The sequence below is a fragment of the Companilactobacillus allii genome (assembly GCF_001971585.1).
Lineage (GTDB): Bacteria > Bacillota > Bacilli > Lactobacillales > Lactobacillaceae > Companilactobacillus > Companilactobacillus allii.
The window spans coordinates 2,420,248-2,477,918 of sequence record NZ_CP019323.1; the positions used below are offsets into that span (position 1 = coordinate 2,420,248).

General features: G+C 34.6%; 52 protein-coding genes (2 of these 52 only partly in view). 11 read left to right on the forward strand and 41 right to left on the reverse strand.

Annotation, left to right across the window (positions count from 1 at the left end; genetic code table 11):
- From BTM29_RS12015 to BTM29_RS12025, 3 genes are all read right to left on the reverse strand, one after another.
- Positions 1 to 1,356, reverse strand: partial view of an MFS transporter gene (locus BTM29_RS12015; protein ID WP_076618316.1) — the 5' portion only. 15 nt of this gene lie to the left of the window's left edge; only the first 1,356 of its 1,371 coding nucleotides appear in the window; its start codon is at positions 1,354 to 1,356; its stop codon lies beyond the left edge, outside the window.
- Positions 1,357 to 1,616: 260 nt separating this feature from the next.
- Positions 1,617 to 2,609, reverse strand: a complete 993-nt coding sequence (locus BTM29_RS12020) for a LacI family DNA-binding transcriptional regulator (protein WP_076618319.1) — start codon at positions 2,607 to 2,609, stop codon at positions 1,617 to 1,619.
- Positions 2,610 to 2,624: 15 nt separating this feature from the next.
- On the reverse strand, positions 2,625 to 4,061 hold the full coding sequence (locus BTM29_RS12025) for a sucrose-6-phosphate hydrolase (RefSeq protein ID WP_120270427.1): 1,437 nt from the start codon (positions 4,059 to 4,061) through the stop codon (positions 2,625 to 2,627).
- A 228-nt stretch (positions 4,062 to 4,289) separates the two neighbouring features.
- On the opposite strand from BTM29_RS12025, the gene BTM29_RS12030 reads away from it, so the two are divergent.
- Entirely contained in the window at positions 4,290 to 6,251 is a 1,962-nt protein-coding gene (locus BTM29_RS12030; protein ID WP_076618322.1) for a sucrose-specific PTS transporter subunit IIBC, read from the forward strand.
- A gap of 156 nt (positions 6,252 to 6,407) precedes the next feature.
- Here BTM29_RS12030 and BTM29_RS12035 read toward each other — a convergent pair whose 3' ends face one another.
- The 10 genes from BTM29_RS12035 to BTM29_RS12080 all read right to left on the reverse strand — a co-directional run bounded on the left by BTM29_RS12035 (position 6,408) and on the right by BTM29_RS12080 (position 14,597).
- A complete protein-coding gene (locus tag BTM29_RS12035; RefSeq protein WP_076618325.1) occupies positions 6,408 to 7,217 on the reverse strand; it encodes a Cof-type HAD-IIB family hydrolase in 810 nt (269 codons plus the stop codon).
- 22 nt (positions 7,218 to 7,239) lie between these two features.
- A complete protein-coding gene (locus tag BTM29_RS12040; protein WP_076618329.1) occupies positions 7,240 to 8,055 on the reverse strand; it encodes a Cof-type HAD-IIB family hydrolase in 816 nt (271 codons plus the stop codon).
- Between the two features lie 3 nt (positions 8,056 to 8,058).
- A complete protein-coding gene (locus BTM29_RS12045; RefSeq protein WP_076618332.1) occupies positions 8,059 to 8,862 on the reverse strand; it encodes a Cof-type HAD-IIB family hydrolase in 804 nt (267 codons plus the stop codon).
- Positions 8,863 to 8,870: 8 nt separating this feature from the next.
- Positions 8,871 to 9,698 carry an AraC family transcriptional regulator gene (locus BTM29_RS12050; RefSeq protein WP_083685998.1) on the reverse strand — a complete coding sequence of 276 codons (828 nt, stop codon included), beginning with the start codon at positions 9,696 to 9,698 and terminating at the stop codon, positions 8,871 to 8,873.
- Entirely contained in the window at positions 9,698 to 10,306 is a 609-nt protein-coding gene (locus BTM29_RS12055; RefSeq protein ID WP_076618339.1) for a sugar O-acetyltransferase, read from the reverse strand. The genes BTM29_RS12050 and BTM29_RS12055 overlap by 1 nt, the downstream gene beginning before the upstream one ends.
- Positions 10,307 to 10,502: 196 nt before the next feature.
- Complete coding sequence (locus BTM29_RS12060; RefSeq protein ID WP_076618342.1) at positions 10,503 to 11,609, reverse strand: NADH-dependent flavin oxidoreductase; 1,107 nt, start codon at positions 11,607 to 11,609, stop codon at positions 10,503 to 10,505.
- Between the two features lie 63 nt (positions 11,610 to 11,672).
- Positions 11,673 to 12,035: a MarR family winged helix-turn-helix transcriptional regulator gene (locus BTM29_RS12065; protein WP_076618345.1), complete on the reverse strand. Its 363-nt coding sequence runs from the start codon at positions 12,033 to 12,035 to the stop codon at positions 11,673 to 11,675.
- A 77-nt stretch (positions 12,036 to 12,112) separates the two neighbouring features.
- The gene (locus BTM29_RS12070; protein ID WP_225972210.1) at positions 12,113 to 13,312 is read right to left on the reverse strand and encodes an MFS transporter; all 1,200 of its coding nucleotides are present in this window, start codon (positions 13,310 to 13,312) and stop codon (positions 12,113 to 12,115) included.
- Between the two features lie 38 nt (positions 13,313 to 13,350).
- Positions 13,351 to 13,917, reverse strand: a complete 567-nt coding sequence (locus BTM29_RS12075; protein ID WP_076618348.1) for a cob(I)yrinic acid a,c-diamide adenosyltransferase — start codon at positions 13,915 to 13,917, stop codon at positions 13,351 to 13,353.
- Complete coding sequence (locus tag BTM29_RS12080) at positions 13,917 to 14,597, reverse strand: ECF transporter S component family protein (RefSeq protein ID WP_076618351.1); 681 nt, start codon at positions 14,595 to 14,597, stop codon at positions 13,917 to 13,919. The genes BTM29_RS12075 and BTM29_RS12080 overlap by 1 nt, the downstream gene beginning before the upstream one ends.
- A 208-nt stretch (positions 14,598 to 14,805) precedes the next feature.
- Here BTM29_RS12080 and BTM29_RS12085 point away from each other — a divergent pair, with 208 nt between their 5' ends.
- On the forward strand, positions 14,806 to 15,525 hold the full coding sequence (locus tag BTM29_RS12085; RefSeq protein WP_076618355.1) for an MIP/aquaporin family protein: 720 nt from the start codon (positions 14,806 to 14,808) through the stop codon (positions 15,523 to 15,525).
- Here BTM29_RS12085 and BTM29_RS12090 read toward each other — a convergent pair.
- Complete coding sequence (locus BTM29_RS12090) at positions 15,511 to 17,118, reverse strand: ABC transporter ATP-binding protein (RefSeq protein ID WP_076618358.1); 1,608 nt, start codon at positions 17,116 to 17,118, stop codon at positions 15,511 to 15,513. The genes BTM29_RS12085 and BTM29_RS12090 overlap by 15 nt on opposite strands.
- On the reverse strand, positions 17,052 to 17,711 hold the full coding sequence (locus tag BTM29_RS12095) for an energy-coupling factor transporter transmembrane component T family protein (protein ID WP_192844193.1): 660 nt from the start codon (positions 17,709 to 17,711) through the stop codon (positions 17,052 to 17,054). Before BTM29_RS12095 ends, BTM29_RS12090 begins: the two co-directional genes overlap by 67 nt.
- Positions 17,712 to 17,820: 109 nt before the next feature.
- Here BTM29_RS12095 and BTM29_RS12905 point away from each other — a divergent pair, with 109 nt between their 5' ends.
- Together BTM29_RS12905 and BTM29_RS12100 are read left to right on the forward strand one after the other, a co-directional pair.
- Entirely contained in the window at positions 17,821 to 17,961 is a 141-nt protein-coding gene (locus tag BTM29_RS12905; RefSeq protein ID WP_192844194.1) for a hypothetical protein, read from the forward strand.
- 172 nt (positions 17,962 to 18,133) lie between these two features.
- Positions 18,134 to 18,514 (forward strand): DUF4430 domain-containing protein, encoded by a 381-nt coding sequence (locus tag BTM29_RS12100; protein ID WP_076618364.1) that lies wholly within the window; start codon positions 18,134 to 18,136, stop codon positions 18,512 to 18,514.
- A gap of 132 nt (positions 18,515 to 18,646) precedes the next feature.
- On the opposite strand, the gene BTM29_RS12105 is transcribed toward BTM29_RS12100, so the two are convergent.
- Both BTM29_RS12105 and BTM29_RS12110 read right to left on the reverse strand, forming a co-directional pair.
- Positions 18,647 to 20,287: an IS1182 family transposase gene (locus tag BTM29_RS12105; protein WP_076618368.1), complete on the reverse strand. Its 1,641-nt coding sequence runs from the start codon at positions 20,285 to 20,287 to the stop codon at positions 18,647 to 18,649.
- Between the two features lie 210 nt (positions 20,288 to 20,497).
- Entirely contained in the window at positions 20,498 to 21,847 is a 1,350-nt protein-coding gene (locus BTM29_RS12110) for an NCS2 family permease (protein ID WP_076618372.1), read from the reverse strand.
- A 707-nt stretch (positions 21,848 to 22,554) separates the two neighbouring features.
- Between BTM29_RS12110 and BTM29_RS12115 the strand changes: the two genes are divergently transcribed.
- Both BTM29_RS12115 and BTM29_RS12120 read left to right on the forward strand, forming a co-directional pair.
- Positions 22,555 to 24,264: a DUF6792 domain-containing protein gene (locus BTM29_RS12115; protein ID WP_076618375.1), complete on the forward strand. Its 1,710-nt coding sequence runs from the start codon at positions 22,555 to 22,557 to the stop codon at positions 24,262 to 24,264.
- A 66-nt stretch (positions 24,265 to 24,330) separates the two neighbouring features.
- Positions 24,331 to 24,927: a TMEM175 family protein gene (locus BTM29_RS12120; protein WP_076618380.1), complete on the forward strand. Its 597-nt coding sequence runs from the start codon at positions 24,331 to 24,333 to the stop codon at positions 24,925 to 24,927.
- 64 nt (positions 24,928 to 24,991) lie between these two features.
- On the opposite strand, the gene BTM29_RS12125 is transcribed toward BTM29_RS12120, so the two are convergent.
- From BTM29_RS12125 to BTM29_RS12150, 6 genes are all read right to left on the reverse strand, one after another.
- Complete coding sequence (locus BTM29_RS12125) at positions 24,992 to 25,354, reverse strand: DUF4430 domain-containing protein (protein ID WP_076618383.1); 363 nt, start codon at positions 25,352 to 25,354, stop codon at positions 24,992 to 24,994.
- A 414-nt stretch (positions 25,355 to 25,768) separates the two neighbouring features.
- Entirely contained in the window at positions 25,769 to 26,377 is a 609-nt protein-coding gene (locus BTM29_RS12130) for a TetR/AcrR family transcriptional regulator (RefSeq protein ID WP_076618386.1), read from the reverse strand.
- A 12-nt stretch (positions 26,378 to 26,389) separates the two neighbouring features.
- Positions 26,390 to 27,781, reverse strand: coding sequence for an Nramp family divalent metal transporter (locus tag BTM29_RS12135; protein ID WP_083685999.1), 1,392 nt, complete (start codon positions 27,779 to 27,781; stop codon positions 26,390 to 26,392).
- A gap of 253 nt (positions 27,782 to 28,034) precedes the next feature.
- Entirely contained in the window at positions 28,035 to 28,652 is a 618-nt protein-coding gene (locus BTM29_RS12140) for a L,D-transpeptidase (protein WP_076618389.1), read from the reverse strand.
- 161 nt (positions 28,653 to 28,813) lie between these two features.
- On the reverse strand, positions 28,814 to 30,154 hold the full coding sequence (locus BTM29_RS12145) for a glucose-6-phosphate isomerase (RefSeq protein WP_076618392.1): 1,341 nt from the start codon (positions 30,152 to 30,154) through the stop codon (positions 28,814 to 28,816).
- 51 nt (positions 30,155 to 30,205) lie between these two features.
- Positions 30,206 to 30,835, reverse strand: coding sequence for a VanZ family protein (locus tag BTM29_RS12150; protein WP_083686000.1), 630 nt, complete (start codon positions 30,833 to 30,835; stop codon positions 30,206 to 30,208).
- A 102-nt stretch (positions 30,836 to 30,937) separates the two neighbouring features.
- Here BTM29_RS12150 and BTM29_RS12155 point away from each other — a divergent pair, with 102 nt between their 5' ends.
- Entirely contained in the window at positions 30,938 to 33,085 is a 2,148-nt protein-coding gene (locus tag BTM29_RS12155) for an LTA synthase family protein (protein ID WP_076618395.1), read from the forward strand.
- Positions 33,086 to 33,142: 57 nt separating this feature from the next.
- Here the strand turns inward: BTM29_RS12155 and BTM29_RS12160 are convergent, their stop codons facing one another.
- Positions 33,143 to 34,645 carry a sensor histidine kinase gene (locus tag BTM29_RS12160; protein WP_076618398.1) on the reverse strand — a complete coding sequence of 501 codons (1,503 nt, stop codon included), beginning with the start codon at positions 34,643 to 34,645 and terminating at the stop codon, positions 33,143 to 33,145.
- A 3-nt stretch (positions 34,646 to 34,648) separates the two neighbouring features.
- Positions 34,649 to 35,395, reverse strand: coding sequence for a response regulator transcription factor (locus tag BTM29_RS12165; protein ID WP_076618401.1), 747 nt, complete (start codon positions 35,393 to 35,395; stop codon positions 34,649 to 34,651).
- Between the two features lie 100 nt (positions 35,396 to 35,495).
- Between BTM29_RS12165 and BTM29_RS12170 the strand changes: the two genes are divergently transcribed.
- Complete coding sequence (locus BTM29_RS12170) at positions 35,496 to 36,272, forward strand: Cof-type HAD-IIB family hydrolase (RefSeq protein ID WP_076618404.1); 777 nt, start codon at positions 35,496 to 35,498, stop codon at positions 36,270 to 36,272.
- Between the two features lie 33 nt (positions 36,273 to 36,305).
- Here BTM29_RS12170 and BTM29_RS12175 read toward each other — a convergent pair whose 3' ends face one another.
- Complete coding sequence (locus tag BTM29_RS12175; RefSeq protein ID WP_076618408.1) at positions 36,306 to 37,298, reverse strand: zinc-binding alcohol dehydrogenase family protein; 993 nt, start codon at positions 37,296 to 37,298, stop codon at positions 36,306 to 36,308.
- Between the two features lie 90 nt (positions 37,299 to 37,388).
- Positions 37,389 to 38,069: a hypothetical protein gene (locus tag BTM29_RS12980; RefSeq protein WP_083686001.1), complete on the reverse strand. Its 681-nt coding sequence runs from the start codon at positions 38,067 to 38,069 to the stop codon at positions 37,389 to 37,391.
- Between the two features lie 303 nt (positions 38,070 to 38,372).
- Here BTM29_RS12980 and BTM29_RS12185 point away from each other — a divergent pair, with 303 nt between their 5' ends.
- Positions 38,373 to 38,921: an NADPH-dependent FMN reductase gene (locus BTM29_RS12185; RefSeq protein WP_076618411.1), complete on the forward strand. Its 549-nt coding sequence runs from the start codon at positions 38,373 to 38,375 to the stop codon at positions 38,919 to 38,921.
- A gap of 53 nt (positions 38,922 to 38,974) precedes the next feature.
- Here BTM29_RS12185 and BTM29_RS12190 read toward each other — a convergent pair whose 3' ends face one another.
- The gene (locus tag BTM29_RS12190) at positions 38,975 to 41,674 is read right to left on the reverse strand and encodes a glycoside hydrolase family 3 protein (protein ID WP_076618415.1); all 2,700 of its coding nucleotides are present in this window, start codon (positions 41,672 to 41,674) and stop codon (positions 38,975 to 38,977) included.
- A gap of 65 nt (positions 41,675 to 41,739) precedes the next feature.
- Positions 41,740 to 41,937 (reverse strand): hypothetical protein, encoded by a 198-nt coding sequence (locus BTM29_RS12195; RefSeq protein WP_076618418.1) that lies wholly within the window; start codon positions 41,935 to 41,937, stop codon positions 41,740 to 41,742.
- Between the two features lie 79 nt (positions 41,938 to 42,016).
- On the opposite strand from BTM29_RS12195, the gene coaBC reads away from it, so the two are divergent.
- Complete coding sequence (gene coaBC, locus BTM29_RS12200; protein WP_076618422.1) at positions 42,017 to 43,219, forward strand: bifunctional phosphopantothenoylcysteine decarboxylase/phosphopantothenate--cysteine ligase CoaBC; 1,203 nt, start codon at positions 42,017 to 42,019, stop codon at positions 43,217 to 43,219.
- An 81-nt stretch (positions 43,220 to 43,300) separates the two neighbouring features.
- Here coaBC and lpdD read toward each other — a convergent pair whose 3' ends face one another.
- The 5 genes from lpdD to BTM29_RS12225 all read right to left on the reverse strand — a co-directional run bounded on the left by lpdD (position 43,301) and on the right by BTM29_RS12225 (position 50,014).
- Entirely contained in the window at positions 43,301 to 43,711 is a 411-nt protein-coding gene (gene lpdD, locus BTM29_RS12205) for a prenylated flavin chaperone LpdD (RefSeq protein WP_076618426.1), read from the reverse strand.
- Positions 43,711 to 44,286 carry a UbiX family flavin prenyltransferase gene (locus BTM29_RS12210; protein ID WP_120270431.1) on the reverse strand — a complete coding sequence of 192 codons (576 nt, stop codon included), beginning with the start codon at positions 44,284 to 44,286 and terminating at the stop codon, positions 43,711 to 43,713. Before BTM29_RS12210 ends, lpdD begins: the two co-directional genes overlap by 1 nt.
- 15 nt (positions 44,287 to 44,301) lie before the next feature.
- Complete coding sequence (locus BTM29_RS12215; protein WP_076618433.1) at positions 44,302 to 45,777, reverse strand: UbiD family decarboxylase; 1,476 nt, start codon at positions 45,775 to 45,777, stop codon at positions 44,302 to 44,304.
- Positions 45,778 to 45,872: 95 nt separating this feature from the next.
- Entirely contained in the window at positions 45,873 to 46,751 is an 879-nt protein-coding gene (locus BTM29_RS12220) for a LysR family transcriptional regulator (protein ID WP_076618436.1), read from the reverse strand.
- Between the two features lie 224 nt (positions 46,752 to 46,975).
- Entirely contained in the window at positions 46,976 to 50,014 is a 3,039-nt protein-coding gene (locus BTM29_RS12225) for an MMPL family transporter (protein ID WP_076618440.1), read from the reverse strand.
- Between the two features lie 341 nt (positions 50,015 to 50,355).
- On the opposite strand from BTM29_RS12225, the gene BTM29_RS12230 reads away from it, so the two are divergent.
- The gene (locus BTM29_RS12230) at positions 50,356 to 50,937 is read left to right on the forward strand and encodes a TetR/AcrR family transcriptional regulator (protein ID WP_076618443.1); all 582 of its coding nucleotides are present in this window, start codon (positions 50,356 to 50,358) and stop codon (positions 50,935 to 50,937) included.
- 39 nt (positions 50,938 to 50,976) lie between these two features.
- Here BTM29_RS12230 and BTM29_RS12235 read toward each other — a convergent pair whose 3' ends face one another.
- From BTM29_RS12235 to BTM29_RS12265, 7 genes are all read right to left on the reverse strand, one after another.
- The gene (locus tag BTM29_RS12235) at positions 50,977 to 51,171 is read right to left on the reverse strand and encodes a PspC domain-containing protein (protein ID WP_076618448.1); all 195 of its coding nucleotides are present in this window, start codon (positions 51,169 to 51,171) and stop codon (positions 50,977 to 50,979) included.
- Positions 51,172 to 51,577: 406 nt separating this feature from the next.
- Positions 51,578 to 52,408, reverse strand: coding sequence for a MetQ/NlpA family ABC transporter substrate-binding protein (locus tag BTM29_RS12240; protein ID WP_076618452.1), 831 nt, complete (start codon positions 52,406 to 52,408; stop codon positions 51,578 to 51,580).
- A 119-nt stretch (positions 52,409 to 52,527) separates the two neighbouring features.
- A complete protein-coding gene (locus tag BTM29_RS12245) occupies positions 52,528 to 53,217 on the reverse strand; it encodes a methionine ABC transporter permease (protein ID WP_076618456.1) in 690 nt (229 codons plus the stop codon).
- 3 nt (positions 53,218 to 53,220) lie between these two features.
- On the reverse strand, positions 53,221 to 54,282 hold the full coding sequence (locus BTM29_RS12250; RefSeq protein ID WP_076618460.1) for a methionine ABC transporter ATP-binding protein: 1,062 nt from the start codon (positions 54,280 to 54,282) through the stop codon (positions 53,221 to 53,223).
- A 9-nt stretch (positions 54,283 to 54,291) separates the two neighbouring features.
- Complete coding sequence (locus tag BTM29_RS12255) at positions 54,292 to 55,623, reverse strand: M20/M25/M40 family metallo-hydrolase (protein ID WP_076618464.1); 1,332 nt, start codon at positions 55,621 to 55,623, stop codon at positions 54,292 to 54,294.
- A 42-nt stretch (positions 55,624 to 55,665) separates the two neighbouring features.
- Positions 55,666 to 56,487 carry a MetQ/NlpA family ABC transporter substrate-binding protein gene (locus BTM29_RS12260; RefSeq protein WP_076618467.1) on the reverse strand — a complete coding sequence of 274 codons (822 nt, stop codon included), beginning with the start codon at positions 56,485 to 56,487 and terminating at the stop codon, positions 55,666 to 55,668.
- Between the two features lie 684 nt (positions 56,488 to 57,171).
- Positions 57,172 to 57,671, reverse strand: partial view of a DPBB and LysM peptidoglycan-binding domain-containing protein gene (locus tag BTM29_RS12265; protein WP_076618470.1) — the 3' portion only. 190 nt of this gene lie beyond the right edge of the window; only the last 500 of its 690 coding nucleotides appear in the window; the start codon falls outside the window, past its right edge — the gene reads right to left on this strand; it ends in the stop codon at positions 57,172 to 57,174.

The window sequence follows — 57,671 nt, forward strand, 5'->3', positions numbered from 1 at the left end:
TTCTTCTATATTATTATTTCCTTTATCCACAGAAGTATTATTCTTTTCATTTAAGTTGTAAAACACTAAAATCCCGATAATAATAACCGCAAATAACATAGGTAACCAGACAAAATTAATATTAATTGCTAATTGAGCTTTAACACTTTGTGTTTTGGCACTTGCTTGAAATCCTCCCCATGTGAGTATCCAACCAGATAAAGCACCACCAATACCCATACCGATCTTGGATCCTACAACAGGAACTGACGACAAAAATCCGGGTTCATCTATATGTAGATGAATCCTTGCGTATTCAACGGTATCAGAAATCATAACAAAAACAATTGTAAATACTGCGCCCATGGCTACCATGGCTATACCATTACCAACAAATAGCAAAGATAAACTATGACTCTTTTCACCCAATGACATCATAAATTCACCCAAAATAAAAATAATCAATGATATATCCATAACGTCACGATTTTTGAATTTCTTAGAAATAATTGGCACTAATAAGTTACCCGGTACTGCAAAAATAGTCATACCCAGAAACAATCCAACAATCGACGCATCCTTATAAACATAGTTGATATAAAATACACCTGAGGCCGTTCTAACTACCCAAAATATTTGGATACAGATAAAGCTCAAAGTAAGGATTACCCACGGTCGATTCCTTAAAGCTCCTTTGAATGAATTCTTAATAGACAACTGACCTTTAATACTTTTGTCCTCTTGATCGACCACTCGTTCTTTTAAGTTAATAAACGCTAAGAGAAAGCTGATTGAAACAATGATACCTATGATTCCACCCCAAATCAGGAATCCTTTTTGTTGATTCTTCCCACCAAAAAAGCTAACCATTGATAACGTAATAGCACCAACAATTGATGCTCCAGTATTTGTAAATACCATTCTGGCAGATGCAAGATTGGCACGTTCTGAAGGATCCTTAGTTAGACTGGGGAGTATGGCCGTAATCGGCGTATTGGATCCAGAATAAACCAAACTAAAAATCGTATATATTACACTGATCCAAGTCATTTGAATTATTTTATTCCCCCCAAACGAGGGATTAAAGAATAGTAAAAATGATAGAATTCCTAGCGGTATTCCAAACCATAGAAAATATGGTCGTGACTTGCCATATTTTGAATGAGTATGGTCAATCATAAACCCAAAAAACATACCGTCAAATGCATCTATAAAACGAACCATCAAGAACAATGTTCCTGCAAAAGCAGCAGACAATCCTAAGACCGTAGTATAGTAAAACAACAAGTATAATCCGACTATTTGCCAAATCAGATTACTGGCCATATCGGTCATCCCATAAAATATTCGTTGCTTCCACAGCTGTGACCTAGACATAATATTCCCTCCTTGAATTCGCAAAATATTGATAACACCCTTTTGAATTATTAATATTTTGATAGCGTTTTCAAGTATATTGTATTATTTGTTTAAACACTCAGCAAACTAAATGTGTAAATTTTTTTTTCAAAAGTTGAGTAGTTATTATTATGCCAACGTTTCTAAAGTATAATTTAATTTATAATTATTAAGATAAAAACAAAAAAAGCTCGCTATTGGCGAACTTTTAACTCTATTATTAGACTATTTATCTCATTTTACTCAGAAATCCTTCTACTGGTTTCACCAGCTATTGCCTTTACTGGTAGAACATAATTTTGTTGCAAGTTACAATCGGGGTCTTTAATCCGTTGTAACAACAGATCGATCATCAAAGTGACAATGTCATTTATCGGTTGTTCAATTGTTGCAAGTTCTGGATGAAATTCTTGAATAAAACTTGTACCGTCATATCCGATTAATCGTATATCTTCAGGAATCCTTAATCCCAACTGATGGGCTTGTTGAAATACCAATAATGAGGTTAGATCATCAGTACAAAATATTCCATCCACACTATTATTACTAAGGACCTCTTTGATTTTCATTCCTTTGATGTTGGGAGATGCATTATATTTAATCTCAGTTAAGCCAAATTTTAGATTATTATCTTCAATAACTTCTTTAAACCCAACCAATCGTCTATTAGTTGGACTATTAGGTTGATTAGCACCCGAAATCATTTGAATATTTTTACTACCTGATGCAAGTAATACTTCTGCAGCTATCTTCCCACCTTGGAAATTATCCGAACTGACAATGGGAATATTCTCAGATAAATATCTATCAAAGGAAATAATAGGCAAACCTACTTGTTGATACTCTTCTATCTCCAAATTATGTGATCCGGCAATTATCCCATCAACTTGGTTAGCAATGAGCATTCGTAAATAAGCTCGTTCCTTCTCCTTATTTTTTCCTGCATTACATAGAATAATTTTGTAACCTCTATCAAATAGCTGATTTTCAATAGTTTCAACCATTTGACCAAAGAAGGGATTGCTTACACCCGGAAAAATAACACCGATTATTTTGGAACTTTTTCCTTTAAGTGAGCGAGCTAAACTATTAGGTTGGTAATTCAATTCTTTCATCGCCGTAAAAACTTTATTCTTAGTCTTTTCTGACAATGATCCATAATTATTAATTACACGCGAAACCGTCGTCGGTGATACCTCAGCCAGCTTTGCAATATCTTCTAGTTTAGCCATTTACAATCCTCGTTATTAATTAATTTTATCCAACTGAATACTTTCTACGTCAGCATTATCTGATTTGACAAAGAATTCAGTTCCTGTTGGAAACAATCGACCTGTAATCACTTTTTCGCCATCATTAATGAATAGTTCGAATACTGTATTATCAAAATACAAAACTGCCGTAATATCTTTATTCGTATCTACTTCTGTCAAACGACTCTCTCCATATGCTTGAGCGAAGTTTTGACCAAATTTGCTACGATCAACTACAATTTTACCATTTTTGGAGTCAAAGGTTATTTTAAACTGGTCATTCCGGTCACTAATAATCGAGACTGTAGCATCATTGTTTGCTGGGACGTTTATTTTTAATTTGGATTGTGCAGATATTTTGTCTGTCGTGAATTTGTTCAATTCCAATTTTTTATTTTCCACTACTGGTAATTGATATAACTTGCCATTATTGATTTTCAACTCTTTTACCAAACTATAGCAGTGAGCCCATCCCTCAACATCTGTTGGATATTCTATTTCAGGTAAACCGATCCAACTGACGCATAGAGCTCTACCGTCGGGTGAATTGAACGCTTGTGTCGCATATACATCGAATCCATCATCAAGATTATGCAATTTTGAAGGATTAATAAAGGTAAATGTATCCCAATCAAATGATTCTCCAATAACATATGCATTTGGATAAATATTATGATAATCCAAAATACTCTTAGATATCCCTTGTGGGCAGAATATTAAAACCGGCTGATTATTGATAAAAACTAAATTAGGGCATTCAACCATATAGCCCATTTCTTCATTAGTAAAATGCAATTCAGTTTTAAAACTCCAAGGTCCTGTTACTTTATCTGCCTCATATACCAACACATGACCAGTCTTATCTGTCTTTTGTGCCCCTAAAATTATATAGAATTTATTATCATGCTCAATAATCTGTGGATCACGGAAATGGTCAGTATAACCGGCACGTGGTTCATTTATTAAAGGCTCTGATATTTTCTTTATCTCATTATTCTCATTCATTACAGCGCCGATTTGTTTAGGATGTCTTACCCAAGATTCATCTCGAACATTCCCAGTGTAAACAATGAATAGTTGATCATCAGACACAATAGCCGACCCAGAATAGGCACCTTGACTATCATTTTTAGTATCAGCATAAATCGCAATGCCATTATCCTTCCAATGAACTAAATCATCCGAAGTTAAATGATCCCAGCTTTTTAATCCATGCACTGGACCATAGGGAAACGATTGATAAAATAAATGCCACTGATTATTGTAGTATGAGAATCCGTTAGGATCATTCAATAGACCAGTGGTTGGTTGAATATGGTATCCCAACCTCCAATGTGACTTAGAAATTTTATATTTAATATCATCTAACTGACTTTGTGGCCACTGATTATATGGTAAATATCTTAACTTTGTCGTCCATTCTGTAATCATCGCAAACTCCACACTTTCAACTTAATTATTTACTTAGATTGTAATCGTTTTACTTAAAATGTCAAACGTATAACATTCTATATAAAGCTTATGGTATATTAACTAATCCAATCTAGATTTTAAATCGTTAAAATAATTGTCAGACGATTGACAATTTGAAAAAAGCATGTATTATGAAGTCATAAAAGCGATTACATTTCTACAAAGTTTATTTAGGAGGATATACATATGAATCATGAGCAAGTTGCTGATAGAGTCATCAAATATGTTGGTAAAGACAATCTAATTGCCGCGGCACATTGTGCCACTAGACTACGTTTGGTAATAAAAGATACTTCCAAAATCGATCAAACTGGTCTGGATAACGATGATGATATTAAAGGAACATTTAGTATAGACGGTCAGTATCAAATAATTATCGGCCCCGGTGACGTCGATAAAGTTTACAACTTTTTAATTAAAAAAACCGGTTTAAAGGGTGTTACTCCAGATGATCTGAAGAATATCGCCTCATCTGGTAAAAAAACTAATCCTGTTTTGGCAGTTGTAAAACTGCTATCTGATATCTTTGTACCATTGATACCCGCCTTAGTTGCCGGTGGTTTACTAATGGCTATCAACAATTTACTAACATCCCCAGATTTATTTGGACCATTATCTGTAGTTCAAATGTATCCTGGTGTTAAAGGTCTTTCTGAACTTATTAATTTACTAGCTTCTGCACCATTCACATTCATGCCAGTCCTTATTGGTTATTCAGCCACTAAGAGATTTGGTGGTAATCCATATCTTGGTGCTGCAATTGGTATGGCAATGGTTATGCCATCACTTGTCAGTGGATATGATGTTGCCAACTTCACTGCCGCAGGTAAAATGACTTACTGGAATATCTTCGGTTTAAAAGTTGCCCAAGCTGGTTATCAAGGACAAGTTCTACCTGTTCTTGCTGTTTCATGGATATTAGCCACAATTGAAAAATGGCTGCACGATCATATGCCAGCCACTCTAGATTTTATTTTCACGCCATTAATTGCCGTTATTATCACTGGTTTACTTACATTTATCGGTGTCGGACCCGTCATGAGAATAGTTTCAGATGGTGTAACCAATGGTATCGTTTGGCTATATAATACAGCCGGCTTCATTGGTACAGGTATATTCGGTACATTCTATTCAGCTATTGTTGTCACGGGATTACACCAAAGTTTTCCTGTTGTTGAAACACAATTACTTACAAATATTAGTAAAACTGGTGGAGACTTCATCTTCCCAATCGCATCTATGGCTAACGTTGCCCAAGGTGCAGCTTGTTTAGCGGTCTTGTTCATTACTAATAACAAAAAGCAAAAAGGACTTGCTTCATCAGCTGGTATATCAGCATTACTAGGAATCACAGAACCTGCAATTTTCGGTGTTAACTTAAAACTCCGCTATCCTTTCTATTGTGCAATGATTGCATCAGGTATCGCATCAGTATTCGTTGGTATTTTCCACGTATTATCTAGTGCTTTAGGTGCTGCTGGTGTCATTGGATTCATTTCATTACCTCCAAAGAATTATTTGCCATTCTTTATCAGTATCATAATCAGTATGGGAGTCAGTTTCTCATTAACATATGTATATGGTAAGAAGTTTGCTAAAGCAGCTGACACAGATGATTCCGAAGATGCAAAAGGAAATGCTAATTTGATTGCTGTTGCCGATGAAGTTATTTCTGCACCAGTTACTGGTGAATTGAAGTCTTTATCAACAGTAAATGATCAAGTATTCTCCGCTGAAATCATGGGAAAAGGTGCCGCAATTATTCCTTCTGATAATAATATTTATGCACCTGCCACAGGTGTTGTAACAGTTGCATATGAAACTAAACACGCTTATGGAATCAAGACCTCTGATGGTGCTGAGGTATTAATTCATTTAGGAATTGATACAGTTAACTTAAAGGGTAAGTTCTTTACCTCAAATGTTAAACAAGGCGATACCATCAAAAAAGGTGATCTATTAGGAACATTTGATATTGAAAAGCTCAAAGATGCTGGATTCGATACAACAGTCATGGTGGTCATAACTAATACCATGTCATATGGTGCTGTTGAAGAAATTAAAGTAAGTGATATTGAACATGGTGATGACATAATCGCCTTAACTCAATTAACTGCAAATTATTCAAGTGCTGCTGTAAATATTTAAAGATAATCGGATTTATGCTTATCTTGTTTATTCTTAAACGCGATACAAAATACAATTTCTTCCGCTTAACGCTAAAAATGGCGGTCAACACTTTCGTGTTGATCGTCATTTTTTGTGTTAATGCTCGGAAATTCCCGTATTTTGTATCGCTCTGTTCTAAAAAACAAACTTCTCAAGTGCTTGAAAAATACCATCATGATTGTGGTCACCAGTGATGTAATCAGCAAATCCCTTAGCTTCATCAGTTCCGTTTTCCATACAAACTGAGGTACCAGCATATTTGAACATTGAGATATCATTTCTTTCATCTCCAAATGCCATGACTTGATCAGGCGTTAAATCGAGTCTTTTCGCTAAGTTTCTTAAGCCACTTCCCTTGCTGGCCATTTGATTCATTACTGCCAAGAATATCGTACCTTCTCTAACGACACTGAATTGGTCTTCAAAATTCTTTGTGAGGATTGGTTCTTCTTGGTCCAATTTATCTTGCTCACCAACATAATCAAACTTAGCAGCTTGGAAATTATCGGGTAACTCATCTGGTGTACGAACAAATATACCGGCATTATTCTCCCAAGCCTGCAATACTGCTACACGACTAATATCTCGATTACCGGTATAAACATTGCTATTATCATCTAGTGCGTAATATTGAATATCGTTTCTATCTCCATACTCAACTAGTTTATTATATTCATCTTTATTAATCAGGTGTTTAATCAATGGCTTACCTGAAGCTGTTTCAATAATGGCACCATTATACGTAATGACATATTGATCATCACCTTTTATACCCAGCTCATTAAGAAATGGTGTAACTCCAGCCAAGGGACGACCGGTACAAATAACTACCTTAATTCCCTTATCCAAGGCCTTAGAAACTGCAGTCTTCGTTGAATCAAGTAATGTTTCGCTGCTAGTCAATAAGGTATTATCCATATCAAATGCAATTAATTTTATTCCCATATTTCAATATCTCTTTTCCCATCTACTTACCAAAAACAAATTTATCCATTGCTTTAGCAATTCCGTCATTATCATTAGAATCTGTAACATAACTAGCGTACCCTTTAGCCTTATCAGATCCATTTTCCATGCAGACGGCATTACCAACAAATTGAAACATTGGAATATCATTTTGTTCATCACCAAAGGCCATGATTTCATCAGGATAAATGTTTAATTTGGTTGATAAATCTTGAAGTCCAGAAGCCTTACTTACATTCTTATGCATCAATTCTAAGAACCACTCACCAGCCCTGACTACATAACAAATATCTTTGAACTCAGACTTTACAGCATCTTCATACGGGTCAAGGTCACTTTTTTCACCAACGTATGCAACTTTTGTCACTTCGAAATCATCGGGTAATTCATTCGGTGATCGAAAGTATATCCCCGCTCTATTTTCAAAGGCTTGGATCACGGCAATTCTATTAATGTCACGATCATCTGTATATACATTACTATCATCATCCAATGCGTAATATTTCAATCCATTATCGTGACCATACTTAACTAATCTACGATATGCCGCATTATCCAAAACTTTTTTGGAAACAATGTGTCCGGAAATAGATTCAATAATTGCACCATTATTAGTAACAATAAATTGTTCGTCACCTATGATACCTAACTCATCCAAGTATGACGTAACTCCAGCTAAGGGACGTCCAGTACAAAGAACAACCTTTATTCCCTTTGCTAATGCTTTTGTAACAGCTTGTTTAGTAGAATTCAGAATTTTTCCATCAGAATTTAACAGTGTATCATCGATATCAAACGCAATCATTTTAACGGTCATATACTATTCCTCATTTTCCAAAATATTTTTTAAATAACTAATAACACCTTGGTTATTATTACTTTCTGTTCCAGTATCCGCAATATTCTTAACTAATTGAGAAGCATTCTCCATTGCTATTCCGTTACCCACATATTGGAGCATTTCAATGTCATTACCACCATCACCAAAGGCACACATCTCTTCAGGTTTAATATTAAGTTCCTTGCCTAACTTACTTAGTCCAGCAGCCTTATTCATCCCTGGTTGAATAATATCAATAGATCCATTGCCACCAGATACAGGTGTTCCAATACCTTGTAACTTTTCAGTTAATTCTGATACTAGATTATTTGTCGCATCATCTGGACAGTTGGAGGCAAATTTAAGAATCTCATCTTCAACATTTTCAAACTTATCGATTCGTTTCAAATGAGTGTAATAATGATTAACTTGGTTAAACCATTCGTCTGATACATTACTCAATACATATGCACTCTTTTTACCACATGCAACCATATCTAAGTCTTTAATTTGAGACGTTACCTCGATAACTTTTAAATAAGCTTCACAATCAAAATGAGAAGTCCAATATTCTTTGTCTTCACCAGCTATCAAGGCTCCATTTTCAGATACAAAAATAGTTTTTGGATACTCTGTAAAAAATGATTGTAGTTGATAATATTGATTGCCACTTGCAACAACAAATTGAATATTTCTTTGTTCCATCAATTGATAAACTTCTTTGAATGCGGACTCATCATATGTACCATGGTCATTTAAAAATGTTCCATCCATATCAGTCGCGACTAATTTTAATTCTGTCATAATTATCCTCACTTATACATTTTTCTATATCGAAATGGTGTAACATGTTTCCAATTTTTGAAACTATTAATAAATGTCTTTGAATTAGAAAATCCACAATCTATTGCTATATATTCAACTGTCTGATTACCGTTCAATAATTTCTTTTGAGCATTTAACAGTCGTATCATCGTGATATACTTTCCAACCGACATTGAAATATTCTTGTTGAACTGACGATTCAAAGTTGTTAAGGAAGTATTGAATTCCTTTGCCAATTTTAAGCCAGTTATAGGCTCACGAAATCGATTGTTAATCTGAACAGTGACGCTGTCTACCAAGTTTTCATTGGCTGACTCATCTATTCTAGGAACTCGTTTGGTAAAGTCTTGAATCAAAATGGCAAGAATTAGATACACTATACCTGTCATTTTCAATTCAATTGTTTTTTCCGGAATTATAGTTAATTGATATAGTTCTCGTAAATATTCTTGTAGTTTTCTATAATCATTTGGGTGTGACAAATTGGTAATATTATTGACAACAAACTTATGCTCACTAATCTGTGGATAAATTTTCTTCAGAAATCCATAATCAATGATCAAACCAAGCTCTAACCAACGATCTTCACTTACCAAATGTGCTTCGTGCACAACTCGTGAATTAGTTACCCACATATCACCTTGGTGGTAGTGTGTGGTTTTACCATTCTCCCTAAATTCTAAGTCATCATCAGAAATCAGATAATTTATCTCTATACCCTGATGCCAATGTGGTGAAACGTTGATGCCACGACCTTTATGTACATAATATTTGAAAGGTTCACCGTCAGATTCTTCTTTTCTGATTTGCATCATTAGTTCTCAAAGTATCTAGCTTTTTCGCGTTCCCAATACTTACGATCATTATCGTTGATCTCACGTAATACGCGACAAGGATTACCAACTGCTACTGAATTATCAGGAATATCTTTGGTTACCACGGAACCAGAACCAATAACCACGCCACTACCTATTGTTACACCAGGATTTATGATTGCACCTGCCCCGATCCATACGTTATCGCCAATCACTATCGGTTTGCCATACTCTAATTGTTCATTTCTGATATCTGCAACTATAGGATGTGCTGCAGTATATAATCCAACTCGTGGTGCCAACATGACGTTGTTACCAATCGTTATTGGAGCAATATCCAAAAAGATACAATCATAATTGGCATAGAAGTTCTCACCGATCGTTGTATTTGTTCCATAATCTATATGAAATGGTGGTTCAACATAAACACTTTCTCCAGTTTTGGCAAATAATTCCTTCAATATATTTGTTCGTAATTCTCCATCTTCTTCGGTCGTGTTATTCAATAGTCTGGATAATCTTTTACCGTGATGTGATTCTTTAGCCAACTCTGGGTCATTAGCAATGTATAAATCGCCCGCTATCATTTTTTCCTTTTGAGAACGCATATTTATGTCCCTTCCATTAATTATTAATTAAAAACGTTTACAATAACGATATTAACATTTATTGGTACCAATAACGACTGGTTTTGAAAGGCAAAATTCCTTTTTTTGTGCAAAAAAAATGTGACATAACAAGTTCCTACTACAAATTCGAGTAGAAATAAGTTATATCACATTTTCTTTATAACAACATTAAAAGCTATTTGACTATCCTATCTGGCATCATACCAGTTAGAAATCCCCAAGTACCATTACTTATCTGATAAGTATCTTGGTCCATTTTTGATAGCTTACGATTAATTAAATCCTCTTGATTCGTTAATACTTTACCAACAAAATGTGGATCAAGTAACATTTGTTTACCCACACCGACTAGTTCAGCATTTTCTAATACTTCATCTGCTTGTTTCTTACCACGTACATCACCAACGCCAATAAGTGGTACTCGACCGTTAATTTGATCATGAATATATGCAAGTATTGGCTTATCGTTATAGTCATCACTTACCGAAATACGATTGTAGTCATTTTCTGACAGATGCAAATAATCTAGTGGCTTATCAGATAACTTATCAACCAACCACATCGTATCTGACATACGAATACCGGGGGTTTCATATTCTTCAGGTGAGAATCTATACCCAACTATGAAATTCTTAACGTCTGATTTATCAACAACACTTATCACACCATCAACCAATTCATCAATAAACTGATAGCGTTTTTCAAGGCTACCACCCCACTTGTCATCTCGACGATTAGAATTGGGTGAGAAAAATTGTTGAATTATATAAGTATTAGCTCCATGTAACTCCACACCATCAAATCCAGCGTCAATAGCACGTTGAGTAGCCTTTTTAAAATTCTCGATCAATTCTTTTATTTCATTTTCTTCCATAGCTCTAGGAACTTGAGAATCCTTTCGTTGTGCACTAACTGCACTAGCAGATACAGGTTGTACTCCATGTAATACACCAGAATTAGTCATTCTTCCGGCATGAAAAATCTGAAGAATTGCTTTTGTGCCATTTTTCTTAATATTAGCAGCCAATTTAGCAAGTCCGGGAATGAATTGATCATCAGAAACACTTAGTTCACCATCCCAACCCTTACCATCATCTTGTACATTGGCGGCACCAGTAATAATTGCACCAACCTCACCAGCACGTGATCCATAATAACTTACCTCATCATTAGTTACTGTTCCATCATAGAAGCTCATTTTTGTGGTCATCGGTGGCATAATAAATCGGTTCTTTAATGTTAATCCACGTCTAAATGTTAACTCATCAGTGATTTTTGTCATTTGTATTACCTTCTTATTATAATTGTATGCACATGCATGTATTATAATATTCCAATAATCACTTTAATGCAACTCACGTTTTAAAATATCAACGACCATTGGTTGGTATCTATTCAATGTTTCTTCACCCTTTTGGGTCAAGCTGACATATATTCCCCTTTTGTCATCATCACAGGTACTGCGTTTAATAACACCACATTCTTTTGCCTCTAAGCGAGTGATCATTCTAGACATAGCGCTTTGACTCAGACCAATATCAGATTGTAAATCCTGTAATCTTAATTTCCTATTATCCTCAAGATCCAAAAAATACAGTACATAGAATTCATTTAGCGATAACAAATCTCCAATATTGGATAATTCATTTTCTATTTGTCTTTGTTTCCCAATAAAATCAAACCATTTTTCAATATTTTTATCTTTCATCTTTTCTCTTCCTATCGTGACTCTTAATTATCGTACAAAAAAAGTGCCACCGTCAAGTGACACACTTTGAAATATTATTAATCTTTCACTAACAATGAAATAAAAGCTCCAATGAGTAGTGAAACTGCCATGAAAATGAATGCTACTGAGAAATTACCACCAGCATTATTAACTAATGCACCAATCAATAATGGCGCAATAAATCCACCCAATGTACCACCGGTACCAACAATACCAGAAGCTGATCCGATAATTTCTTCAGGGAAGATCTTCTGTGGCCACGAAGCTGTTGCGGCAAATGTTGAAACAATAAACATCCCACTCAAAGCAACACAGATAACGGCCACAATTATATTAGTAGAAATAATCAATCCACCAATACCCAATGCTGCCAAAATAGCTGATGTGATAATGAATTGCTTTTGCTTACCAACAAACACTCTGGTCAAAATAATTCCTGTACCTAAACTACCAATGATTTGTAAGATAGCACTGACCGCCATAATTGCACCAGCCTGAGCTACTGTTAAATCAAATGTCTCAGTTAAATAACTTGGCATCCAAGACATTGCACCATAAGTAACGACATTTTCTAGTAATAAAATTATAAAAATTAAAATAACACTAGGATTTTTAAGAGTTTGACTTAGTGGCATCTTTTCTTGTACAGACTCTTCAGTTTTAACTACGGCTTGATCATTTGGCAACATGAACAATACACACAAGAACGCAACAACGAATAGTGTTCCCAGCATATAATATCCGTATCTCCAATGCCATTCGATCACATTAGCACCCAGCGTATAAGCAAGAATTCCACCAATACCAGTCGTGGTTAGAATTCCTGATTGAGCTAGGACTCTTTGATGAGGTTCAAAATTCTCAGCAATTGCCTTTGAGGTTGAAGGTGGATACCCTCCATGACCTAATCCTGCTAAAAATCTAATCCCGACAAACATAAACAATGAACCAACGATTCCGAATAAATAAGATGTAACAGCAATACTTATAAGTGAAAAGAGCAATACTTTCTTCGCACCAACTTTATCTGCTAACCATCCTCCAGGAATTTGCATACATGAATATGCCAAGAAAAAAGCACTCATTATCAATCCAGTTTGTGTGGTATTCAAACTAAACTGCTTGGCAATTGGAATTACAGCCGTTGAAATCATGGTCTTATCCATATAGACCATTGTATAACCTATCATCAACGCAGCAATGACTTTACTATTCTTACCAGACATTTTAGGTTTTGTAGATTTTACATCTTCCATTGTGACATCACCCTTCTACATAATCTCCTATTATCAGTCTATCTAAATACTGGCTTACTATTACGATACTGCACATCACTAACGCCTTCAAGAACATTTGCGTATCTTGCTGCAGCAAAGAAATAATCAGATAATCTATTGATAAACTTCAAAACCACTGGATTAATTGGTTCATCTTGCATTAAATCCACAATTTGTCGCTCTGAGCGTCTAGTTACGGTTCTTGCAACATGAAGATATGATGCCGAAACTGAGCCCCCAGGCAAAATAAACTTTTGAACCTTAGGAGTTGCATCAGAATACTCGTCAATCTTCTTTTCCAACCAATCGGTTGGTTCTTCACTGTTAAAGATATAATCATGTTTCTTATCATCTTCTGGAGTTGCCAAATCAGTCCCACAATCAAACAATAATTGTTGGATCTCTTGTAACTCATCTTTGAAGATAGCTGTTTTATCCGTCAAACTAGCACAGATAAGACCAACCAATGAATTCAATTCATCCACTGTTCCATATGCATCAATTCGTTTATCTGACTTATAAAGTACATTATTCCCGATAATTCTTGTTTGACCCTTATCACCAGTTCTAGTATAAATTTTCATTATTTTGTTCCTCTCAAAAATAAATTATATTTCTTTTTATAATTATTGAATATCTTAATCCAACGCTTGCCAACTAGTAACAATAATACTGCCGTGAATACAGCATGTATTAAATCAAAGTAGAAACTTCCCAATAGAGATATTCCGACGCTCTTAAAGGTGATCGGACTTACAAATCCAATAATATAATAAATATCCATGATCCATCCCATTAAGAAACCTGCTAAAAATCCCCAAATCGTCAAGATCCAAACTGGAATCTTTTTATTGGCCATCATCCCAGAAATTAATCCAATGATTCCCAAAGCAAACATTTGCCATGGAGTCCAAGCGCCTTGTCCAAAATACATATTAGAAGTTATTGCTATTATTGTACCCATTAAAAATCCCGTTTCCGGACCACTAACCATCGCACCAAGAATCAAAATGAATAATTCTGGTTTAACTGAGGGTAATGCAGCAAATAAAACACGTCCTCCCACTGCCAAAGCACAGATGATAGCAATAAATACAATTTCTCGGGACGTCTTTTGAGAGTGTTCAAATTTTATGAAATAAACACACAATGTTAATCCTAAGAAAATGAATGACAGCAGTAAATAATTGCCTTTATCCAAAATCGTCAATAAAATCAAAATAATGATTGAAACTGCTAAAAGTAAACCCGATTTCCTACTCAAAATACTTCCTCCATAATCAATTAAAAATGACGATACTCTATAGTGTAATGTAATTTATTAGTTTTTTTCTAAAAAGCTCCATAAAAATAGTAATTAATTCAGCAACTATGTATAATACTTATAAATGATAGCGATTCCACTAAATTGGCAATCATATCATTTATCATTACAATATAATGCAATTATTTGCACAAAGGGGTGTTTTTTTATGCAGGATAGCTTATCTTTGCAATTATTAGGTGAATTCATCGGAACGTTGATTCTGGTTTTGCTTGGTGATGGGGTTGTCGCAGCAGTTAGTCTAAAAAAATCAAAAGCTGAAGGTGCCGGTTGGATAGCAATTGCACTTGGATGGGGACTTGCGGTAACACTTGGTGTTTATTGTTCAGGATTTTTGAGTCCCGCACATCTTAATCCAGCTGTAACACTTGGTATGGCAATCGCTGGATTATTCCCATGGTCATCAGTTATTCCTTATATTATCGCACAAATGTTAGGTGCAATCGTTGGGGCCGCTCTGGTTTGGGTCAACTACTATCCACATTGGAAAGAAACCAAAGATGCCGATACTATCCGTGGAGTTTTCGCTACTGGACCTGCTATAAGAAACTATCCAATGAACTTCATAAGTGAATTCATTGGAACATTCATCTTAGTCTTCGCATTACTAGCATTCACACGTGGTAAGTTTACTGACGGATTGAATCCAATGGTTGTTGGTGTACTAATCACGTCAATCGGATTTTCACTTGGTGGTACAACTGGTTATGCAATTAATCCCGCCAGAGATTTGGGACCAAGAATTGCTCACCAATTATTACCTATCGCTAACAAGGGGGATTCTGATTGGTCATATAGCTGGGTTCCTATATTAGGACCACTTGCTGGTGGTGCTGTTGGTGCACTTTTGTATCTACTTATTCCTTAGTAAATTATTCCAAGTTAAAGCATCCGGGAAACTATCCCTGGATGCTTTATTTATTTCTGTTGTATAAAAGAACTTATCCTTAAAGAATTCTATTGGGTATTTAAAATCACTCAATTTACCATCAAACATCATCGATACATAATCAAAAGTTGTAGCGAAAACTAAATCATGACTATTCGCAAAAACAACTCCACCTTTTAAAAGATACTCGTCTATTAAATCCTGCAATTTTATGATCATATTGGGATCTAGTCCTTTAGTTGGTTCATCTAAGAATAAAATTTCTGGATTCTTTATTAAGCCAAGAACTAATGCTAAGAATTCCTGTTGCCCCCCACTCAAGTCATATGGACTAATATCTTTTAACGTCAAAAGGTCGTATCGTTCCAGAAGGGATTTTACTTGTTGTGAGGTTTCTTTTGGGTTATTTTGTTTCATTTGAAACTCTACTTCACCAAATACCGTATCAGATACGAATAATAAGGCTGGGTTCTGTGGTAAGACAAACATTTTCTTATAAATATCAGTATTGGTATTTCTTACAATCTTATTATCAAGAAGTATCTTCCCAGTTTGTTGTTTTAACTGTTGAGTGATTACTCTTACTAACGTTGATTTACCAACTCCATTAGGTCCAACTATGCAGTAAGAATTACCCTTTTTCAGTTGGAAACTTACCTTATCAATTATTTCTTTCGACTCAAAATTGAATCTAAAAGATAAGTTTTTGACATTTAATACTTCGTCAAACTCCTTATTTTCTCGTGATTTATCACTATATTGAATTAATTTTTTATTCTTATTCAAAATTGTACTGAATTGTCGATTATTTATTGGTAACTTGATATCTTCGTTAAAATTCAATTCTTTATATGATCTATCAATCTGTGGCAAATAGTTCCGATAAAAAGTGTCGTGGAATATTTTATTTAAAGATTCATCGATATTTTCATCCAACACAATGTAACCATCTTCAATTATTGCCAATCGATTGGCGAAAAAAACATTCTTCTCTAATGAATGTTCCACTAAAATGATGGTTACATTTAATTCAGAATTGATTTTATGGATCATTTGCATCAACTTATCAGATGCAATCGGGTCTAACTGCGAAGTTGGTTCATCTAATAGCAAAATATCTGGATTCACTATCAAAGCCGAAGCCAGATTGATAAGTTGCTTTTGTCCTCCTGAAAGTTCTGCTTCTTTCAAATCTAATAGCTCGATAATCCCAAAATAACTGGAAATTTCTGCAATTTTTATATGACGCTGATCAATGGAATATCCCATATTTTCGAGAATAAAATTGAATTCATCCCTAGCACATTCAGTTATCATCTGATTATCAACAAATTGTGAAATATAGGAAATACTCTTATCAGAAGTTTTACATTCCAAAGAACCACTTGTAATATCACCTACAACCAACTCCGGTTTGATTTGTTTAAGTAAAGTACTCTTCCCACTACCCGTTCTACCAATTAGAAGTAATAAATCCCCTTTATTGATTGTTAGATCAACTTTATTTAACGAAAGTTTTTCGCTGTTGGAATATTTGAAGCTGTAATCTTTGAAACGTACCATTTCCACCATAAATACTGTGATCCTCCTATCAAAATGGGCATTATTATCATAATAAAGTTTATCAAACTAATAATTATGATTTTCTTATCCATAAGTATATTAACTGTCGCAGATCCAAAACTGACCTTTCCTAAATTTAAAAAGGCCATTATTATATTAAACACAACCGTGAGTAAACTGACTATAAATAAGACATAATCAGACTTGCTACTATTGATTCTTTGCTTAACTTTATCTCGATTATTGTAACCTTTGGTAATTAAAACATCTGATACATTCATAAAATTGGCAATTGCTTTATTCAGAACTATTTCTACAATATTCATTTGCTTTTTAATTTTATTTTTTCCTATATTATTAGTATTTCGAAATTTATATAAATAATTAGTACTTTCAAATATTTCAATTATCCTTGGAATAAACTTTATTGTGAGAATAAAGACTATTGCAATACTTTGTAAACTCCTAGACATTAAATCAAAAATTATCTTAACATTAGTAAGTGCATCATAAATATAAAATGCCAATAGCAGATTAACAAACGAAAATGCCAATATTCCAGCATTTAACAGTGATTCATTAGTTATTTTGATAAATGGCATCTGGAAAATAATATTTGTCCCTCGTTGATTGATGATTAAATTAAAAAGAAGTGTTGTTACAAAGATTATTGAAGTAAATTTCATATAACTTTTTAATTTATTTATTGTAGTGAATATTATTACGATCAATAAAGAAATAAAGATTGCTAGAATAATTATCGGATTATTGAATATAAGAGACGAGACGATCACTGACACCAAATACATTAATATTGAGAAACTATTCGTTGATTGTTTAAAACCAGAATAAATTTTTTTCATCTGTCAATAATCTCCCTTCCACTACTAACTAGCACATCTAAGAATAACACAACGTGAAAGTATAATCGTTTACAAAAAAGTCTTATATATCGATAAACAGATTCTCTGATATAATTAGAAACCGTTGAACAAATTTGATACATGAGGGAGTATTTATTATCATGAAAAAAAGAATTACCATATTGTTAATGTCATTGTTATTACTTGTTGGTGTTATTGCACCAGCTGCTACAACAACTGCAGATGCAAAAACAAATAATATCAAAGTAACTTATGTTTTAAAAAAGAATAAGAAACAAATTGCTAAAAAAACTGTTTCTTTAAAAAAGAACTCTACAGTTATGACTGGTGTCAAAAAGGGCTTTAAAGTAACTCAAAAAGACGGATTCATCTCAGCTATCAATGGTAAGAAACAAAATAACAAAAAGAAAATTTACTGGACTTTCACTGTTAATGGTAAAAAAGTTAACGTTGGTGCTGACAAGAAGAAATTAAAGAACAAGGACAAAGTTACATTCACACTTGCTAAATATAACGGATAATTTTGTAGTGAAAACGCGTGCCAAAACACAATTTTCTCCTTATAAGCCTAAAAAGGTGCTGTAACTTAACTATTTTTCTACTCAAACTTGCAGTGAAAACGCGTGCCAAAACACAATTTTCTCCTTATAAGCCTAAAAGGAGCTTGTGACAAAACTCCATAAAAAATAAGACCAGAACTTGGAAATCCGAAGATTTCCTGTTCTGGTCCTTTTGTTTTTTAAAGAAAAAGCCATTCTTTTGGCTAGTTTTCCCATATTCATTGCCATTAAGGCTAATCCCATTTGGCTTTTGACTTTATCAGTTCCACGAACCGTGAACCTGGTAAAATGCAAATAAGCCTTAAGGTGTCCAAAAACCGGTTCTACATCGATTTTTCGTTGGGCATATATTTTTGCCCCAACTTTACCATAAAGCTTCTCTCGTTCATGTGCTTTGAAATATTCCCATTCAGAATTAATATAAATATATCTGACACCTCCACTTTTATTAAATGCCGCATCAATTATTTCTTGATTCTCATCTTTTGATTCGGCTTTATAACAACGAAACTGTCTTTTAAATTTATATTTATCGGTTCTAATAGTAACTCTTAGAAAGTTGAATCTAACACCGTTGGGATCAATGTAATAATCATCGATATCATGGTAGTCCCAGTTTAGAACTTTCTTTTCATCTGATTTCCATTTACGACTATTTTCCTTGAGCATCGTACCGTAAGGAATCAAGGAAGTTTGGTCTAGTAATTCATCTTCAATATATCTGTAGTTAGATTCTGAACCATATCCTGCATCAGCCACTATGAAACGTCCTAAAACTCGGTGGGTCTCCAGAGTTTTGAGGAATGGAATCAAGGTACGAGTATCGGTTGGATTCCAGAACAGATCATAATCCAAGGTAAATTGATTACTAGTGGCAATCTGTAGGTTATATCCAGGTTTCAGTTGTCCGTTTTGCATTGGGTCTTCTTTGACTCGCATGAATGTAGCGTCATGGTCAGTTTTTGAAAAGCTATTACGTTCACCAAAAATCTTCATATCTTCTGAATATTTATCATGCTTCTCACTGATATGTTTTGTCTTGTTTAACTTGGATTTCATTATTCTCCGCACCCGCTTCGCAGGGTTAGGAGAGATTTTCTTGGTTTCTTCTACTTTTAAATCCAATTGTTCAATTCGTTCTTCTAACTTAGCAATAGTCAAATCTAAATTATCATAGTCCATGGGTAATGATTCTGAAAAGGCAGTGGTTTCAACTTCTTTTATTTCATTTAGAATGACTTCAGCTTTTTCGCGGTTTAAATCATCATAATGAATGATTTTCTTCTTCCAGACAAACGAATATTTATTGGCATTCGCCAAAATCTTGGTCCCATCAATAAATACACAATCGTCAATCAAGTTATGTTCAACTAAAAAGCTACGCATAGATTCAAAACTTGATTGAATCATCTCCATAGCTTCGTCGGAAACTATAAAGCGTGCAATTGTGCGATATGAAGGAACGTGTTCTTGAGTCAACCAACGTGCATAGATATTCTCGCGAGCTTCTCGCTCAATTTGGCGACAAGTGTAGCGACCTCTAAGATATGAAAATAGTACTAATTTTAGGACGGCCCGCAAATCATATTCACGCGGACGTCCTGTCTCATAACTATCGTGAAACTCAATAGATTCCACTAATTCATTGATATAATACGCTTCGTGATCTTTCTCTGGAATAAATTCGATTGCCATATTTAAACTTGTCTGATTTATGTTATAATTATTGAACATAATTTGGAACATCCTTTCGAGGGTGATTTCGTGGAGTATCGGTGTTCGGACCGGTGCTCTTTTTTTATTATTCTTTTATTATACAAGAAGAGCCTTCATACGGAAACCGAACGTTTCTGTATGAAGGCTCTTTTAATGTAGAGTTATGTCACAAGCTCCTTTTAGGCTTATAAACGAAAACTGAACGTGTTTTGTCACGCTCTAATAATATTAACTATGTGGCAATACATTAATAATATAAAGTAACAAAGCAAAAACAAAGAATAATCCGTACATAATACCATTAACTTCTTTTCTTCTACCTGCAGCGATCATTGTCAGTGGATAGGCCAAGAATCCAAAGGCAATACCATAAGTAATGTTATATGTTAGTGGCATTGCTAGAACTGTTAAGAATGCTGGCAAAGCTATCTCAAACTTCTCCCAATGAATTCCCTTCATTGACTGTGCCATTAACGCCCCAACGATAATCAACACTGGTGCTGTAACGTTTGATGTAACAACTGTCAATAATGGTGAAAAGAACATCGAAATTGCAAAGAATACCCCGACTACAACAGAGGTCAATCCAGTTCTACCACCTACGGCAATACCAGCACTTGATTCAACATATGCAGTTGGTGGAGTTGTACCAAATACTGCACCACTCACCATTGAAATTGAATCGGCCATCAAAGCGCGTCCAATTCTAGGCATCTTACCGTCTTTCATAATGCTTGCTTGTTCGGCAAGTCCAATCAAAGTACCAGCTGTATCAAAAAATGCTACTAATAGGAAAATAATAACAACAGCCCACATTTGTGGTTGATGAATTATATCTCCAATATGCATTACACCCACACCAAATGTAGGTTTCAAACTAGGAATACCTGAAACGATTTGTTTAGGCATTGGTATTAACTTTGTAACTAATCCAGCAATGGTTGTAAATACCATACCGATGAAAATAGCTCCTGGAACCTTTTTGCACATAAGACCAGCTGTAACGATCAACCCAGCAATCGTTAATAAAGTAGTTGGTGTCGTAAATGATCCAATCTCTACTAATGATGACTTACTTGCTTGAATTAACCCACCACCTTGTAATCCTACAAAGGCAATAAATAATCCTAATCCTGCCGATACGGCAAGTTTTAAATCCTGCGGAATTGAATTAATAACTAATTCACGCAACTTCAATAATGAAACAATTAAGAAAATAATACTGGCAATGAAAACACCGGCCATAGCTGTTTGCCATGGAATCCCCATTGCAATAACAACTGAATAACTAAAAAATGCATTATCACCAAGTCCTGGTGCAATGGCAATTGGATAATTAGCCAATATTCCCATCAAGACAGACCCAACAACCGCAGTCAAGGCAGTTGCTGTGAATAGTGAACCCTTATCCATTCCTGAATCCCCTAGTACTTGTGGGTTAACAAACAAAATATATGCCATAGATACAAATGTTGTTAATCCCGCTAATATCTCACGTCTAACAGACGTGTTAGCTTCTTTGAGATGAAATAAACGTTCCAAAAAGCTTAGATTCTTTCCATCATTTAATGATTCCAATATAAACGCCCCTAATCAATACTTTTTTCACGAACTTATATAGTATTACAAAGATTAAATGATTTTTCAATAGAAATATAAACATTTTTAAAATTATTTCTTTTATAGTTCGTGTTTTACACTATATTTCTTGTTTATTCCACCTTTTAAATCAATTGTCAACTAGTAAAAGTATTGTAATCCCAAAAATAATTTCATTTTCAAAATAAAAAAGGATACCATTTTCAATATATTACCAATCAAAACACGAACTTTGAGATTGATTTATCCATATAAGAATAAAAAATAAGTAGACATCCACTTACGTGAATATCTACTTATTTTGCATTATGCTAGAAAACTGAACGCGTTTTGTCGCACTCTGTTACATTAATTTATACTTTTTCAAGATTTTTTAAATTTTCCACAGCTTCTTGTATCGTTCTACCGTTTCCAAAAACATTCGAATTATGATTACTTACAGATGTGAATAATTGATCTTTGGTATCAAGTAAAATATGATAACCTTTCACAATTATTCACCTTCTTTCATGAACCTTAATTAGGAATCATCATGTGATTTCAAAATATAGAATCTCTATACAAGTACAGCATAGCACGTTTACAGCAACTTACAAATATGAAGTACTATCTTGAAATAATGGAAGAATTACACTTTATTATAATTATTTTGTTACACTGAATATAAAGAAATAAGAGGTGATTTTATGAAAGAGTTACTGAAATCATTAGATAAGTTAAACAAAATATACGATCAATTTGAGCTATTGAATTTCCGCGCTCATAAAGTTTTACCACTCACCTTTAACAAGGAAGATTCCAAAGAGTTATTGCGTCAAAATAAGCGACTTTACTTTAGTTATTCATATTTAAACAAGGAAAAAATACGACTGACCAATCATATTCTTTCACAGACAGTCAATCTAAAAGATCCTCTTTTTAAACAAAATAAAATGCTTCATCCAAAGTTAATCGATAAAGCATTAAAGCTGAAGAACATTGATCAATCACATGACAAGGACACTTTGGAGATTCCAAATAGAAATCGTAAAATCAATAAATTAAAACAATTGATTGCCATGATTCAGGATGAGGATATTGGATTATGTCAAAATTACTTAACTCAAATGAATGTTCTTATTTATCAAAGTAAACCACATTTATTTGACGAAAGACAAAAGCCATATCAATCACAAGAATTATTACAAAATATAGATTTTAGAACCAAAATCATGCAATTTGATTACGACAGATACTTATTTGAAGAATTCACACCTGAAGACTTCTTGGATTATTTAATCTTCAAAAAGGTTCAACGACATACTACTTATATCCGTTCTTATGATGCAAAGGAACTGATACCTGAGGCTTCTGACTCTGGATTCTCTGGTATTGCATATGAGATAGAAATTGACGGAATTCGTGAATGCTATGTTACTTTCAAAGGTACAGAGGCAGATATGGATTACACGCAACGGTCTCGTAGTAAGCGACTGGAGAAGTTCTTACTTGAAGGTTTCAAAGATTGGAATTATAACGTTAATGCCATATTAGTCGGCAATGACACTGAGAATCGTCAAATGTTTGCTGCTAGAGACTTTATCAAGTATATCCAAGATAATATTCAAGATAAATGTGCTCTGTATGGATTGGGTCACTCTCTAGGAGGACATTTTGTTCAGACTCTACAACTTACCGATGATTGCTTCAAAGCGGGCTACACGCTTAATTCTGCCCCAATAAACTTGAAGCAAGTTAAGTTGATACAGCCTGATTTATTCGATACTGATACTTGGGATAAATTATTGAAACTTACTGCAGATAAGACAACTAATATGTCGCCTAATAATGAAATAAAGCGCTTATTACCTCGTGAATATCCTGAAATAATCAATGAAAGTTTTGAACAAGATTTGACACAAGTATTTTACGAGATACCTTCTACCATTTGGCTTGGTAAAAAACTAGAGTATAACTTGAACAATTGGAAGTATCCTTTTAAGAATCATTTGGCTTCGTATTTAAGTAATGACGAGATTTATTCTTATCAACACTTTTTTGAACAACTCTTTGCATTTTTGCAAGATTCAACAACTGGACCTCAATTGATGCGTAATACATTAGGATTCATTCGTGCCAGAGTTAAGATATTGCATGAGGATATAGAAAAGCCTGAAACTTCCGACTTTTTCTACGATTACTCCAATTATCTGTATCAATCTGGAATTTTCTTAGATCAACCACAACAGCTCACAGAGAAATTCAATCAAGAACCCAACACAATGTGGAAATCATCACGCCTTGAGTGGCCATTTATAAAGAGTCTCAATATGGATATGATGGAATTATCCGTTTATTTTCATATCATTTCAGGAGTCAAGTATTTCTTGAATAGAAAACCTAATGTAATTGACTAAATCTTCTTCCTATTAGAGGAACACTTCTTTATACTTGAAATATTATTTCAAAAGGGAAGTGTTTCTTTGAATAAATCACGAGTTGAAGCATTTACGGATGCAGTACTTGCAATTATTTTGACCATCATGATTCTAGAATTCAAAACACCAGAATCATTTGAATTAAAAGCAATCACTTTACAAATACCATACTTGATTTCTTATGCAGTAGGATATTTGTTCATAGGTGTAGCTTGGTATAATCATCACTATATGTTTTCTAAAACAAAACTAGTAACCAAAAGGATTTATTGGGCAAATAATTTCTGGATGTTTTCAACTTCATTTTTACCTGTAGCAACTTCATGGATTGGTGAAGATTTGAATGCTCAGGGACCACAAATTTTTTATGCCATTATTTATACTATCTGGTCAGCTTCTTATATCCTACTTAGTTATCTAATTGCCAAAGATAATGATGAACAGGGCTACAAAAATGTGGCTAAAAGTATTCGGCAAATGAAAATCTATCGATATTTAACCAATTGGAAATATTTGCTTATCCAAACAATAGTTTTAATTATTATTTTAATATACTTACCAGTATTACAAATCGTACTGGTTCTGTGGCAAATAATCTTTATTGGTTCACGGACTAATCCCGATAGCGATAAATTATTCTAAAAAAAAATAAAGAATCCCGGATTTATATATCCAGAATTCTTTATTTTTTTACTTAATATTCAATCTATTTCTTAGAAAGTGTAAATGTAATCTTGTCGTTATTAGCAACTTTTACCTTAGATGCCTTCTTTGTTTCTTTCTTGCCATTGATCTTATATGTCCATTTTTGGTTCTTTCCAGCTTTACAGTTGTCAATTGAAGTTATCATTGAATCTTTTTCTTTAACTGTCCAAGCTTTCTTTAATCCAGCGAGAACTGTTGTATTTTTACTGAGCTTGCAAGTCTTCTTAGCGACCTGTTTGCTACCATCTTTTACAGTATAAGTTACTGAAACCTTATCAGTAGCAGCATTGGCTGTAGTTAATGGTGCGGCTAGACCAACTAATAATGCTAGTGCGAATACAATCGCTATTAATCTTTTTTTCATTTGTAAATCCTCCTATAAATAGATAACTTACATACATCGCTGTATATAATTTATCTTTTTTGATTACAAAAAGAAGTATAAATATAATTTTTTTGTTTTTCAACGATTATGTTTAAACATGTTTCGTATGATGTTATTTATTTTACTTTATAAAAGATTGTAAACCGTTGGTATACATAGATTTGTCACTGATCCATGGCAAGATTATCATCAAAATCAAAAGACAAATTGTACCTATTTTGGAATTTATATCCTACTAAAAGCGAAAAATTGTGGGTCGTGACAAACTTCATTTCTGACGAAAACGTGCGCCAAAACACAATTTTCCCCATATAAGTCCAAAAACCGATATTCACTTACGTGATTACCGGCTTTTGGACTTATAAACGAAAACTGAACGTATTTTGTCACACTCTATACACCAATCAACTGCATCAATAAGTGTATTTCAGATTCAGTAGCTTGTTTAACTTCATTATTTATAACTTTATTATTCTTCAAAACTAATTCATCATAGAGTGACTTTTGAATTATTGAAACTATAATACCAGTTGCATCTTCAAAATCACTTTTTACAATCTTGAGTTGACCAACAATTGTATCTAACTCTTTAGCCAACTTAGTTTGGACATTACCCAAAACCTCAATTAACCAATCTGATTGACTGTCTGATAGTAAGGGACGTTCGCGGATAGTAATCATAAAGGAGCGATAGCTATCTTCATCCTCAAATATCAAGCAAATCCTCTCATAAAGATTAATGATCTGTTTCTCAAGTTCTGGGACAGATTTAACCTCTGTAAACCAGTCATCAATTACTACAGTCCTGCTTTCAATACCTTGGTGAACGATCGTATCCAATATTTCTCGCTTACCTTTAGGGAAGTAATAATACAATGAACCATCAGAGATTCCGACATCCCGACTGATCTCTCTAGTTGTAGTGGCCTCAAAACCTTGTTCAGAAAATAGCCCCTGTGCGACTTTTACTATCTTTTCTTTTTGAAGTTCGCTTTTTTCCATTAGTTCACCTCACTATGCTTCTACGATAGTTTGAACAATTAAATATACATTCAAAATTATCAAGACAATGGTTGCAAACCAAGCACAATACTTGACCCACTTCCTATTTTTGAACTGTCCCATTATCTTCTCATCACTCGTGAAAAGAACCAACGGGATAATCGCAAATGGTAAGGCAACACTTAAGAATACTTGTGAGAATGTAAGTAAATTCTCGATTTTTGCTTCATTATCGTGATAATAAACAGCGAAAATCAAAACTGGGGTAACTGATAGAAGTCTTGTCAATAGACGCTGTGCCCACAAAGGCATCTTTAATCTAATGAAACCTTCCATAATTATCTGACCTGAAAGTGTTCCTGTGATTGTTGAACTTTGACCTGATGACAATAAGGCAACGGCGAACAACATACTTAAGATTGGACTGGCAATAGCACCAACAACTTGTTTATTACTTAAGGCATTAAACAAATCAACGAAACGGCCAAGTTCACTATTTGTACCATAGAACAACGCAGCACCTAATATCAAAAGCAAACTGTTAACAATAAATGCTAGGAACAATTGAATATTTGAATCAATTGTCGAAAATTTAATAGCTTTAGCAATATCTTTGTTATCTTCACGATTAACTTTTCTAGTTTGGGAAATTGATGAACCTAAATACAAGTCATGAGGCATAACTGTAGCACCAACGATACCAAGGGACAAATATAACATTCCGTTATTAGTAATAATACTGCTCTGTGGGAAATATCCATTGATAATCCCTGTAACACTTGGTTTTGCTAGGAATACTTCATATAAGAACACTAACAAAATAACTGAAACAAGTGTTGCGACAATTGCTTCAATCTTACGAAATCCTAACTTCATTAGTAGAAGCAGAATCAAAACATCAGCTGCTGTGATCAATATACCAACGATCAACGGTATGTTGAATAACAACTTAATAGCAATACCAGAACCGATGATCTCGGCAATATCAGTTGCCATAATAGCGAGTTCAGCTATTACCCAAAGAATCAATCCACCAGTCTTAGAAGTCTTTTCTCTAGTTAACTGAGCTAGATCCTTCCCTGTTACAATTCCAAGTTTGGCTGCCATAGATTGCAACAACATAGCAATCAAACTTGAGATAAGTACGACTGACAAAAGTGTGTATTTATATTGAGCACCACCGGCGATTGAAGTTATCCAGTTTCCTGGATCCATGTAACCCACAGCAATCAAAATACCAGGACCAGTGTAAGTCATCAATGTTCTCCAGAAGCCAGCACCTTCTGGAACCTCAATACTACCATTGATCTCATCCAAACTCTTATTATCTGCAGAACTAGAACTCACAAGCTTATTGCGCTTTGAAGTTGTTTCGTTCTCTTCTACATCACTACCATCATTCATAGTAGTACCTCTTTTCTATTGATTTAGAAATTCGGCGATATATTATCATTTTATAACTTATGATGTTATCTCCGTATTTTTTACAGTTATTGAGCACACGATTAAGTCATACAGCACTTATAATTTCAATAATAATGAATAATTTGAGCGTGCGCTCAATTGACCATTGATATAGTATCATGATTTACAGAAAAAAAAAAACCATTTTCTTGTAAAACAACAAAATGGTTTGAATTATTTAAAAAAATTATGTCTATTTAACAACAACTTTCATTCCATCAGGAACAGAGGTATTGACCCACTTAGCATCGGGGATAGTCAATCTAACACAACCATGACTCGACCGTTCACCAAGCTTATGGGCTTCATTTTCATCATACTTACCTTCTTTATCTGTTGGCACACTGTGAAACAAGTAAACTCCCAAATCTTTGAAGGAAGTCCAGTAATTGGCACCTTCTTTTGATTCAGGATTGTAAAATGAATCGCCACGATTTTGAATATGAAAGACCCCTTTAGGCGTTGGTGATTCTTTCGTACCTGTAGCAGCATTCATAATATACAAGTTGCTGTCCTTACCATCCTTGATATATACCTTTTGATCCTCAATAGATACCTCAATATAAGCATCTTTATACTTATCCAAATCTGGATAATCCTTCTTTTCAGATGGATGTTTCCATTGATTGAGTTTTTCTTTCTTAATGGCTAATTCTTTTTTATGTATTTTAGCTGCCTTTTGCTTTTCAATCCTTTGTTCAACCGCTACAGACTCAGCTTTTTTGGCATTAACTGAAATAATACCAAATCCAACAGCTATTAAAACAACCACTCCTACAATTATAGAGATCGTCACATTCTTCTTTATCATAAAATCCCCCACGATTTCATGATACTATGCTTTATAACACGGCACAACATACTTTATAATTAAAAAAATAATGCAGAATAAAGTTAATTTTATTTTGCATTATTTGAACAAAAAAAGATGACAACCAATTGGAAGTCATCTTTTCGTATATTATTTTAATTTTATAGTCTTTCGTTCAATTCCTTACCAAGCTTTTCAAATCCAGGCTTGCCAAGTAATGCGAACATGTTCTTCTTGTATGCTTCAACACCTGGTTGGTTAAATGGATTGATTCCATTTAAGTAACCTGAAACGCCAACAGCAATTTCAAAGAAGTAGATCAAATAACCCAATGAAGTTGCGTCTTGTTCTTGAATGTGAACGCTCATTACAGGAACGCCACCGTCAGTATGAGCAAGTACAACACCTTCGTAAGCACGCTTGTTTACGTAGTCCATTGATTTACCTTCAAGATAGCCAAGACCATCAAGATCTTCTTTTTCACTAGGAATTTCCATTTCAAAACGAGGCTTGTCGATGATAACAACTGTTTCCATCAAGTTACGACGTCCTTCTTGGATGTATTGGCCTAATGAGTGAAGGTCAGTTGAGAAGTTAGCTGATGATGGGTAGATACCCTTTTGGTCTTTACCTTCAGATTCACCCATCAATTGCTTCCACCATTCACCGAAGTATTGTAGGTTTGGCTCGTAGTTCTCAAGCAATTCTGTTGTATAACCTTTACGATACAAGATGTTTCTTAGTGCTGCATACTTGTATGCGTCATTTTTTGTCAAATCAGAACTTGAAAAGTCAGTACGTGCTTTGGCAGCACCTTCCATTAACTTATCAATATCAATTCCTGCAACGGCGATTGGTAGTAAACCAACGGCTGTAAGAACTGAGAAACGACCACCGATATCGTCAGGAACAACGAATTCTTCATAGCCTTCAGCGTCTGATTCAGTCTTCAAAGCACCTTTTGCACGATCAGTTGTAGCATAGATACGGCCTTTGGCAGCTTTTTCACCATACTTTTCAACTAACTTAGCCTTCAAAATACGGAAAGCAATTGAAGGTTCTGTAGTTGTTCCTGATTTTGAAATAACGTTGATACTAAAGTCACGATCACCAATAACTTCAAGCAAATCAGCAAGATAGTTTGGAGAAATTGAATTACCTGCAAAGTAAACTTCTGGAACATCTTTGTTATTTTTAACGTTATAGAATGATGAACTTAGAAAATCAATAGCAGCACGGGCACCTAAGTAAGATCCACCAATACCGATTCCAATAAATACTTCTGAATCAGATTGAATCTTTTTAGCAGCCTTTTTAATGCGTGAAAACTCATCTTTATCGTAATCAACTGGAAGGTCGATGAAACCACGGAAGTCAGCACCGGCACCGGTACCCTTACGTAGTTCATCATCAGCAGCAGTTACAAGATTTTGCATTTCGCCGAGTTCGTTATCTTGAACAAACTTACTTAATTTTGAATCATCAAATTTAATATGTGTCATTTTCTCTCCTCCATTTATCCTAAATCTAGATTATCATTCTCAATGAAAATTTCAAATCTTTATGCGATTTTTCAGCCAATTTCCGACAAAATATATCAAATAACCGACAGCGGTTCCAACAGTGTTCAAAATAACGTCATCAATATCAGTTACTCCAGTGTTTAAAATAAATTGGAATCCTTCAATTGAAGTGGATATCAAAGCCCCTATTAATACGACTTTGAAAAATTTTCGGTCTTTTTTGCCTAATGCTGGAATGAAAAATCCCATTGGTACGAACCATATAATATTACCATATAAATTATAAAAGAAATCAATCAAAGACTTGGCATTTAGTAATTTTAATATCTGAACTAAAGGTACAGTATTGATCTGTGATAGCGGTCGATGCCAGTAGAACTTAAAATCCCATAAGAAATATCCATCCCGAAATACTGTTAATGCAAAAAGCAAGAATACATAAAAGGCGAATACCGTTACCCAGAATTCATGAGTAAAACTTGTCTTCTTATGTTTCCACTTAATCCAAATAAGTCTTAATATAATGAAGAAAAGCGTGTACAATATAGCTTTATCAGCACCATAAAAGGACAAGCGTATTAACGGGAAATGATTTATTCTTGTGGCATATTGGTTCGATACGTAATTGTATAACGGTCCCAAAAATATCATTTTTCTCATTCTTTCCCACTTTTTACTTAATACGTATTATACTAACAATTAAGCAATTTATTTAGAACAAATTAGATTTATTATAGAAATTTTACAAATAAGGGATTTTTTATGAATAAACTTAAAACATTTTTGAACAAACGTATTGGTTTTATGTGTCTTTTAGTCTTCTTTTTGTGGCTAAAAACCATCGTTGCCTACTACGCTGAATTTTCGCTGGGGTTAAATGATCCGTTACAACATTTGATTTTAATCATTAATCCTATTGCTACTACAGTCATTTTACTCAGTATAGCGTTATACATCAACAAGGCAATTATCTCATACATCGTTATGGGTGTTGTTTACATATTGGAAAATGTCTTGCTGTATTCCAATATTCTATACTATCGTGAATTTTCAGACTTCATTTCATTCAATACCATTGCAGGTGCATCAAAAGTTACTAAGGGACTTGGTGGTAGCAGCGCTAGTTTAATGCAAGGTCATGATTTTATTTATTTTTTAGACTTTGTTTTAATTGTAGTTTTATTTGCTAGTCGCTTTATAAAAATAGATAAAACTAAAATAAGAAAATTAACCGCTGTGGCTATTTCCACTTTTGGTATTTTTCTTTTCTCATTCAACTTAATGCTTGCTGAAACAAATCGTCCTCAATTACTTGGTAGACAATTTGACAATAGCTATATTGTTAAATATTTGGGATTCAACACATTCCTAGGTTATGACGCCATAAAGTCAGCTCAAAACAATCAAGTTAGATCGACTGCTGTCGGTACCGATATGGACAACGTACTAGATTATATCAATCAAAATTACGCTGCACCCAATAAGAATTATTTTGGTGAAGCTAAAGGTAAAAATATCATTATAATTCATTTGGAAAGTTTCCAACAATTCTTAATTGGGATGAAGGTCGATGATCAAGAGGTCACCCCATTTTTGAATAGTCTATACAATGACAAGAACACGATGTCATTTGATAATTTCTTCCATGAAGTTGGTAGTGGACGCACAAGTGATGCTGAAAACATGATGGAAACTTCACTTTTTGGACTCCAAGAAGGTTCTTTATTCACTAAACTTGGAACAGATAATACATTCCAAGCTGCTCCAGCAATCCTTAAGCAACAACAAAATTATACTAGTGCCGTCTTCCACGGTAATGTCGGTAGTTTCTGGAACAGAGATCATGTGTATAAAAATATGGGATATGACTATTTCTTTGATTCCAGCTACTTCAACCAAAATGATGATTCAAGTATTGGCTATGGTATGAAGGATAAACTAATGCTTTCTGAAAGTGTTAAATATCTAGAACAATTACAACAACCCTTCTATACCAAATTTATAACTGTAACAAACCACACCCCATATGATCTAGGTGATGAAGATCAAAGTGCAGATTTCACTAAACCTGATACTGGTACCACTGTCGTCGATAACTACTTTGAAACGGCGCACTACCTTGATTCTGCTCTAAAAGAATTCTTCCAGTATCTCAAGGATAGTGGTATCTATGATAATTCTATGATTGTCTTGTATGGTGACCACTACGGATTAAACGCATCCCAAGACAAAGTCGTTGCTCCAATGTTGGGATATGATACTAACAACAGTGACTTCAATGAAGTACAAATGCAACGGGTTCCTTTCATGATTCATATGAAGGGATTAAAGGGTGGTGTTAACCATGCCTATGGTGGTGAGATTGACGCTTTACCTACAATACTTCACTTGGCTGGAGTTAATACTAAGAACTACGTCCAATTAGGTACTGACTTATTATCCAAGAAACACAACGCAATTGTGGCCTTTAGAAATAAAGAGTTTGTCACAACTAAATACACCGTTATCAAAGGTGAAGAAGGAACACACATTGTTTATGACAATAGTACTGGCGAAGAGATTGATCTCAATCAAAACCCTCAACTCGCAAAAACAGTTGATAAGTGGCAAGAAGAAGTAAATAAGAGACTGAAGATATCAGATACTATTAATAACAAAAATCTACTAAGATTTTATACTCCAACCGGATTTACACCTGTTGATCCAAGTCAATATGACTATCAAAATGAGATACAAAAATTGGTTAAAACAAGAGATGATCTAGGTCTTAAATCAACTAGTGTATATTCGAAAAATGATAATAAATCAACAACACCACTCTATAACACTGATGCTCCAGAATTGAATGGTGATAGAACCTTTATCGATAGTTGGTCAAGTGTTATCAAGGAAAATAATGATGATGATTAAATGATGCACAAAAACTGGTAATCTACGTAAGTAAATTACCAGTTTTTGTGTGTACTATTAACTAGGTGCCTTATCCTTATCGATCTTTTTCTCATAACCTTCATCAAACAAGGTCACAGTGAATGTTGTACCCTCATTCAATTTACTCTTAACGTGAATTTCTCCGCCATGATTCTCGATCAACTGATGGACAATTGATAATCCTAATCCTGACTCACCGTATTTTCTATTCTTACGTGACGGATCAGCCTTATAATATCGATCCCAAATATTCTTAACTTGGTCTTCAGACATACCGACTCCAGTATCTTGAATCTTAAAAATCGATGCATGTTTATCATCAGCACGATACCCGGTTACTGTTATTTCACCATTATCAGTGAACTGTATAGAATTCTGCATGATATTAAACATAACTTGTACAAATCTATCATAATCAGCATACGTTTCCAATTCGTCCTCTGGAGTCTCAAGAATCAACTGGTCCCCTGACTCAGCGGATTTCTTCTGTAATTGTGAAACGATATCCCTTAAGGGAGCGTTAGCGTCAAAGACTCTCTTAGCTAACGTGATCTGATTAGTTCGAATCTTTTCATAGTCAAGGTTCTCATTGACCAATCGAATCAACCTATTGGTCTCGTTTCGCATAAGTTGAATACTTTGACCTTTAGATTCTTCTGGAATTGCATCATAAGCAAGACCCTCTAATAATCCATTAATGGTCGTTAAAGGAGTTCTCATCTCATGAGAGGCATCTGCCATGAATTCCTTTCTGCGTTGCTCTTGTCGCTTAATTTCCTTATCCGAGTCCTCTAGTGACTTAACCATGGTGTTGAAGTCATCAGCTAAATCATCAAGCTCATCTCTATTTTTACTTTCGATATGAACTGAGAAATCATTATCAGCAACCTTTTTGGTTGCACTACGCAATCTGTTAATACGATTAACTTGATAACGTGACAATAAGAAACTAAGAATGATTGCTGCTAACAGAGAAATCAATAAGGCAAAATACAATCGCCTATTTATTTCACCAATATTAGTCTGCAATTGACTAACATCTGAACCAGCCCAAACAGCAGCGACTAACTTACCATTTTGAAACCAAGGTGTTAATACATAAACATAACTCAAATTGTCTTTTTTGTTACTTAAATGTGGATTGTTGTCCGAGCTTTCAGGCTTTTGAATGTTACGAATAGTCTTTCCTTGTTTTAGCTTCTTCCAATAAGACTGTTTCAAGTGTAGCTTCACATTTGAAGGTGGTGTTGGATAGACTTGATCATTTTGATAGTCAAAAATTGCAAATTGAACATTTCTAGAAGATAAAACTTGCTCAACAGTCTTAATATTATCCCCTGTAATATTATGGATCTGTCCTGTTTTTGAATCGGTTTTGAGAGCTATTTTTTCCATATTTCCAGCATAACTCTCAAGATCCTTATAAGTTCGATTATATTCCGAAGTAGTAGAAGTACTAGTTACAGAGTACAAAATAATACCTAATGTTGTAAGGATTACGATCAAAAAACTTAGCATATTTTGATAAATTAACTTCATTTTTTAATCTACCTTACGTCCAGAATCATCAAACTTATACCCCACACCCCAGACAGTTTCAATAACTTGTGGACCTACTTTTTCAATCTTTTGTCGCAACTTTTTGATATGAGCATCGACAGTTCTTTCTTCACCGAAATAATCATAGTCCCAAACTTGTTCCAGTAATTGCTCACGTGAGAAGACTTGTTTTGGTTTACTTGCTAATGTCTTTAATAAATCAAACTCCTTAGGTGTTAAATCAGGAATTTCATTATCACCTAAGAATGCTTCACGGGTACTAGAATTCAGCTTGAAATAACCTGTATTAACGTCGAATCCATCACTTGTCGATGAATCATCAGAGACTGCTGTAGTATTCTTTGAAGCTTCTTCAGCGACACTTTCGTTACGGCGATGAATTGCCTTCATTCTAGCAATCAATGTGATTGGACTGAATGGCTTTGTAACATAATCATCAGCTCCAAATTCTAAGCCAAGTACTTGATCACTCTCAGTGTCACGTGCTGTAAGCATGATTATTGGGACAGTTTTAGAGACCTTACGGATCTCTTTAGCGACCTCCATACCGTCTTTTCCCGGAAGGTTAAGGTCTAAGGTGATCATGTCCCAATCATCAGGCGTTTCATTGAACATATCAACGGCTTCGTTCCCATCATAAGCAAAATGAGCGTCCCAATTTTCTTTCTGGAAAAACATACTCATCATTTCTGATACCGATTTGTTATCTTCAATCATTAAAATTTTCATTTACGTTCACTCCATCTACTTTCGAATTAAGACTATTACTATCATGATAAACTTGATACTATGTATTTAGTATAAAAAATATAAATAAGTTGGTGATTTCTTGAATAATAATTATAAAGGTACTGTATTCTTTGATTTAGATGGAACACTTCTTAACGCCAATTCCAAAATGGATCCAGACGTCTCACAAGCTGTCCATAAACTTCGTGACAATGGCTATCTGCCAGTCATTAGTACCGGACGTGCTCCAAACGAAATTTTGCAAGTGACTGGTCCAACTGGTATTGATACTTATGTAACCTTCAATGGTGCACTAGTTGAATCTGCTGGTAAAGTTATTTACAAAAAAATAATCTCTCCAGAAACAGTCGCAAAAGTTATCGAAAAAGCAAAAGAATATAATGATATTATCACAATGCACTCGATTGATAAAACACGTTCCACTTTTACAAGCAAATTTATGTCAGAGTTTTATAAAACCGTTAAAATTCCAGAACCAATAGTCGATCCTAAGTTTTATGAAAAAGAAGAACTTCCAATGATCCTGGTAGTTACACCAGACGGACCAGAACGATACTCCAATGTATTCGACGAATTGACATTCTACAAAACTGGTCCTTACGCCATCGATACAATTTCAAAAGGTGTCACTAAAATGAATGGAATCAAACACCTTTTGAGCGGGTTAGAACTAGATCAAAAGCCAGTATATGCTTTTGGCGATGGTCCAAATGATCTCTCAATGATTCAAGAGATTCAACACAGTGTCGCCATGGGAAATGGTATCGATTCAGTTAAGGAAGCAGCAGAATATATAACATCTGCAAATACTGACAACGGTATTATCAATGGATTGAAACATTACAATCTTATCTAATTAAAGCTGGGAAAATATCCCAGCTTTTTTTGTCTAAACGATTATGACAACTTTACCCATCATGTGGCCAGACTCAACTAACTCAGTTGCTTTAGTTAAAGTATCAACATTCAAACCATGAAATACATTGGTAGTGGTGGACTTAATTGTACCATTGTCCAGTTCTTTAGCTAGCTTAGACAGATAATCTCCTTGAGTAGTCATAGAATCCAAATTGTAAAATGATTTGGTAAACATCCACTCCCAAGCAAAATCAACAGACTTTTGCTTAAGATCACCTATTTGAGAATTATTTAAGTTCGTAATTGTTGCGAATATTCCAAACGGCTTGATCAATTCAACTATTTCTCTCCAATGTGGGTCATTATCACTCAATCCCAAAATGTAATCAACATTGCTTATACCAAGTTCATGAAGCTGCTTGATCAAGTCCTCATGATGATTGACAACTATATCGGCTCCAAGATTTTTTACCCAGTTTACTTTCTCTTCTGTGGAAGCTGTAGCAATGACTTTTAATCCAGCTTTTTTAGCCAGTTGTATAGCAATTGATCCAACACCACCGGCACCATTTATAATCAAAACAGTTTTGTTACTGTTATTAGCCTTAGGATCAATATGAAGTTTCTCATATAACAATTCACTAGCAGTAAGAGTTACCAATGGCATAGCGGCACTTTCTTCAATAGATGTTGTCTTTGGTGCTAATGCCACGATTCGTTCATCAATCAATTCATACTCTTGATAACTTCCGTCCCGGGAATGATCACCTGCAAAAAAGACTTTATCACCAAGATTGAACTTATCAGCCTTTTCCCCGGTCGCAACTACTTCCCCATATCCATCAAAGCCAAGGATCAATGGTTTATCTCCATTTTTAAATCCTTTTCTAGTAGCTATGTCGACTGGATTAATTGATAGTCCTTTAATTTTAACTAGAATATCTGTACCAGTTGGACTTGGAGTATCTTTTTCAAATTCTTTTAAACTGCTTAATTTATCATTCGTTACACCATACATCTTCATATGATCACCTCTGGATTTCATTTTACAACAAAAATAGAGCATGACCTAATAGGTCATACTCCATATAAAATAAGTCCCCAAGACTTACTTTTAGACAATTTCAACTGTGGCACTAGTAATTCCATAAGAAGGAATCATACTATTTGGCATGGCAACATCAATTTGATAAGGATTGCTATAAGCAAATGTTCCTGTATCATTAACTGTTCTGTACCAAACATCACCTTGTGAAGTTGTTATTTTCAAGCGAGATCCACGTGGGATAACGCCTAGATTTGTTGCGACACCACTGTAACCCATATCTGATCCAAGTACTGCTGGATCATAAAAACTAATTTTGAAAGTACCAACAGTTCTTGATGTAGATGTAGTTTCTGTTGGTGCTTCTTGTGCAGCTTGAACTACAGCTTGTGTATTTGTTTGTGCTTGCTGTTGTTCAGCTTCAATCGCTTGATCCTCTAATGTCACTGCATCAACTTGATCTGTTTTATCAGATTGTATTGTAGTGACATCTTGCATATTATAGTCTTTTTCGCTATTTTCAATTCCAGGAATAAATTCTCTATTACCTGCTAGAGAGATCTTCTTGTTAAAATTATCAACTTTGTCCTTGGATATTTTTGACAAGTTGGATACATTTAAGAAGTCCCCCGCATTACTTACCTCTTGATTATTGTTTTGAGCGTCAGCTTGAACAGTAGTATAACCTATTAATCCGACTAGCATTAATCCTACGAAAAATAATGCGTCTAATTTAAATTGCTTTATCAACTAATCCCCCCGATATTCTTAACCACAAGGAAGAACTATACAAGATGAATGTTTCAGTTGTATTACACGCAGAATAAAAAAATCATCTGATAAGTCATTTTTGTAATATTTATGTAATGAAGTTCAAAATATTGATTTTTAATTCTAATATTTTACACATTTTCTAAAAATCGGGAATTTAATACTTTTCTCACGTTTATAGAATTTACATAAAAAAAGAATATTACAAATTACGAGAACAATTATTTGTCAAAAAAAACTTATCATGATAATTTGGATATATAAGGAATTGGAGGAAAAAATATGTCAAAAAAAGTTGCTGTTCTAGTAGGTAGTTTAAGAAAGGGTTCATTCTCACGCCAAATTGCTAATAACTTGGTAGAAATGTTCCCAAGTGATTACGAACCAGAGTTTGTTGAAATTGGTGATTTACCACTATATAATGAGGATCTTGATACACCAGGAAACACTCCTGCTGCCTGGACAAAGTTCAGAGATCAAATGAAAGAAGTTAGTGGTGTATTATTTGTAACACCTGAATATAATCGTTCAGTACCCGGTGGATTGAAGAATGCTATCGATGTCGGTTCACGTCCATACGGTGAAAGTATCTGGGATAAAAAGCCAGCAGCAGTCGTATCTGTATCACCTGGTGCTATTAGTGGTTTTGGTTCAAACCATCACTTACGTCAATCATTGGTATTCTTAAATATGCCAACACTTCAACAACCAGAAGCATATCTTGGTAATGTTACAAATATGCTTGATGAAAACGGCAAGGTTTCTGAGAAGTCAGTTGGATTCTTACAAAGTATTGTTGATGCTTATGTGGAATTGTTAAACCGTTATTAATATAAATGCTATTAAAAAATGACTGAAATCAAAACGATTTCGGTCATTTTTATTTACCCAAAATAAGAATCCAATTCCATATTCTGATTATATTTAATTTCCCCTAATCCATTTTCCTTTGCAAAACGATCGGTTCGCATAACAACATTCAAAATACGCATGGCTGATTTCTGTAAATCACCTATATACAAGTCGTTATTATCTTTCCAATTACCTTTCAGTAACAAGGTATTATCGTCAATAATCTGAACTGTACCATTAAGAATTGACCTTTTCATACTTTCATTAATTTTTTCAGTGATATTCACTCGAATGTAATTGTCACCATCTGCTGCAAGCTCAAAGTCATTCCACAGATTATTGTACTTTTGTTTAAATGTTTCTACATCAAATGATTTGCGAATTGAAATACTTCCATCATCGTCGAACTCTGGACGTAGGTTGTCTACAGCTGAAAATAACTTATCTTGTGAACCACCCGGCATTATTAAGTCATTGCCTGAATGCATACTGTGGACTGGATCAGCTAGACTAAACCAATCTGTCATTACCAATCCTTGAAAATTCCACTCATCCCTCAAAACATTAGTTAATAACTCATAATTCTCTCCAGAATAAATTCCATTAACCTTGTTATATGAAGACATGATTCCCATAGGCTGAGCTGATTTGACAGCTATTTCAAAGTTCTTGAGATAAATTTCTCTAAGTGCCTGTTCACCTATGATACTGTCACCAGTATTTCGTTTGGTTTCTTGGTTATTGCCCAAGAAATGTTTTATTACTACACCTATACCAGTGTGGCTTTGAACACCAAGCGTTTCTGCTGTTGCCATTGTTCCTGACAAGAGTGGATCTTCTGAGAAATATTCAAAGTTACGACCACCAAGTGGATTTCTGTGAATATTCATACCCGGTGCTAGCCACATTGTGACTCCAAACTCCTTCATCTCGTTACCAATTGCAACTCCGACTTGTTTAACAATATCTTGATTCCAAGTCTGTGCTAACATGGTCCCAATAGGCCAAGCAGTGGCATATTGAAAGTGTGTCTTACCATCTTTCTTATACTCTGGACTAAGCCTCAAACCAGCTGGACCATCGGCATTTACTGTTGCTGGTATTCCAACACGTTTATTACCAGTAGTTTCACCCGCAGCACCAAAAACTAGTTGTGAAGCATTACCTACCATGCTCCCACTGTTATTGGATTTCCATGATCCTTCTACCAAGTCAATTAATTCTTGTTTAGATAAATTACCTACAAATTCCTTTAATGAGATTTTTCTATGAAGGACATCTATTAATTTCATTTGTTGCAATTCAGGTACATTCTCTATCGTTTCATTAAATCCTTTACCTGGTAATTTAGTATCTTCATCACTAGAATAAGTTTTCACTTCATTGTAGTCTGTATACTTGATCTCTGGTGCCTTTTCAAAATTCTTAGCTTTGAGGAGTATAAATGGAACACCACCTACTTGTTCTAATAAAACTTTATTATCTTTAATTTCTGTTGGATCTACAAGTGGTGCTAATTTATGCTCAAATTGTCTTAAAATAACCTTTTCGTCAAGTTTTAATTTACCTACTACGGTAGTATTTCTAGAACTATTTCCCACTCTAATTAAATAAGTACCTGGAATCATTACTAGTTGAGCATTTTTTTGATCGTAAACTGCAAGATTTTTAGTATCAAAACTCATATTCAACTTTTGATAACCACTTGGCTTCAATAGATCAGTTTTAGCATATGCTTGTAGACTCTGATATGGAGTTGAAATTTCTGATTGAGGATTGGAAACATACAATTGTACGACTTCCTTACCAGAAAAAGTCTCGCTAGAATTTTGAACGTTTATACTAACATCAATTTTTTGTTCATTACCAGATATCTTAACCGTATCTATTAAAAACTTAGCATAACTCAGCCCAAATCCGAATTCATATCTAGGGGTAATATTGAAACTATCAAAATATCTATAACCAACATAAATACCTTCGTTATAACGAGGGTTCTTTTCACCAAAATATTTAGCAGAAGGATAGTCTTCATAGTTAAAAGCCCAAGTATCTGTCAGCTTACCACTTGGAATTACTGAACCATCTAGAACTTCAGCAACTGCTTCACCAGCAGCCATGCCAGGTTGTGATATCAACAAGACACTATCTAACAAAGGACATTTCTCAATAAAATCAGTATCAATTACACCACCGACATTTAATAAAAGAATACTCTTTTGATAATATTCACTAAAAAGTTTGATATTGGATAATTCATTATCTGTTAGCTGATAATCACCCTTTTCATTCTTCCTATCTTGACCCTCACCAGAACTACGTGAAATAACATAGATTCCTATGGGTGCGTCAACAAACTCACCTATTTCCATATCGTCCATTGAAAAGGCTGGTGCAAGTAATGACATTAATGAGTCATCTAAATTATCATAATATTCTTTTTTCTTGGAATCATAATATTTTTGAAATCTCATTAACCAACTCTTATTGGCGATTTCAAAGTTGTCCGCTTCAAGTCCCTCTATAATAGAAGAAACATGACGCTGGTTCACGTCACCTGAGCCTGTACCACCTTTTACAGTAGCAAAAGAACCACTTCCATAGAGTGCAACTTTTTTGTTACGTAACGGCAAAGCTTTATTCTCATTTTGCAGTAAAACCATACCATCTTGAGCTACTTTTTTAGATAAATTCAAATTATTGATTTCTCTTTGTGACATACTTTGTTCCATTAAATAATCACTCCTTAAACAAGTCGCATGAGACACCTTACACTTGATTTTACACTTTTTACATTCTATTTCTTATATTTCATAATTCTCTTGATCACAAATTTATTTATCAAATAAATAATAACAATTATTATTATAGCAATTATTATTTCACTGAAAATAAAACTCAGACCCATACTTTGTTTTAAAAAACTTAGGATAGGATTATTGATAACAACGATTAGGACCATTGCCAATATTATATCTATAGTCAGGGTATTCATATTTAACCTCCAGATAACTACAATTATAATCCAACAAAAACCTGTATAATATAGCTAGAAAGTAATTTGAGGTGACTATATGTTAAAAGGTAAACATATTACTATTTACGTTACAGGCGGCATCGCCGTTTATAAATCATTAAATATTGTTCGTGAATTAATAAAAAATCAAGCAGAAGTTCAGGTTGTAATGACGAAGGCTGCTCAGAAATTCGTTACTCCACTAACTTTTGCCACATTGAGTCAACGTCCTGTCTTAACTGATAATTTCAGTGCCCAATCATCACAAGATGACTTCATCCCTCATATAAAACTGGCTCGTTGGACTGATTTAGCTGTTGTTGTACCTGCTACAGCAAATATCATTGGAAAACTTGCCAATGGAATTGCCGATGATTTAACATCAACTACACTGATGGCAACTGATTCACCTAAGTTGATTTTCCCGACTATGAATACAACTATGTGGGAAAATCCAGCCGTTCAAAACAATATAAACAAACTAAGCTTAATGGATATAAAAATCGTTGATCCTGACTCTGGATTCCTTGCTGAAGGAGAAAGTGGAAAAGGAAGATTACCAGAGCTAAACACTATCATGGTAGAAATCTTCAAAATGTTCACTAAACCTGTCTTAGCTGGAGTGAATGTAATTGTAACCGCAGGTGGAACAAAAGAGGCACTCGACCCAGTACGTTTCATAGGAAACAATTCATCTGGTAAAATGGGAATTGCCATGGCTAATGTTGCGGCTGATATGGGAGCGCACGTTACTTTGATCAGTACGGTTCATGATTATTTAAATTCGCCCAATATTGATGAGATTCAGGTTAATACTGCTGTTGAAATGAAAGAATCATTAGAAAAAGTATTCCCCAAAAATGACGTTCTAATCATGGCAGCTGCTGTCTCTGACTTTAGACCAATGCATAAATCCACTCAGAAAATCAAAAAAGATGCTGACAAGGATTTGTATACCATTCAATTACAAAAAAATCCTGATATTTTGAAAGAAATTTCTAAGAAGAAGGACAAACAATTTGTCGTGGGATTTGCGGCTGAAACTGAAAATCTCATCCCTTATGCAAAGAAAAAATTGTACGAAAAAAATGTAGACATGATCCTAGCTAATGATGTATCAAAAGCTGGTTCTGGTTTCAACGTTGATACTAACGAAATAACTTTGATCAGACGAGATAAAGAACCAGAAACCTGGCCTTTGATGTCCAAGAACGACATTGCCGCTAAGTTTTGGGAATATTACGATGAACATATTAAATAGTCAAAAAAACACCGAAGATAAATTCTATCAAACAAACTACGTTTGAAGGAATTATCTTCGGTGTTTTAGTGAATAAGTATTTTATACTGGATTTTTTGAATCAGTATAGTAAATTGGATCCGGCATATCAAAGTCATATGAATCAAGCCAACTAAGGATTTGTTTACCTAAGTCATTAGCCATACTACTAGAAACCATGATCTGCTTTTGAGAAATATGATTAACATGTACTCCAGAACTAATAGTACAGCTGCCTGGTAACTTGGATTGAATTATCGTTCCAATGCGTTTTGCCAGGACGTCATCTTTGTGCAATCGTCCATCATGACTTGGAAAACGTATCGTCTGCATATCAGTATCCGAAGTCAAAGTTGTGACTGTTCCAATATGGGGATTATCTCCACCGATTACTTCAATTAGAATATCTTTACCAATAGTTGAAACATTGGCAGTCATAGTATAATTTTCTTTTGTAATGTTAAATCTTGGCATCAAATCCCCTCCCAACGTCCAGTGGACTCACTATCAATTCCCAACGCATCAAATATTTTCATTGTTTGATGATCAACTAAATCTTGAATTGTTTTGGGATGATTATAAAAAGCTGGGATTGGTGGAATCATTTGTACTCCCATCTTTGACAACTTAGTCATATTCTCCAAATGGATCGTATTCAGTGGCGTTTCACGTGGCACCATAATAAGTTTTCTTTGTTCTTTCAAAGTAACATCTGCCGCACGCGAGATCAAATTATCACCTATACCAACTGCGATACTGGCAACTGTCTTCATGCTTGCAGGTACAATGACCATTCCATCAGTCAAAAACGAACCACTGGCTATAGTGGCACCCAGATCACTGTCGTTATAATAAAAATCAAGCATGTTACGAATTTCTTCTAATGAGTAATCTGTTTCTAGTTGAAGGTTCTTTTTGGCCCAAGCACTAAATATACCGTGAGTTTCCACATTAGGAACTTTTTTTAACTTCTTAATTAAATCTATAGCATACACGGTACCTGATGCACCAGTTACTCCGATGACAATTTTCTTCTTACGATTAGGCAAATAAATCACTCCTTATTATTCCAAATATTTCTTCCAGTCTGATACCTTTTTAAAGCTAGCACGTTTGAATTGATCTGACATATCAAATGGTACAGTCCCATCAAAGATTGTCTTTGAACTCATTCCACGAAAACGTATTGATTTGGGATCATATTGTGGTCTCTCAGATGGATCTAATGGATGATTTCTCATCCCAGGTAATACCATAATATCTTGGTCACCTTGAAACCTTGTATTCAATGTCCAAATAACATCATTCATATCGAATATATCAACATCTTCATCGACTAAAATAACCGTTTTCAATTCTTTGAACGCTGACAAGGCAAGAATTGCAGCCTGCTTTTGGATTCCTTCATCTGCCTCACTATCCTTGTGAATTTGCATGATAGTCATTAATTTACCACCACCTGCTGGTGGATTGTATACATTAACGACCTTACCAGGAATCGCTCTGTCAACAAGCTCTAGAATACTTGCTTCAGTAGGGATTCCGGCCATTGAGACATGTTCTTCACTAGGTCCAATTGTTGTCTGCATAATTGGATTATCTTTTCTATGCGTGATTGCTTTAACCTTTACAACATTAACAGCTGGATTAGCATCCCCATCATAACCTGGGAATTCTGGCATTGCCTTGCCAGTGTTAGTATTAATATCTTCTTGCATCGTTTCATTAGGCATGATCTCAGCCTCTACAACATACTCTGCACGAGCGATTGCGTTCTCATTAACAGCCACACCGTCAACGATTTGTACCGGTTGATTACGTAGTGCTCCAGCGACCCACAATTCATTGTATCCAAGTGGAGTTGTAGGTGGCTCAAACGTTGCTCCAATGGTAATTGCTGGATCTAGGCCAATGTTTATCGTAATCGGCATTGGTTTATTTAATTTTTCAAATTGCTTTTGGAAGTGTCCGATGTGTCTGCCACCAGGCATGATATACATGCCAATTGTGTCCTTATCCTCAAGAACCATACGGTGAATAGTAACATCACTCATAGTCTTATCAGGGTCTGAACCAAATACAACTCCCATCGTAATATATGGACCAGCATCGTATTCAGTATTTGTTGGAGCTGGCAAAATCTTTCTAATATCAAAATCTTTATCAGTTGCTAAATGAACTATTTCTTGAGATGGAGCATCCTTTTTTGAAACCTTAACTGGTTTAACTGGATTTTCAACAGAATCCTTCAATAAACGACCTAATGTCTTATAATCATGATGCAAAATCATCCCATCACGCTTACGACTTGCCATAGCACCAATGAGTACACGAGTACCAGGAAACCCTTTGACATTTTCAAACATCATTGCGGGACCCTCTCTAGTCGGTCTCTCAACTGTACCACCAGCACCGATATAACGATAAACTCCAGATAATTCTGCATCAGGATCTACCTCAACATTAGTTTCATGATATTGACCTGGTTGTTGTTTTAATTCCTCAATAACTTTTCTTAAATCATATGGTTGATCAGTCATCAAATGACCTCCTTTAATTCATAAGTTAATTGTAGGTTGATCTTTACTTTAGAACAATTCAAAAACAAGCAAAAAGCATTCCATATTGGAATGCTTTATTTGATATTATTCTTAATGAACTTCCAGAAAACTTCAGACGCCTCCGAATGCTTACCTTTCTTGCGAAAAAAGCCCAATTCATTTTCAACATTACTAGTTATAGGGACTGTAACAAAATTATTATTCTTGAAGCTCTTAACAGTCTTCTCCATTAATATCGAAATCCCCATATTATTCTCTACCATTTGCATTATTAAATCGACACGTGAACCTTCATACATTACTTTTGGATTGAATCCAGCATTATGGCATAGATCCGTCACAGGCGTGTACAAATTAGTCGATTTACCTAATATGAGGAAATTATCATGCGCTAAGTCTTCTATATCTAACTTATTTAATTTAGCATATTTGTGGTGTTTAGGCAGTACCGCAACAAAGCTATCAAACTCCATGGGAATATATTCTAACTTGTCATCATCAAACGAAAACGTTCTGGCAAATATCATTTCACACTTATCAGATTTCAATGCAGTAAATAAGTTATTGCTCTCTTCTTCCTTAAGTTGAACGTGAATCTCTGGATGTTGCTTCAAGAATTGAGTAATCAAATTGAAGCTTTGGTAGTTTGGCATAGTCGGAATAGTATACATCTCAATGGTTAAATTTTTAGCATCTTGATAATCATTCAAGTCATGTTGAAGATTTGTAAAATCATCGATTATTTTTTGCGCATGTGGCAAAATAATCCTACCTTCATTTGTTAATTCAATTTTGCGATGTTCTCTTTTAAACAATGAGACTGATAATTCTTTTTCCAATGACAAAATTTGTTTAGAGATATTACTTTGGGTTGTATAAAAGTTTTCAGCAGTATCAGTATAATTAAACGTTTTAGAAAGATCTACAAATATTTCTAATCGATGAATATTCATTCAACTAATATCCCCTATTCCGTTTTAGAATACTATAACATAATCGTTGAATCCCACTGTTTTTCAACCATAATTCTTTTTCTACTCAAACTTGCAGTGAAAACGCGTGCCAAAGCACAATTTTCTCCATATAAGAACAAAAAAAACGATATTTACTTACGTAAATACCGATTTTTTATTCTTATAAACGAGAACTGATCGTGTTTTGTCACACTCTGCTAAATTTACTTAGTAGAATCAGCCTTATCATCATCGTCATCTGATGACTTAACTTGTTCAATATTCTTATCTGGTTTCTTAGTTCTATGCATTCTATTTTCGTGCCACATCGTCAAACTGATCAACGATGATAACGTTAATGGAAGGAATATGACTAAGATTATTAATCCAAAGATAACACCTAATGCAACTTGAATTAATGTTGTAACACCTGAAGGAATCAAGGCGGCAAATGTACCACTCAATATGATAGCAGCTGATATAACAACCGCACCAATTGCTGTAGCAGCATTCAACATTCTATCCTTCAAATCATGATCCGTCTCATCTCGGAATCTTACCATCAAGAAGATACTGTAATCAACACCCAATGCCATCAACATGATAAATGTGAAGAATGGTGTATTCCAACTTAGTAACGCATCACCTAAGACAAACTTAGATACAACACGTGTAATACCAAGTGAGATCTCATATGCTAATAACAATGTACCAATAATTGTCATAGGTTGAAGGATCGACTCTGTAACAACGATCAAGGCAATACCAATACCGATTGTCATAATCAATGCTGTACGTCCAAAGTCACCATTGGCAAGTTTTCTTGTATCATTGTTCTCTGATGTTTGACCACCAAAGGCAACAGTAGCATTCTTCAATACACCATGTTTCAATCTAGCATCTGTATCTGATTGAATTGTCTTCAATTGTTTAGAAGTCTTATCACTGTTTGGATCACCCTTGAATACAAGTGTGATAGAAGCAATTTTACGATTACTACTCATGTAATTATCAAGAGCTGGTTTAAATTCACTACTCTTAATAGTGTCTTTAGGTAAGTAGAATGTATTACCGACATATGATGTACGCAATCCATCTAGATATGTCTTCATAGTTGCGTTACCTGAGGCTAATGAATCAAGACCATCACTAGCAGAGCTTAATCCTGATTGTAGTTGTGTTACTTGTGTAGCCATTGATTGTAATTGTGTGTTCATTTCTTGAACACCAGTATTAACTTGTGTAGCACCACTTGCTACACTTTGACCACCACTTGTTAATGTTGAGTTTGAAGCAACTAATGTACTTGTTCCACTAGACAACGTAGACATACCGGCAGTCAAAGTTGGAATTTGATTTTGTAGTTGTGACATACCACTAGAAACAGCAGATGATCCAGTACTCAATTGACCAATTGCACCTTGTAACTGTGTCATTTCAGCAGCTGCAGTTGAAGTATCTTGTCCACTTGCTGCCAACAATGTAAGTATCTGTGTGGCTTGTGATGACAATGCAGTCATCTGACTTTGTAGTTGTGAAAGTCCACTAGAAAGCTGTTGAGAACTACTTGTAAGAGTGGAAACACCACTTGTTAAAGTAGGCATTTGACTACTTGCACTTTGTAGACCTGAATTAACTTGTGAAACACCACTAGTGTACTGATCAATACCACTTGATAGTGTTTGAGCACCAGTCTGTAATTGACTAGTTCCATCGGCTAATTCTTGAACTTGAGCTGTACTTCCAGAGATATTAGCACTAGTAAGTTGTGAATTAGCTGAATTCAAACCAGATTTGATTTCTTGAATACCCTTAGATGAAGTCTTCAAACCATCTGTAATAGTTGTTAATTGACTCTTTAGATACATACTCTTAATCTTATCTCCACCTGGTTGAGTTGCTGAAGCAACTGTCTTAACACCGGGTTCTTTTTTAAGATATTGAGTCAAATCATCAATTGCGGCAAGTCTTGATTGTGTATCAAGTTTCTTACTGTTTTGAATATATATTGTAACTGGAGCTGACATACCTTTACTAAAGTGATCTTGAATTACTTCATAACCTTTTTTAGCTTCATATGAATTAGGAACTTCGTCAGCGTTATTAAAGTTCAACGTTGTATTTGAATTGACTAAGAATGGAACACCAACAATTGCAATGATTGCTAAGATCACAACTGGGTATGCAAGAGCTGATCTTGATAATCCATACCATAGACGACTCTTACCACGTGCACCAGAAATCTTGCTTGGCCAAAACATCTTAGCTCCAAGTGTTTCCATAAAGAACATGTTAAGTGTTAGAAGTACCATTAATAGAACTAAGATACCAATAGCAACACCAACAGCACTTTGATAGAAGGAGAATTTGGCTAGAGACAATACAGAGAATCCAATTAGAACTGAGATACCACTGTATAAAATAGTTCTACCACCATGACGTTGAGCATCATGAGCGGCTTCAACTGCCGACATTCCCCGGGCTAGGGCCCCCTTGAAGTAATTATATAGTAGGATATTGTAATCAGTACCAATACCGAATAATACAACCACTAAGAACACTTGCGTGAAGTTAGATAGTGGGAAATTATATTTTTGAGCCAAATTCATTATTATGCTCAATGATGTAACAAAGGCTACACCAACATTTAATAATGAAATCAATGGAACAATTGGTGAACGGAAGACGATAATCAAGACGATGAAGATAAAGATAACCGCGATAACTTCAGTCTTTTGAATTCCTTTTTCTGTGACAGATGTAAATTCATCATTTAAGGCATCTGAACCTGTAACATAGGTCTTAACGCCATCCATCTTCAATTGTTTTTGAAGTTCATTTACTTGCTTACTTACAGTTCCACTACTGTTAACAGTAATTTGAGCTAATTGAGTAGACTTATCTTTTGAGATAAGTTGCTTTTTAGTTTGAGCATTCTCACTAGGACTCATTACTTTTTGAATCGTAAGTGAATTTTTATTCTCAAGCTTACTCAATTTATGAGTAATTTTCTTTGATTGCGCAGCGGTAAATTTATTATTCCCGTTATTATTAAACACCGCTGTATAAGTACGAACTGATTTATTTCCATTCGCCTTTTTTTCAATCCTAGAAGCCTGTTGACTTTCTACATAGCTAGGTAAAGTAATATTACCCTTATCCCTTACCAGTTGTGATACGTTTGGCATCGCAAGAATTGCGACAAGCACAACGATTATCCACCCAACAAGTGCGAGCGTATATTTTTTGGTTATCCGCTTCATACCCACATCTCCCTTAAATTCTAAAATACTCATAACTTTACTTTATGTAAAATTATTGACACATGTCAAAATACAAGTTACATCATAAAATTAATGTCAAAATTAGGCAAGAGACAATCTTTTTATAAATGTTTATATCTGGACATTTTATTGCATATTGTCTAAATATGTAATGAAAAAACAAAATAATTGATGAAAATAACAAATACTTTGAAAATACGCAATCGCTTTCATTCCAAAAGTGAATTATTCTTTTTGCACTTGTAAAAATTTATACTTATGTTAAAGTCTGTTTAGTTGAACTAATCAGTTTATACAAGTTTTAGAGGGTGGGACTATTAATGAAAATAGACGTTACACAGCACTTGACGCTTGGTGCAACTAGAACTCTAAAAGCGTTTAGAGAAGCCATGTTTGAGACCCTTGGTGAAAAAGAATTTGACAAGATTACGGTCAATGATATTTGTAAAAAAAGTGAATATCCACGTGCAACTTTTTACAATTACTTTGATGATAAATATGATCTATTACAATACTTATGGTCTTACATTGGAAAAGATATTTTATCAAAAATCCCCAAAAATATTACTGAAGAAAAAGGTATTATTAAAATATTTAATTTACTTTTAGATTTCTTCAATGATCATCAAGAATTATTAACGAATGTAACAAAAAATAACGGTGTTAATTCCCATCTATGGCATAGCATGTCAGGATATCTTCGTCATGAAGCTAACATATTGGTCTATGAGTATTCTGCTGAAAATGACCAAGTAAAGGTACCTGTTAAATTACTGGCACGTTTTTACAGCGATTTGATCATTGCCGTTTTGGAATGGTGCTTATTCGAACAACCTAACATAGATAAGAAAACTGCTGACAAGTATCTAACCAGCTTACTGAATGGTGGTTTTACCGCATAAAAAAGTTCTTCAATCCAACAAACGGATTGAAGAATTTTTTTAGTTCATATCTGGTTGTTCCATTAATAACCACAACACTAAATATGCGATGATACCTGGGAATACCGGTGTTAATGACAAAATCACATATAACACTCGGCCAATTGCTGGATCCCAATCATATTTTTCACAGAAACCAGCAACAACTCCACCTATGAGTTGGTTATTTTTAGAACGCTTAATTGGAATATGCATAATCTTTCCCCCTGTCTTTAGTAATATAATATTATACCGATTCTTTTATGTACATCGAAATACCTTACAAATATCTTACAATTTGTCATCTTATAATTACTTGACTAAGATCAATGATAGTGCTTACAAAAAATATTGTTTCTATCCACATTTATAGTGGAAATTTGTGCTGAAATGCAATTTTTTTCTACTCAAACTTGCAGCTAAAACGCGTGACAAAACGCAACTTTTTCCGTTTAGTTCAAAAAGTTTGTGCATAACTTTTTTTCTACTCAAACTTGCGGCTGAAACGCGTGACAAAACGCAACTTTTTCCGTTTAGTTCAAAAAAGCCCAGCATTTACTACCGTAAATGCCGGACTTTTTAGTACTATACTCGAAAGCTGACCGCGTTTTATCACGCTCTTTTATTGCAATACTTTATAATTCCAAGCTGGTTTCTCGTAATCTCCGTATACTTCTTTGATTTTCTTAGCGATTTCAGCTGATTGGTAAGCCTTAACGATTTTCTTATAAGTTTTGTTATTTTTATCTTTCTTATTAGCTGAAATTATATTAACATATGGCTTTGATTTTGCAGTGATTTTCTCTCTGTAAACAGCCTTTTTGGGATTCAACTTAGCATCATTAGCTACACCACTATTAACAACTGAGGCAGTTACATCCCCCATTGAACGTGCTGTTTGTGCAGCATCAAGTTGTTTGATATTTAGGTTCAACTTGTTTTCTGTAATATCTTTTGGTGTTGGTAATGCAGCTTTATCTAGCTTGATCAATCCAGCACTCTCAAGTAATTGAAGAGCACGTCCTTCATTAGTTGCATCATTAGGAACGGCAATTGAATCGCCTTCTTTGATCTCACTTAAATTACTGATTTTCTTTGAATACAAAGCCATTGGAGCAATAACTGTATCACCAATACTTACAATATTTGTATGATGTGTCTTATTCCAATTATTTTGGAAGTATACTGTTTGAAATGCATTCAAATCAACTTCACCTTGATCTAGGGCTGTATTAGGCTGACTATAGTCACTGAACTCCACAAGTTTTACTTTGATATTCTCTTTTGCTAGTTTCTTATTTACTGCTTTCCAAACACGATCATCAGAACCTGTAATACCGACCTTTACTGTTGTTACTTTATTGGCTGCTGAACTATTTCCACAACCAGCCAGTATAAATACTGACAGTGCAGTTAGAAGTACTGCAAAAATCCCTTTAATTTTTTTGTTCATAATCTCAATCCTCTTATTTCTTTCAAAATACCCTATTTTTTTGTACACAAAAAGCCGCTTATTTATAAGCGACTTTTTTGAGTCGCACAATATCTCAATAAATTTTCAATATGTGCTTATTAGTGCTCGAGCTTTCTAACTGCGAAATCACCAATACCTTGAATTACAAAGACTAGTACTAGGATCAAAAGCATAGATACGATCGTAACATCATTTTCAAAACGTTGATAACCAACTGAGATGGCCATGTTACCTAAACCACCACCACCAACGGCACCAGCCATGGCTGTTAAACCAATCAAACTGATTGTTGTCAATGTTCCTGAACGAATAAGTTCTGGGAGTCCTTCTTTTAAATAGACTCTAAAAATGATTTGAATTGGGGAAAGTCCCATTGCTTCGGCAGCCTCAATCACACCTTTATCAACTTCAACTAAAGCTAATTGAACTTGTCTGGCAAAAAATGGTGCTGTTCCGACAACTAATGGAACTAATGCTCCTGTAGGTCCGATAGTCTGTCCTACAATTAATTTGGTAAATGGTCCGATAACCGCCAATAAAATAATAAAAGGTATCGAACGGAATAAGTTAACTAATTTATCTAGAGTAGTATAGAAAACCTTGTGTGGAGTGATACCGTCATCAGTAGTAACTACCAAAAGTATTCCTAATATAATACCAATTACTCCAGCAAATATTGCACTGACAAATGTCATATACAATGTCTGTTGAATGGCAACAACGAATCCATTATCACCCTCCCAGTTCTCAACAACATTGGGTAAGTACGTATTTATAAAATGTGACATAAATTATTTACCCTCACTTTCATCTAAATCAATTTCTTTAACATTAATTTTCAAATCTGTTAGATACTGAATTGCTTTATCAATCTTATTTTGTTCACCCTCAAGATCAAACAACATGATACCTACTGTTGTTCCTTGCAAACGTTCGATGTTACTGAACAAAATATTAGCTTCAATATTGAACTTCTTATACAGTTCAATAATAATCGGTTCATTCGTAACATCCCCCATGAAGTTTAGTTCAACAAGGTGACCAGAAATAGAGTCCACGATTCCATTTGCCTTAACTTCATCCAACACATTACTAATTTGAGTTGATGTATTAACAAAATCCTTAGTTAACTGTTTCTTTGGATTAGCAAAAATTGTTAAAAGATCTCCTTCTTCAATCAACTCTCCATTCTCCATAACAGCAACTCTGTTACAGATCTGTTTTATAGCATCCATTTCATGAGTAATGATAACAATCGTAATACCCAATTCTTTATTCAATCTACCCAATAAACTTAGTATTTCAGTTGTCGTTTTAGGATCAAGGGCACTTGTCGCTTCATCAGAGATTAGAATCTCAGGATCACTAGCCAATGCACGGGCAATAGCCACACGTTGCTTTTGACCACCTGACAATTGTGATGGGTAATTATTGGCACGATCCGCTAAACCAACCAAATCGAGTAAGTTATTGACTTTATCCTTACGTTCTTGCTTCGAAAGTTTGGAATCCCTTAGTGGAAAGGCAACGTTCCCAAAAACCGTTAAAGATCTCATTAAATTAAAGTGCTGGAAAATCATACCTATGTTCTTACGTGCTTTTCTTAAATCTTTTGCGCTTAACTCTGTGAGGTTTTGATTATTAACGATAACACTACCTGAAGTGGGCTTTTGCAATAGATTAATTACACGAACCAACGTACTTTTACCGGCTCCGGAATACCCAATAACTCCGAAAACGTCACCCTTTTGAACATTTATTGAAACATTCTTAACAGCCTCAATAGTCTTACCTTCGTTATGAAAGGTAACGTCTATGTCTTTTAGTTGTACTATCCCGTTCTTCTCTACCATAATTGCTCCTTAATTTAACTTAGCTAAGAATTCATTGAAAAAATCAATAAATTCTAGATAATCTTTAATACGGATATTTTCGTTAGGTGCATGTGCGCCACCCTTAGCATAACTAACACCACAAGATACGATCGGTGCCTTTGTATATTTATTTACTACATACATTGGACCTGTTCCAGCACTAGATGGAAGTGCTGATACTTTGTCAGTTCCACCATAATAATCTTCTGCGGCAGAAATCAATTTATTAACAATCGGACTGTCCAAATCCCAACGATATCCTTTTTCACCAAGTAGATAATTGACCTTAATATCTTTGAATCCTTGATCATTTAGATATTTTGTAAGTTTATCAAAGATATCTTTTGGATCTTGATTAGGTACCAATCTAAATTCTAACTTAGCAGTAGCTGACTTAGGAGTAACGGTTTTTACACCTTCACCCTCCCAACCACTACTGATTCCTTCAATATTGATTGTTGGCTCAAACGTCAAATTATAATTTACTGATTTGTTATTTAGTAGTGGTACTTTCAAACCCCATTTTTTTGCTAAATCAGGTGTGACAGCTTTTTCGACCAACTCTTCTTCTCGTTTACTTGGCTTCACAACATCGTCATAAAATCCTGGAACTTTGATAGTGCCATCCTTTTCACGTAATGCACTGATAGCCTCACTTAACCTGAAAGCTGCGCTATCCACAACTGCAGCAAATGATGAGTGAAGGTCAATATCACTAGATGTTGCAACAAGTTCATAACAAAGTATCCCTTTATTACCACCAGTGAATGTGAATTGTTCCTGTTCATTCTTTGCACCAGATTCCCAGATAACTAAGTCAGCTGATAGTTTATCACCATACTTTTCAAGATACTTAGCGAGATGCTCACTAGCAACCTCTTCTTCACCTTCAACTAGAAATTTGATGTTGCAAGGAAGATCCCCGTGATCTTGGCGATACTTTTTAAGTGCTGTAATACGGCTAATCAAATCTGACTTACAATCAGAAGCTCCACGTCCGATGAACTTGTCATCAGTGATCTTAAGTTCAAATGGATCTGAATTCCACAATTCCACTGGTTCTTCAGGTTGTACATCATAGTGATTATAAATCAAAATGGTTGTTTCACTTGGCTTCTTCGGTTTAGCTTCCGCAAAAACTACTGGATGTTTATAATCATTCCAAATATCAACCTTAGCTCCAAATTCAGTTAACAAATTACCGAGGAATTCTGCCGTTTCATCTATAGATTGTTGCTTAGCAGAAACAGATGGCAAGCCGATATATTGTTTTAATTCTTCAATTGATTCTTGAATAAGTGGATCTGTTAATTTTGACATGTGAATTCCTCCTAAAATGTTAACTTAATTTTTGTTTCCTAATTAAAGTTTTGTATTCCATGCTGGAACAGCTGAACCGCCATATACTTTCTTGATTTCTTTAGCAACTGCTTTTGTTTGGAAAGCCTTAACGATTTTCTTGTATGTCTTATTGTTCTTGTCTTTCTTGTTAGCAGCGATAAAGTTGATCCATGGTTTTGTACTCTTATTGATTTTTTCTGTATAAAGAGCTGCTGATGGTTTCAATTTAGCATCACTGGCATAGTTACCATTGACTACTGCTACTGTGACATCATCTAGTGCACGTGCTGTTTGCGCTGCATCTAGTAATGTAAATTTCAAATTGAGCTTGTTTTCTGAAACATTCTTAACTGTTGCAAGTTTTGTCTTATTATCAAGCTTGATAAGTCCGGCATTTTCTAGTAATACAAGAGCTCTACTTTCATTTGATGCATCATTTGGGATAGCAACTTTGTCGCCATCTTTTAAATCACTCAAATTCTTGATACTGCTTGAATAAATGGCCATTGGTTGGATAACTGTGTTGCCAATAGGAACGATATCTGTATGATGAGCTTTGTTCCATGCGTCTAAGAAGTACTTGTGTTGATATGCATTAATATCAAGTTCGCCTTGTGACAATGCTGTATTAGGTTGGTTATAGTCACTGAACTCAGTAACTTTTAGATTGATTCCTTCTTTTTTAACTTTTGATTTAACAATTTTCCAAATCGGAGCATCTGTTGGATTAATACCGACCTTAACTGTTGTTTCCTTAGGTTGACTGCTACATCCTGCTAGAACAAAGATGAATAATGCTGTAAAGGCTAATAGTAAAACCTTTGTTACTTTAAATTTTTTCATATATTTCCCCACCTTAATATTTTCTCCTAATTAATAACAAATAACTATTCCAACAAAAAAAGTCGCTTCTAAAGACGAACCTAACTGTTCATTTTTAGAAGCGACTTATCGCTGTACCATTCTAATTTAGGATAAACTTACACTTATCCCCTCTACAACGTACAGAAAAGAGTTCTATACGCGTGTACTGTAAAGGGTACCAACCATTGCATCTTTATCCATCTAGGACTTAGCGCACCAATCACAGGTCATTTTCATTCAAGTCCGCGTCCTCTTTTCAGCTATCGAGGCTTTCTGTACTTTGGAGGTTGAATTACTTCCCCTGATCAAATTGTTTGAAATAGTTATTTGTTATCAATCGTTGAAATGATAATACAATTAGAAAAAGAAAATGTCAACATTTAAAATTAAATTTTTTTATACAATTTCTAATATTGTCATTCCGTAATCTATGACTTCAGTATAGACATTTTTTTTGAAAATTAAAGTGTTTTTTCGTATAGTACCGTTATAACGACCGTCAAATGTTATTATATCAACATATTACTAAATCAATTAAATTATCAAGCCCGTTAAATTTATGTGCCACGCTCTTTAATATTAATATAATTATTAGAAATATATATTATTCTCTAATAAAAAAAGCCACCATAAGGTGACTTCATGATATATATACTATTTTTATTATGCAACGACTTCAACAGTGGCTGTAGTTACACCATATGATGGAATTGATGAACTAGGCATTGCAACATCTAATTGTTGTGAATTAGTATTAGCAAATGTACCTGTATCATTAACTGTTCTATACATTACTGTACCGTCAGCCAATGTGATCTTCAATTGTGTACCCTTAGGGAATACTGATAGATTAGCGGCGACACCACTGTAACCCATATTTGATCCTAATACGGCTGGATCATAGAAACTGATCTTAAATGTTCCTTGTGATGATGTTGTAGAAGTTGTTTGTGTTGTGGCAGCTGTTTGTGTTGTTGTATCTGTAGTAGCTGTTTGTGTTGCATCTGTTGCTGTTGTATCTGTTGCTTGTGTTGTTTGTGCTGGTTCTGTTGCTACTGATTGTGTTGTTGCTTGTGTTGTATCTGTTGTTGTATCTGTTGTTGCTGATGGCAATGTGATTGTTTCACCTGGATAAATTAGATCAAATCCACCGACTTCACGAC

Excerpts from the sequence above, each read along its gene's own strand:
- BTM29_RS12020 (WP_076618319.1), bottom strand. The coding sequence starts at position 2,609 with ATGGCTAAACTAGAAGATATTGCAAAGCTGGCTGAGGTATCACCGACG.
- BTM29_RS12025 (WP_120270427.1), bottom strand. The coding sequence starts at position 4,061 with ATGATTACAGAATGGACGACAAAGTTAAGATATTTACCATATAATCAG.
- BTM29_RS12030 (WP_076618322.1), top strand. The coding sequence starts at position 4,290 with ATGAATCATGAGCAAGTTGCTGATAGAGTCATCAAATATGTTGGTAAA.
- BTM29_RS12035 (WP_076618325.1), bottom strand. The coding sequence starts at position 7,217 with ATGGGAATAAAATTAATTGCATTTGATATGGATAATACCTTATTGACT.
- BTM29_RS12040 (WP_076618329.1), bottom strand. The coding sequence starts at position 8,055 with ATGACCGTTAAAATGATTGCGTTTGATATCGATGATACACTGTTAAAT.
- BTM29_RS12045 (WP_076618332.1), bottom strand. The coding sequence starts at position 8,862 with ATGACAGAATTAAAATTAGTCGCGACTGATATGGATGGAACATTTTTA.
- BTM29_RS12050 (WP_083685998.1), bottom strand. The coding sequence starts at position 9,698 with ATGATGCAAATCAGAAAAGAAGAATCTGACGGTGAACCTTTCAAATAT.
- BTM29_RS12055 (WP_076618339.1), bottom strand. The coding sequence starts at position 10,306 with ATGCGTTCTCAAAAGGAAAAAATGATAGCGGGCGATTTATACATTGCT.
- BTM29_RS12060 (WP_076618342.1), bottom strand. The coding sequence starts at position 11,609 with ATGACAAAAATCACTGATGAGTTAACATTTAGACGTGGATTAACATTA.
- BTM29_RS12065 (WP_076618345.1), bottom strand. The coding sequence starts at position 12,035 with ATGAAAGATAAAAATATTGAAAAATGGTTTGATTTTATTGGGAAACAA.
- BTM29_RS12070 (WP_225972210.1), bottom strand. The coding sequence starts at position 13,312 with ATGGAAGATGTAAAATCTACAAAACCTAAAATGTCTGGTAAGAATAGT.
- BTM29_RS12075 (WP_076618348.1), bottom strand. The coding sequence starts at position 13,917 with ATGAAAATTTATACTAGAACTGGTGATAAGGGTCAAACAAGAATTATC.
- BTM29_RS12085 (WP_076618355.1), top strand. The coding sequence starts at position 14,806 with ATGCAGGATAGCTTATCTTTGCAATTATTAGGTGAATTCATCGGAACG.
- BTM29_RS12090 (WP_076618358.1), bottom strand. The coding sequence starts at position 17,118 with ATGGTGGAAATGGTACGTTTCAAAGATTACAGCTTCAAATATTCCAAC.
- BTM29_RS12095 (WP_192844193.1), bottom strand. The coding sequence starts at position 17,711 with ATGCCATTTATCAAAATAACTAATGAATCACTGTTAAATGCTGGAATA.
- BTM29_RS12100 (WP_076618364.1), top strand. The coding sequence starts at position 18,134 with ATGAAAAAAAGAATTACCATATTGTTAATGTCATTGTTATTACTTGTT.
- BTM29_RS12105 (WP_076618368.1), bottom strand. The coding sequence starts at position 20,287 with ATGTTCAATAATTATAACATAAATCAGACAAGTTTAAATATGGCAATC.
- BTM29_RS12115 (WP_076618375.1), top strand. The coding sequence starts at position 22,555 with ATGAAAGAGTTACTGAAATCATTAGATAAGTTAAACAAAATATACGAT.
- BTM29_RS12125 (WP_076618383.1), bottom strand. The coding sequence starts at position 25,354 with ATGAAAAAAAGATTAATAGCGATTGTATTCGCACTAGCATTATTAGTT.
- BTM29_RS12130 (WP_076618386.1), bottom strand. The coding sequence starts at position 26,377 with ATGGAAAAAAGCGAACTTCAAAAAGAAAAGATAGTAAAAGTCGCACAG.
- BTM29_RS12135 (WP_083685999.1), bottom strand. The coding sequence starts at position 27,781 with ATGAATGATGGTAGTGATGTAGAAGAGAACGAAACAACTTCAAAGCGC.
- BTM29_RS12140 (WP_076618389.1), bottom strand. The coding sequence starts at position 28,652 with ATGATAAAGAAGAATGTGACGATCTCTATAATTGTAGGAGTGGTTGTT.
- BTM29_RS12145 (WP_076618392.1), bottom strand. The coding sequence starts at position 30,154 with ATGACACATATTAAATTTGATGATTCAAAATTAAGTAAGTTTGTTCAA.
- BTM29_RS12150 (WP_083686000.1), bottom strand. The coding sequence starts at position 30,835 with ATGAGAAAAATGATATTTTTGGGACCGTTATACAATTACGTATCGAAC.
- BTM29_RS12155 (WP_076618395.1), top strand. The coding sequence starts at position 30,938 with ATGAATAAACTTAAAACATTTTTGAACAAACGTATTGGTTTTATGTGT.
- BTM29_RS12160 (WP_076618398.1), bottom strand. The coding sequence starts at position 34,645 with ATGAAGTTAATTTATCAAAATATGCTAAGTTTTTTGATCGTAATCCTT.
- BTM29_RS12165 (WP_076618401.1), bottom strand. The coding sequence starts at position 35,395 with ATGAAAATTTTAATGATTGAAGATAACAAATCGGTATCAGAAATGATG.
- BTM29_RS12175 (WP_076618408.1), bottom strand. The coding sequence starts at position 37,298 with ATGAAGATGTATGGTGTAACGAATGATAAATTAAGCAGTTTAAAAGAA.
- BTM29_RS12185 (WP_076618411.1), top strand. The coding sequence starts at position 38,373 with ATGTCAAAAAAAGTTGCTGTTCTAGTAGGTAGTTTAAGAAAGGGTTCA.
- BTM29_RS12190 (WP_076618415.1), bottom strand. The coding sequence starts at position 41,674 with ATGGAACAAAGTATGTCACAAAGAGAAATCAATAATTTGAATTTATCT.
- BTM29_RS12195 (WP_076618418.1), bottom strand. The coding sequence starts at position 41,937 with ATGAATACCCTGACTATAGATATAATATTGGCAATGGTCCTAATCGTT.
- coaBC (WP_076618422.1), top strand. The coding sequence starts at position 42,017 with ATGTTAAAAGGTAAACATATTACTATTTACGTTACAGGCGGCATCGCC.
- lpdD (WP_076618426.1), bottom strand. The coding sequence starts at position 43,711 with ATGCCAAGATTTAACATTACAAAAGAAAATTATACTATGACTGCCAAT.
- BTM29_RS12215 (WP_076618433.1), bottom strand. The coding sequence starts at position 45,777 with ATGACTGATCAACCATATGATTTAAGAAAAGTTATTGAGGAATTAAAA.
- BTM29_RS12220 (WP_076618436.1), bottom strand. The coding sequence starts at position 46,751 with ATGAATATTCATCGATTAGAAATATTTGTAGATCTTTCTAAAACGTTT.
- BTM29_RS12225 (WP_076618440.1), bottom strand. The coding sequence starts at position 50,014 with ATGAAGCGGATAACCAAAAAATATACGCTCGCACTTGTTGGGTGGATA.
- BTM29_RS12230 (WP_076618443.1), top strand. The coding sequence starts at position 50,356 with ATGAAAATAGACGTTACACAGCACTTGACGCTTGGTGCAACTAGAACT.
- BTM29_RS12235 (WP_076618448.1), bottom strand. The coding sequence starts at position 51,171 with ATGCATATTCCAATTAAGCGTTCTAAAAATAACCAACTCATAGGTGGA.
- BTM29_RS12240 (WP_076618452.1), bottom strand. The coding sequence starts at position 52,408 with ATGAACAAAAAAATTAAAGGGATTTTTGCAGTACTTCTAACTGCACTG.
- BTM29_RS12245 (WP_076618456.1), bottom strand. The coding sequence starts at position 53,217 with ATGTCACATTTTATAAATACGTACTTACCCAATGTTGTTGAGAACTGG.
- BTM29_RS12250 (WP_076618460.1), bottom strand. The coding sequence starts at position 54,282 with ATGGTAGAGAAGAACGGGATAGTACAACTAAAAGACATAGACGTTACC.
- BTM29_RS12255 (WP_076618464.1), bottom strand. The coding sequence starts at position 55,623 with ATGTCAAAATTAACAGATCCACTTATTCAAGAATCAATTGAAGAATTA.
- BTM29_RS12260 (WP_076618467.1), bottom strand. The coding sequence starts at position 56,487 with ATGAAAAAATTTAAAGTAACAAAGGTTTTACTATTAGCCTTTACAGCA.